The 56,052-nt window shown below is 71.0% G+C and carries 54 protein-coding genes (1 of these 54 only partly in view); 21 read left to right on the plus strand and 33 right to left on the minus strand.

Going from position 1 to position 56,052, the window contains the following annotated elements; genetic code table 11:
- The 3 genes from ACWGKJ_RS09955 to ACWGKJ_RS09965 form a co-directional block, all read left to right on the plus strand.
- A partial coding sequence (locus tag ACWGKJ_RS09955) for a hypothetical protein (RefSeq protein WP_453315703.1) occupies positions 1 to 677 on the plus strand: 677 nt, incomplete at its 5' end.
- Between the two features lie 294 nt (positions 678 to 971).
- On the plus strand, positions 972 to 2,030 hold the full coding sequence (locus ACWGKJ_RS09960) for a LacI family DNA-binding transcriptional regulator (protein ID WP_385022733.1): 1,059 nt from the start codon (positions 972 to 974) through the stop codon (positions 2,028 to 2,030).
- 132 nt (positions 2,031 to 2,162) lie between these two features.
- Positions 2,163 to 2,729 (plus strand): HD domain-containing protein, encoded by a 567-nt coding sequence (locus tag ACWGKJ_RS09965; protein ID WP_385022730.1) that lies wholly within the window; start codon positions 2,163 to 2,165, stop codon positions 2,727 to 2,729.
- On the opposite strand, the gene ACWGKJ_RS09970 is transcribed toward ACWGKJ_RS09965, so the two are convergent.
- Together ACWGKJ_RS09970 and ACWGKJ_RS09975 are read right to left on the minus strand one after the other, a co-directional pair.
- Positions 2,717 to 3,184, minus strand: a complete 468-nt coding sequence (locus ACWGKJ_RS09970) for an NUDIX hydrolase (protein ID WP_385022727.1) — start codon at positions 3,182 to 3,184, stop codon at positions 2,717 to 2,719. The two genes, ACWGKJ_RS09965 and ACWGKJ_RS09970, sit on opposite strands and share 13 nt — an antisense overlap.
- Positions 3,171 to 3,944: an XRE family transcriptional regulator gene (locus ACWGKJ_RS09975; protein ID WP_385022724.1), complete on the minus strand. Its 774-nt coding sequence runs from the start codon at positions 3,942 to 3,944 to the stop codon at positions 3,171 to 3,173. Before ACWGKJ_RS09975 ends, ACWGKJ_RS09970 begins: the two co-directional genes overlap by 14 nt.
- Positions 3,945 to 4,041: 97 nt before the next feature.
- Here ACWGKJ_RS09975 and ACWGKJ_RS09980 point away from each other — a divergent pair, with 97 nt between their 5' ends.
- The 4 genes from ACWGKJ_RS09980 (at position 4,042) to ACWGKJ_RS09995 (ending at position 6,863) form a co-directional block, all read left to right on the plus strand.
- The gene (locus tag ACWGKJ_RS09980; protein ID WP_385022720.1) at positions 4,042 to 4,461 is read left to right on the plus strand and encodes an HAD family hydrolase; all 420 of its coding nucleotides are present in this window, start codon (positions 4,042 to 4,044) and stop codon (positions 4,459 to 4,461) included.
- Between the two features lie 152 nt (positions 4,462 to 4,613).
- Positions 4,614 to 4,775 (plus strand): hypothetical protein, encoded by a 162-nt coding sequence (locus ACWGKJ_RS09985; RefSeq protein ID WP_385022718.1) that lies wholly within the window; start codon positions 4,614 to 4,616, stop codon positions 4,773 to 4,775.
- An 82-nt stretch (positions 4,776 to 4,857) separates the two neighbouring features.
- Complete coding sequence (locus tag ACWGKJ_RS09990) at positions 4,858 to 6,069, plus strand: JmjC domain-containing protein (RefSeq protein ID WP_385022715.1); 1,212 nt, start codon at positions 4,858 to 4,860, stop codon at positions 6,067 to 6,069.
- The gene (locus ACWGKJ_RS09995) at positions 6,003 to 6,863 is read left to right on the plus strand and encodes an aldo/keto reductase (RefSeq protein ID WP_385022712.1); all 861 of its coding nucleotides are present in this window, start codon (positions 6,003 to 6,005) and stop codon (positions 6,861 to 6,863) included. The genes ACWGKJ_RS09990 and ACWGKJ_RS09995 overlap by 67 nt, the downstream gene beginning before the upstream one ends.
- Here the strand turns inward: ACWGKJ_RS09995 and ACWGKJ_RS10000 are convergent.
- The 5 genes from ACWGKJ_RS10000 to ACWGKJ_RS10020 all read right to left on the minus strand — a co-directional run bounded on the left by ACWGKJ_RS10000 (position 6,851) and on the right by ACWGKJ_RS10020 (position 12,781).
- Positions 6,851 to 7,708 (minus strand): hypothetical protein, encoded by an 858-nt coding sequence (locus ACWGKJ_RS10000; RefSeq protein WP_385022709.1) that lies wholly within the window; start codon positions 7,706 to 7,708, stop codon positions 6,851 to 6,853. The two genes, ACWGKJ_RS09995 and ACWGKJ_RS10000, sit on opposite strands and share 13 nt — an antisense overlap.
- Positions 7,709 to 7,877: 169 nt before the next feature.
- Positions 7,878 to 8,330, minus strand: coding sequence for a DoxX family protein (locus ACWGKJ_RS10005; RefSeq protein WP_385022706.1), 453 nt, complete (start codon positions 8,328 to 8,330; stop codon positions 7,878 to 7,880).
- Between the two features lie 16 nt (positions 8,331 to 8,346).
- A complete protein-coding gene (locus ACWGKJ_RS10010; protein ID WP_385022703.1) occupies positions 8,347 to 10,104 on the minus strand; it encodes a discoidin domain-containing protein in 1,758 nt (585 codons plus the stop codon).
- A 117-nt stretch (positions 10,105 to 10,221) separates the two neighbouring features.
- The gene (locus tag ACWGKJ_RS10015; protein WP_385022700.1) at positions 10,222 to 11,358 is read right to left on the minus strand and encodes a DUF1996 domain-containing protein; all 1,137 of its coding nucleotides are present in this window, start codon (positions 11,356 to 11,358) and stop codon (positions 10,222 to 10,224) included.
- Between the two features lie 694 nt (positions 11,359 to 12,052).
- Positions 12,053 to 12,781: an alpha/beta hydrolase gene (locus tag ACWGKJ_RS10020; RefSeq protein WP_385022697.1), complete on the minus strand. Its 729-nt coding sequence runs from the start codon at positions 12,779 to 12,781 to the stop codon at positions 12,053 to 12,055.
- Between the two features lie 182 nt (positions 12,782 to 12,963).
- On the opposite strand from ACWGKJ_RS10020, the gene ACWGKJ_RS10025 reads away from it, so the two are divergent.
- On the plus strand, positions 12,964 to 13,362 hold the full coding sequence (locus ACWGKJ_RS10025; RefSeq protein ID WP_385022694.1) for a winged helix-turn-helix transcriptional regulator: 399 nt from the start codon (positions 12,964 to 12,966) through the stop codon (positions 13,360 to 13,362).
- A gap of 172 nt (positions 13,363 to 13,534) precedes the next feature.
- Here the strand turns inward: ACWGKJ_RS10025 and ACWGKJ_RS10030 are convergent, their stop codons facing one another.
- The 3 genes from ACWGKJ_RS10030 to ACWGKJ_RS10040 all read right to left on the minus strand — a co-directional run bounded on the left by ACWGKJ_RS10030 (position 13,535) and on the right by ACWGKJ_RS10040 (position 15,266).
- The gene (locus ACWGKJ_RS10030; protein ID WP_385022691.1) at positions 13,535 to 14,191 is read right to left on the minus strand and encodes a DUF5063 domain-containing protein; all 657 of its coding nucleotides are present in this window, start codon (positions 14,189 to 14,191) and stop codon (positions 13,535 to 13,537) included.
- Entirely contained in the window at positions 14,184 to 14,783 is a 600-nt protein-coding gene (gene recR / locus ACWGKJ_RS10035; protein WP_385022688.1) for a recombination mediator RecR, read from the minus strand. Before recR ends, ACWGKJ_RS10030 begins: the two co-directional genes overlap by 8 nt.
- 147 nt (positions 14,784 to 14,930) lie before the next feature.
- Complete coding sequence (locus tag ACWGKJ_RS10040) at positions 14,931 to 15,266, minus strand: YbaB/EbfC family nucleoid-associated protein (RefSeq protein ID WP_385022685.1); 336 nt, start codon at positions 15,264 to 15,266, stop codon at positions 14,931 to 14,933.
- Positions 15,267 to 15,687: 421 nt separating this feature from the next.
- Between ACWGKJ_RS10040 and ACWGKJ_RS10045 the strand changes: the two genes are divergently transcribed.
- From ACWGKJ_RS10045 to ACWGKJ_RS10070, 6 genes are all read left to right on the plus strand, one after another.
- Positions 15,688 to 16,602 (plus strand): SLATT domain-containing protein, encoded by a 915-nt coding sequence (locus ACWGKJ_RS10045; RefSeq protein WP_385022682.1) that lies wholly within the window; start codon positions 15,688 to 15,690, stop codon positions 16,600 to 16,602.
- 438 nt (positions 16,603 to 17,040) lie between these two features.
- Positions 17,041 to 18,015 carry a 2,3-diaminopropionate biosynthesis protein SbnA gene (sbnA, locus tag ACWGKJ_RS10050; RefSeq protein WP_385022679.1) on the plus strand — a complete coding sequence of 325 codons (975 nt, stop codon included), beginning with the start codon at positions 17,041 to 17,043 and terminating at the stop codon, positions 18,013 to 18,015.
- A 13-nt stretch (positions 18,016 to 18,028) separates the two neighbouring features.
- Positions 18,029 to 19,030 carry a 2,3-diaminopropionate biosynthesis protein SbnB gene (sbnB, locus tag ACWGKJ_RS10055; RefSeq protein ID WP_385022676.1) on the plus strand — a complete coding sequence of 334 codons (1,002 nt, stop codon included), beginning with the start codon at positions 18,029 to 18,031 and terminating at the stop codon, positions 19,028 to 19,030.
- Positions 19,024 to 21,003 carry an FAD/NAD(P)-binding protein gene (locus ACWGKJ_RS10060; RefSeq protein ID WP_385022673.1) on the plus strand — a complete coding sequence of 660 codons (1,980 nt, stop codon included), beginning with the start codon at positions 19,024 to 19,026 and terminating at the stop codon, positions 21,001 to 21,003. Before sbnB ends, ACWGKJ_RS10060 begins: the two co-directional genes overlap by 7 nt.
- Complete coding sequence (locus ACWGKJ_RS10065; protein ID WP_385022670.1) at positions 21,000 to 22,202, plus strand: trans-sulfuration enzyme family protein; 1,203 nt, start codon at positions 21,000 to 21,002, stop codon at positions 22,200 to 22,202. Before ACWGKJ_RS10060 ends, ACWGKJ_RS10065 begins: the two co-directional genes overlap by 4 nt.
- Positions 22,199 to 23,575 (plus strand): benzoate/H(+) symporter BenE family transporter, encoded by a 1,377-nt coding sequence (locus ACWGKJ_RS10070; protein WP_385022667.1) that lies wholly within the window; start codon positions 22,199 to 22,201, stop codon positions 23,573 to 23,575. The genes ACWGKJ_RS10065 and ACWGKJ_RS10070 overlap by 4 nt, the downstream gene beginning before the upstream one ends.
- An 87-nt stretch (positions 23,576 to 23,662) precedes the next feature.
- Here the strand turns inward: ACWGKJ_RS10070 and ACWGKJ_RS10075 are convergent, their stop codons facing one another.
- The 5 genes from ACWGKJ_RS10075 to ACWGKJ_RS10095 form a co-directional block, all read right to left on the minus strand.
- Entirely contained in the window at positions 23,663 to 24,742 is a 1,080-nt protein-coding gene (locus ACWGKJ_RS10075; protein WP_385022664.1) for an NAD-dependent epimerase/dehydratase family protein, read from the minus strand.
- A 112-nt stretch (positions 24,743 to 24,854) separates the two neighbouring features.
- Complete coding sequence (locus ACWGKJ_RS10080; RefSeq protein ID WP_385022661.1) at positions 24,855 to 25,505, minus strand: hypothetical protein; 651 nt, start codon at positions 25,503 to 25,505, stop codon at positions 24,855 to 24,857.
- Positions 25,506 to 25,644: 139 nt separating this feature from the next.
- The gene (locus ACWGKJ_RS10085) at positions 25,645 to 28,110 is read right to left on the minus strand and encodes a dolichyl-phosphate beta-glucosyltransferase (protein ID WP_385022658.1); all 2,466 of its coding nucleotides are present in this window, start codon (positions 28,108 to 28,110) and stop codon (positions 25,645 to 25,647) included.
- Complete coding sequence (locus ACWGKJ_RS10090; protein ID WP_385022655.1) at positions 28,107 to 28,919, minus strand: GntR family transcriptional regulator; 813 nt, start codon at positions 28,917 to 28,919, stop codon at positions 28,107 to 28,109. Before ACWGKJ_RS10090 ends, ACWGKJ_RS10085 begins: the two co-directional genes overlap by 4 nt.
- A gap of 252 nt (positions 28,920 to 29,171) precedes the next feature.
- The gene (locus ACWGKJ_RS10095) at positions 29,172 to 30,539 is read right to left on the minus strand and encodes an aspartate aminotransferase family protein (protein WP_385022652.1); all 1,368 of its coding nucleotides are present in this window, start codon (positions 30,537 to 30,539) and stop codon (positions 29,172 to 29,174) included.
- Between the two features lie 425 nt (positions 30,540 to 30,964).
- On the opposite strand from ACWGKJ_RS10095, the gene ACWGKJ_RS10100 reads away from it, so the two are divergent.
- The 4 genes from ACWGKJ_RS10100 (at position 30,965) to ACWGKJ_RS10115 (ending at position 33,891) form a co-directional block, all read left to right on the plus strand.
- Complete coding sequence (locus tag ACWGKJ_RS10100; protein WP_385022649.1) at positions 30,965 to 31,246, plus strand: hypothetical protein; 282 nt, start codon at positions 30,965 to 30,967, stop codon at positions 31,244 to 31,246.
- A 54-nt stretch (positions 31,247 to 31,300) separates the two neighbouring features.
- Positions 31,301 to 31,726, plus strand: a complete 426-nt coding sequence (locus tag ACWGKJ_RS10105; RefSeq protein WP_385022646.1) for an SRPBCC family protein — start codon at positions 31,301 to 31,303, stop codon at positions 31,724 to 31,726.
- Positions 31,727 to 31,746: 20 nt separating this feature from the next.
- Positions 31,747 to 33,027: a methyltransferase gene (locus ACWGKJ_RS10110; protein ID WP_385022644.1), complete on the plus strand. Its 1,281-nt coding sequence runs from the start codon at positions 31,747 to 31,749 to the stop codon at positions 33,025 to 33,027.
- A gap of 135 nt (positions 33,028 to 33,162) precedes the next feature.
- The gene (locus tag ACWGKJ_RS10115; RefSeq protein ID WP_385022641.1) at positions 33,163 to 33,891 is read left to right on the plus strand and encodes an alpha/beta hydrolase; all 729 of its coding nucleotides are present in this window, start codon (positions 33,163 to 33,165) and stop codon (positions 33,889 to 33,891) included.
- Between the two features lie 67 nt (positions 33,892 to 33,958).
- Here ACWGKJ_RS10115 and ACWGKJ_RS10120 read toward each other — a convergent pair whose 3' ends face one another.
- Both ACWGKJ_RS10120 and ACWGKJ_RS10125 read right to left on the minus strand, forming a co-directional pair.
- Entirely contained in the window at positions 33,959 to 35,563 is a 1,605-nt protein-coding gene (locus ACWGKJ_RS10120; RefSeq protein ID WP_385022638.1) for a hypothetical protein, read from the minus strand.
- Between the two features lie 187 nt (positions 35,564 to 35,750).
- Entirely contained in the window at positions 35,751 to 37,034 is a 1,284-nt protein-coding gene (locus tag ACWGKJ_RS10125) for an adenylosuccinate synthase (RefSeq protein ID WP_385022635.1), read from the minus strand.
- A gap of 165 nt (positions 37,035 to 37,199) precedes the next feature.
- Between ACWGKJ_RS10125 and ACWGKJ_RS10130 the strand changes: the two genes are divergently transcribed.
- Entirely contained in the window at positions 37,200 to 38,051 is an 852-nt protein-coding gene (locus ACWGKJ_RS10130) for a diacylglycerol kinase family protein (RefSeq protein ID WP_385022632.1), read from the plus strand.
- A 189-nt stretch (positions 38,052 to 38,240) separates the two neighbouring features.
- On the opposite strand, the gene ACWGKJ_RS10135 is transcribed toward ACWGKJ_RS10130, so the two are convergent.
- Complete coding sequence (locus ACWGKJ_RS10135; RefSeq protein ID WP_385022629.1) at positions 38,241 to 39,080, minus strand: SDR family oxidoreductase; 840 nt, start codon at positions 39,078 to 39,080, stop codon at positions 38,241 to 38,243.
- A 94-nt stretch (positions 39,081 to 39,174) separates the two neighbouring features.
- On the opposite strand from ACWGKJ_RS10135, the gene ACWGKJ_RS10140 reads away from it, so the two are divergent.
- Positions 39,175 to 39,546: a winged helix-turn-helix transcriptional regulator gene (locus ACWGKJ_RS10140; RefSeq protein ID WP_385022626.1), complete on the plus strand. Its 372-nt coding sequence runs from the start codon at positions 39,175 to 39,177 to the stop codon at positions 39,544 to 39,546.
- Between the two features lie 58 nt (positions 39,547 to 39,604).
- On the opposite strand, the gene ACWGKJ_RS10145 is transcribed toward ACWGKJ_RS10140, so the two are convergent.
- The 15 genes from ACWGKJ_RS10145 to ACWGKJ_RS10215 all read right to left on the minus strand — a co-directional run bounded on the left by ACWGKJ_RS10145 (position 39,605) and on the right by ACWGKJ_RS10215 (position 54,908).
- A complete protein-coding gene (locus ACWGKJ_RS10145) occupies positions 39,605 to 40,192 on the minus strand; it encodes a Uma2 family endonuclease (RefSeq protein ID WP_385022623.1) in 588 nt (195 codons plus the stop codon).
- 90 nt (positions 40,193 to 40,282) lie between these two features.
- Positions 40,283 to 40,954 (minus strand): response regulator, encoded by a 672-nt coding sequence (locus ACWGKJ_RS10150; protein WP_385022621.1) that lies wholly within the window; start codon positions 40,952 to 40,954, stop codon positions 40,283 to 40,285.
- Complete coding sequence (locus tag ACWGKJ_RS10155) at positions 40,951 to 42,270, minus strand: sensor histidine kinase (protein ID WP_385022618.1); 1,320 nt, start codon at positions 42,268 to 42,270, stop codon at positions 40,951 to 40,953. The genes ACWGKJ_RS10150 and ACWGKJ_RS10155 overlap by 4 nt, the downstream gene beginning before the upstream one ends.
- Before the next feature lie 246 nt (positions 42,271 to 42,516).
- Positions 42,517 to 43,398, minus strand: a complete 882-nt coding sequence (locus ACWGKJ_RS10160) for an alpha/beta hydrolase (protein ID WP_385022615.1) — start codon at positions 43,396 to 43,398, stop codon at positions 42,517 to 42,519.
- Positions 43,399 to 43,573: 175 nt separating this feature from the next.
- On the minus strand, positions 43,574 to 44,731 hold the full coding sequence (locus ACWGKJ_RS10165) for a kynureninase (RefSeq protein ID WP_385022761.1): 1,158 nt from the start codon (positions 44,729 to 44,731) through the stop codon (positions 43,574 to 43,576).
- A gap of 198 nt (positions 44,732 to 44,929) precedes the next feature.
- Complete coding sequence (locus ACWGKJ_RS10170) at positions 44,930 to 45,757, minus strand: tryptophan 2,3-dioxygenase family protein (protein ID WP_385022612.1); 828 nt, start codon at positions 45,755 to 45,757, stop codon at positions 44,930 to 44,932.
- 235 nt (positions 45,758 to 45,992) lie between these two features.
- Positions 45,993 to 46,406, minus strand: coding sequence for a DUF3151 domain-containing protein (locus ACWGKJ_RS10175; RefSeq protein WP_266854942.1), 414 nt, complete (start codon positions 46,404 to 46,406; stop codon positions 45,993 to 45,995).
- Between the two features lie 116 nt (positions 46,407 to 46,522).
- Positions 46,523 to 47,749, minus strand: coding sequence for a MalY/PatB family protein (locus ACWGKJ_RS10180; protein ID WP_385022608.1), 1,227 nt, complete (start codon positions 47,747 to 47,749; stop codon positions 46,523 to 46,525).
- A gap of 143 nt (positions 47,750 to 47,892) precedes the next feature.
- A complete protein-coding gene (gene fbaA / locus ACWGKJ_RS10185) occupies positions 47,893 to 48,924 on the minus strand; it encodes a class II fructose-bisphosphate aldolase (RefSeq protein WP_385022605.1) in 1,032 nt (343 codons plus the stop codon).
- Positions 48,925 to 49,094: 170 nt separating this feature from the next.
- Positions 49,095 to 49,637 carry an orotate phosphoribosyltransferase gene (gene pyrE, locus ACWGKJ_RS10190; RefSeq protein ID WP_385022602.1) on the minus strand — a complete coding sequence of 181 codons (543 nt, stop codon included), beginning with the start codon at positions 49,635 to 49,637 and terminating at the stop codon, positions 49,095 to 49,097.
- A 153-nt stretch (positions 49,638 to 49,790) separates the two neighbouring features.
- On the minus strand, positions 49,791 to 50,594 hold the full coding sequence (locus ACWGKJ_RS10195; protein ID WP_385022599.1) for an aldose epimerase family protein: 804 nt from the start codon (positions 50,592 to 50,594) through the stop codon (positions 49,791 to 49,793).
- A 41-nt stretch (positions 50,595 to 50,635) separates the two neighbouring features.
- Positions 50,636 to 51,790: an SRPBCC family protein gene (locus tag ACWGKJ_RS10200; RefSeq protein WP_385022597.1), complete on the minus strand. Its 1,155-nt coding sequence runs from the start codon at positions 51,788 to 51,790 to the stop codon at positions 50,636 to 50,638.
- 197 nt (positions 51,791 to 51,987) lie between these two features.
- Complete coding sequence (locus ACWGKJ_RS10205) at positions 51,988 to 53,541, minus strand: polyamine aminopropyltransferase (RefSeq protein ID WP_385022594.1); 1,554 nt, start codon at positions 53,539 to 53,541, stop codon at positions 51,988 to 51,990.
- A gap of 54 nt (positions 53,542 to 53,595) precedes the next feature.
- Complete coding sequence (locus ACWGKJ_RS10210) at positions 53,596 to 54,114, minus strand: DUF2617 family protein (RefSeq protein ID WP_385022591.1); 519 nt, start codon at positions 54,112 to 54,114, stop codon at positions 53,596 to 53,598.
- Positions 54,115 to 54,599: 485 nt separating this feature from the next.
- On the minus strand, positions 54,600 to 54,908 hold the full coding sequence (locus ACWGKJ_RS10215) for a hypothetical protein (protein ID WP_385022588.1): 309 nt from the start codon (positions 54,906 to 54,908) through the stop codon (positions 54,600 to 54,602).
- Positions 54,909 to 55,059: 151 nt separating this feature from the next.
- On the opposite strand from ACWGKJ_RS10215, the gene ACWGKJ_RS10220 reads away from it, so the two are divergent.
- Positions 55,060 to 56,052, plus strand: the 5' portion of a protein-coding gene (locus tag ACWGKJ_RS10220) for a pyridoxal phosphate-dependent aminotransferase (RefSeq protein WP_385022585.1). The gene runs 204 nt beyond the window's last position; only the first 993 of its 1,197 coding nucleotides appear in the window; it begins with the start codon at positions 55,060 to 55,062; its stop codon lies off the right edge, out of view.

The raw sequence follows: 56,052 nt of genomic DNA on the forward strand, positions 1-56,052 counted from the left end.
GTGTGCATGCCGCCGTGCGGACGGTGGTGGTCACGGCCGTGGTCGTGGTCACCGTGGTCGTGGTCACGCCCGTGGTCGTGGTCACCCTGCCCGTGGTCGTGGTCACGGCCGTGGTCGTCGTCGCCCTGCCCGTGACCGTCGTCGCCATACGCGTCGCCACCGTCGTCGCCCGTGGTCACCGCAGGAACCATGGCGAGAGCGCCACCGCCGGTGTGCATACCACCGTGCGGACGGTGGTGGTCACGGCCGTGGTCGTGGTCACCGTGGTCGTGGTCACGCCCGTGGTCGTGGTCACCCTGCCCGTGGTCATGGTCACGGCCGTGGTCGTCGTCGCCCTGCCCGTGACCGTCGTCACCGTACGCGTCACCACCGTCGTCGCCCGTGGTCACCGCAGGAGTCATGGCGAGAGCGCCACCACCCGTACGCATACCGCCCTGCGGACGGTGGTGGTCACGGCCGTGGTCGTGGTCACCGTGGTCATGGTCACGGCCATGGTCGTGGTCACCCTGGCCGTGGTCATGGCCGTGGTCGCCGCGACCGCCGCCCTCACTGTCGCCGGAGTTGTCGTGGCGGTCGCTGCTGGCGGACGAGCCGCTGTCCGAGCTGGGCGCGCCGGTGGTCGTCAGGGCGTATGCGGCAGGAGCGGTAAAGGCAAGGGCGGCAGTCACAGCAGCTGACGCGAGCAGGGTACGGGCAGTGCGCATGTGAGAGTTGTCCTTTCGCCACGACTGCGAAGGCTGACACTCCGTCGGCACATCGATTCGCAGAGGCGACGTCCTCACCATCAGCAGGAATCTGACACCCCGCCACCGGAGACCGGGGCATCCGAGTGAAGCCCTGGGCCCAATGAGTTCAGGACCGGCCGATATTCACCCGATGGACGGCACGTCGCACCGCCGCAGAGGACCTGCGATGAGGTAGTGACACAGAGAGGGAGAGCGCTCTCCCCCCTCTCCCACTACAGTGCGTCCATGAGCAGAGAGTCCGAGGCGCCCGCCGCCATGCCCACCCTGGAGGACGTGGCGCGCGCGGCGGGAGTCTCCCGTGCGACCGTGTCGCGCGTCGTCAACGGCATCCGCAATGTCGACCCCGCGATCCAGCAGGCCGTACGCGACGCGGTGGCCGCGACCGGGTACACACCGAACCGGGCCGCGCGGGCCCTGGTGACGCGACGGGCCGAGACCATCGCCCTGGTCGTGTCCGGCGCGGGCGACGCGTCGGAGGCCGAGCAGAACGCCTTCGCATCCCGGGTGTTCGCCGATCCGTTCTTCGGCCGGGTGGCCGCCGGGGTGGTCGGATACCTCCGGCCGCGCTCCATGCATCCGGTGCTGATGTTCGCCGAGACCCCCGACGCCCGTGACCAGGTCGTCGGCTATCTGCGGCAGGGCAGCGCCGACGGTGCGCTCATCGTCTCCACCCATGCCGATGACCCGCTGCCCGGCATGGTCGCGGCGGCCGGACTGCCCGCCGTCCTGTTCGCGCGGCCCGCCGGTGCCGTCCCCATCAGCTACGTGGACCTCGCCCACCGGGACGGCGCGGAGCTGGCCGCCGCCCATCTGCTGGCCCGTGGCTGCCGCCGCCCCGTGACCATCGCGGGGCCGCAGGACATCACCGCGGGCGAAGAGCGGCTGGCCGGGTTCCGGGCGGCGATGGCGCGCCACGGGCACCGGGACGTACCGGTGGCCGAGGGCGGATTCACCCTGCACAGCGGGGTGGACGCGATGGCCCGGCTGCTGGACGAACACCCTGACCTGGACGCGGTGTTCGCGGCCAACGACCTGATGGCGCAGGGTGCCTGCCTGGTACTGCGGGAGCACGGCAGGCGGGTCCCCGAGGATGTGGCCGTGGTGGGATTCGACGACAGTTCGGTGGCCGCCTCCTGCCGGCCGCCCCTGACGACGGTGCGGCAGCCGGTGGAGCGGATGGCGGCCGAGATGGCGCGGCTGCTGCAGGAACGCATCGAACACCCGGACCGCCCCGTCACCTCGGTCGTCTTCGAACCGGAGCTGGTGGTACGGGAGTCGGCGTAGCCGTACGCCGGGAGCTGAAGCGCGGCCGCCCGGCCGGCGCGGGCCTCGACCCGACCGGAGCGGGCCTCTGCCCCAGTACTTGTCAGGTGGAGGACCGAGTGTCAGGCGAGGGCTGCGGGCAAGTATTCGGCCATGAGCAGCGGAGCAATGGCGAAGTGGGCACGCAGTGTGGCCGATGCGGAGCTGAGCGGGGTGCTTCCCCGCAGGTGGGCGCACTCGCAAGGGGTCGCCCGTCGCGCGGACGAAGTGGCCGGGGTCCTGGGAGACCACGCGGAGCTGCTGGCCTCTGCGGCCGTCCTGCACGACGTGGGTTACGCCCCGCGGCTGGCCGTGACGGGGTTTCATCCGCTGGATGGCGCCAGGTTTCTTCGTGACAGCCACACTGCGGATGACCGGCTGGTCCGGCTGGTGGCGAATCACTCGCTGGCCTTGCTGGAGGCCGAGGAGCGCGGGCTGCGAGACGCGCTGGAGGCGGAGTTTCCTCTGCTCGACGATCAGCGCCTGGTGGACGCCCTTGTGTACTGCGACATGACGACGACGCCCGACGGCGAGGAGACCTCCGTCGAGGCGCGTCTGGCGGAGATCACTACCCGTTACGGCGCTGACAGCCTGGTGGGGCGATTCGTCCGTCGGGCGTCCCCGGGCATCCACGCTGCTGTGCACCGGGTGGATGCGGCTCTGGCGGCTCAGCCCAGGTAGGGGTAGGTACCGGCGAGATAGTCCCCGATCTGCTGGCGCATGCTGGGGTGGATGTCGTACTGGTCCAGGTCTGACGGCTGGACGTAACGGACGGCATCCGCTTCGTCGTTGACGGTCGGCTCGCCTCCTACTGGACGGCCGATGTAGGTGTTCTCGTACTGCTGGCGGATCTCGCCGTCGTTGTACGCCACGATGTGGTGGGGGTTCGTGTAGACCCCCAGGAACCCGGTGATCTCGGCGATGATGCCGGTCTCCTCCTGGCATTCGCGCACCGCGCACTGCGCTGCCGTCTCACCGATGTCCTGTGCGCCGCCCGGCAAGGCCCACTGGCCGGTGTCGCGGCGGCGCTGGAGCAGGATGGCACCGTTGCCGTCGACCACGAGCAGGTTGTTGGCGGGAATGAGTGTGTTCGCCTTGGGGGCCCGGGGATCGTTGTAGTACTCAGTCCTGCCCATGCGATGAGGCCCCGTCCTGGTCTGGTGTCCAGGGCCGCGCGGTAGCCCAGACAGTTTCGAAACTCTGAGCGTAGTGGCCGAACCACCCTGCGGCGTCAGCTCTCTTGAGATGCAGCAGGGGGTTCGCGCTGGCCGGCTGGCCCCAGACGTGCGGGTTGACCAGCAGGTCGTCGTCATAGCGGAACAGGGAGGTGTAGAGCGTCGTGTCGTGCAGCCTGACCTCGCAGCCCGTCTCGGACATCAAGGGGCGGTAGTAGGTCAGGGAGGCGCGGATCTTCGCGGCGAGTGTGTCGCCGATGCCCTCCTCGCGGCCGCGGACGGCCGCTGCCCGGCCGTTCGATTCGCCGAAGCAGAGGCGTACGTGAACACCGTCTGCCGCGCGGGCGGCGAGCATCCTGGCGACGTGGGGGTTGGACTGCGCGAAGAAGGTGCCGGAGAAGACGAGGACGCTGATCTGCTCCTGGGCCCCCTGCAGCAGCGAGAGCCACATGTCCCGGGGAACGCTGGCGCGGTTCTGGTAGGTCCCGATCAGCTCCAAGCCCGCCCCGGCGTTGGGCTGCCCGGCACCGGGCGCCGGAGTCGGCCAGAGGAACAGTTCCTCCACCCGCAAGTGCTGGGCAACACGGAAGCGGTGACGTGGATGGGGTACGCGGCCTCCGAGCCACCTGCCGACAGTCTTGGGGTCCACCTCACAGACCTCGGCGAGCAACTCTGGTGATACGCCCCGCTGGGCAAGTACGGAGTGCAGTCGCTCGTTCACAGCGGCCATACAAGCGGAGGCCGTTCGGAGCGGGCAAGGAAGTTATGGGACGTTCTTCAAAGGCCGAAGGTGCGATCAGGAAATTTACGCTGGGCGTATGGAGCTCACCGTCCTGTGGGACATCGACCACACGCTCATCGAGAACGCCGGAGTGAGCAAGGAGATCTACGCCGCCGCCTTTACGGCACTGGCCGGGTCCGCCCCGAGCGAACCGGTGCTGGATCTTCCCGTCGGCGCTTATGGGGCTGACGCTCATCAACGTTCAGGATTGGTCGCTGTTGCCCGTGAGCGGGCGCAGCGCCTTCGGGGCGTGCCGGATGACGTGCCTGTTGTGCTTGTGGGGGATACCCCCCGCGATGTTGAAGCCGCGCTCGCCACACGTTCCGGGATCATCGCGGTCGCCTCTGGCGTCCACAGCGTCGAAGAGCTGTCCGCTGCCGGCGCCCAGGTCGTGCTGCCGGACCTGACGGACACGGAACGCGTCCTCGGGATCTTGGAGACCTTCGCGGCCCACTGAAACGTCCCAGGACGTCCTCGGAGCGTCCGCATACGCGGTGATGCGGTCCCTGCCCGTTCCGCCAGCATCAGATCTCCCCCAGGCGACCGACCTCCTCACACCACAGGCTTTCCGCCACAACGGTGGGAGATCGGCGCAGGAAGGAGCACGCAGTGGGAGATGAGACACCCTCCGTCGAGGAGGGTCTGTTGATCGCCGTGGAAGTCCTCGCGAGCGTCCACGGCCGGCACGACAGCAACGCCTCCGACCCGGGACAGGGCGGCTCGGGCGACGGTCCCTGGCCCGGAGGTGACGGGCTGAACCACGCGGCGTAGCCGTCGACTCTCCGGCGGAGGGGCCGTCCGTGCGACCTCTCCGCCTCTCACCTACAGCCCGCCGTAAGGAAGGGAACAGCCCATGGAGCACCGACTGGTTCGGGCCGTCGAAGAGGCGCTGAGGTGGAATGGCCCAGTCGCACTGGGTAAGGGGTTCGCCCGGGGAAGTATCACCGACCACGAGGTCGTGACACGACTGCTCACACCACAGCGCCTGCTCGACATGGTCATGCGCCGGAGCATCGCCAACCCCCAGTTCCGGTGCTTCAAGGGTGGCGAGGAACTGCACCCCGACGCCTACCTCGACCGTCAGGTCACGCCCCGGGGGCAGGCGATACCGATGGCGGACATGAGCCGCCTGGGCGGCCTGCTGCGCGAGGGAGCGACGCTGGTCCTGGACCAGTCCAATGTCTTCGACCCCACGATGGAAGCGGCCTGCCGGGCCATGCAGTGGTGGTCCCGGGAGCATGTGCAGGCGAATGTCTACCTGACCACGAACGACGCATCCGGCTTCGACCTGCACTGGGACGACCACGATGTCCTCATCGTGCAGTTGGCGGGCGAGAAGCAGTGGGAGGTACGCAATGCCTCCCGGCCCGAGCCCCTGTTCCGGGACGCCGAGCGGAACGACACTCCCAGCCAAGAGATCGTGTGGACCGGCACGATGAAGGCCGGCGACGTCATGCACATCCCCCGCGGCTACTGGCACGCAGCCACCCGCGTGGGCCGGGGCGGCGGCCACAGCACCCATGTGACCTTCGGCTTCGCCAAGCGCACCGCCGTGAGCTGGCTGACCTGGCTCGCCGACTGGTCACGCCAGGAGGAGCTGTTCCGTCACGACCTCGACCGCTGGGGCAGCCCCCACGAGCAACAGGCCCAGCAGATGCTGCTGGCCACCGCCGCCTCCCGCCTCATCGACGCACGTGAACCAGCGGAGTTCCTCAAGCGCCGCGAGCAGGAAGCTCCCCCCGGCAGGCACGTTCCCTTCCTGGACATCTTCGGTCCTCTGGAAGCGGTGGCGTGTGTGAGTGAGTTCCCGCCCCAGATCACGGAGGAGGGAGACACGGTCGTCGTGGTGGCAGCGGGCAAGAAGCTCACGTTCACAGTCAAAGCTCTGCCAGGGCTCCGTTTGCTCTTGAGCGGCCACCCCGTCCAGCTGGGCGAAGCCGCCCGCTCGGTGGGCGCCGAGGTGGAGACGTTGGCGAAGATCCTGGTGGAGGAGGAGCTGTGCGCCAGTCTGACCCCCGAATTGTTCTCGGGCTACAGCGCTCTCGTGACGAGCGCCGGATCCTGACCAGCGCACTGGAACTGGGGATCGACGCAATCGACACCAGCTTCAACTACCGGGGGTTCTCGGCCCACGTAGCCCTGGCGGATATCGGAAGCGATCTCCTTCGCCGATTCGCGATCTCAACCAAGGTCGGCTTCTTCCCGACTGCCGGACACGCCGAGCACTCCCTCGACCCAGGTCGGCTCCGGCAAGCCATGGAGCAGACGAACCGCGACCTGGGACGCGCACCGGACCTGGTGTTCCTGCACAATCCCGAGCGCTCACTCACCGACTCGCCGGAGGCTGCGCAGGACACACTGCGCATGGCATGCGCTGCCCTGGCATCTGCTGCGGCAGAGGGGCTGTGCGGAGCCTGGGGCATCTCCTCCTGGGACCCCCGACCACTGCCGGCACTCGCGGACAAGACCCTGCCCAGACCCGACGTACTCATGGTCCGCGGCGGCCTCCTCACCGGGCTCGACGTCCTGGAAGCCTCCGAAACCCTGGCAGCACGGTGGGACCTCGACAGCGAGCAGCTCTGGGGGATGAGCCCGTTCGGCGGCAACGCCACGGACCCGCTGTGGCGCAAGCTCGACCCACGGGTGTTCATCCAGAACCCGGATGCCGGCGTCTCGGCCGTCCAGGCCGCGTTCCGCGCCGCGTACTGGCTACCGTGGGTGGGAAGGGTCGCCGTCGGCACCGATGCCCCCTCCCATCTGCGGGACCTGGTCGATGCCCTGCGGTACGAGGCCGACACCGGGAGCATCCGTACATACCGCCAACTCCTCCGCCAACGGGCGGACCGTCAGCCCCTCTGAAGGCTGTCTGCGACCCGTGCCGCCATGTCGCGCGCAGGTTCGAGGCGTGGGTCCTCGGGGTGGGCATCCGGGGCAAGGATCTTCGCGCAGACGAACAAGGTCATCAGTCGGCCGTCCCGGCTCTCCAGGTCGTGGCGCCGCTCGTGGCGGACTCGCCCGGCCAGCGCCGGGACGGCTAGGGAGTTCCCCCACAGAGACGCCGCGTCCAGTCCCCGGGGGGCCATGCCCCAGTCCTCCCAGTCGAACAGGCAGAACCGCGGTCCCGTCATGTTCGCCCAGTTGAGGTCCGCGTGCGCCGGACGCCACTCGTTCAATGCCGTGTCGATGCCGACCGTAAGGAACCGCTGGATCGCCTCAGCAACGCCGCTCTGGGTGATCGTGACGGTGTCCGGGGTGGCCACGCGCCTCGTGTGCTGGACGGCCAGCGCGTCCAACGACGCGTTCAGCGCCTGCCACCATGCGTCCGGCAACTGAGGATCGGCAGCCAGTACGCTGCTGCCGACCGGCTCGCCCGGCAGAAGGTCGGTCTCGTCGGCCCGCCACATCGCGGCGCCTTCAGGCTCGCGCCAAGCAACGCCCCGATGCCACTCGGGCCTGGCCACCCCTTCCAGCAGGGCAGCACACTCAGTTCCGTTCCAGCCCTGATCACCGATCCTGTCGAAACGGCGACGTTCGATCCGCACCCACGTGTCACGGTCGGTCCGCGCACCGAGCGAGCGCCGTTTACGTACCAGGGTCTCCGGGGCCAACCGGGTTTGGAAGGCGTGCTCAACCTGAGCGAGCACGCTGCTCACCGGCTCAACCCGCAGGTCCACCTGGGGTGTTGCGGACAGGGAAAACGGCACCGGACCTCCATTGCGACTCAACGACGCTAGCAAGAAATGGGACCATGCGAGTCGCGGCACCCCCACAGCACGGCGCCGGCCCCCCGGAGTCAGGTCCGGTGGGCCGGCGTCGTGGTGTGGGGGGGCCGGGTGGAGCGGGTGGGGCCCGGGTGCGGCGTCCTTCGGGGACTCAGGCGGGCATCGCCAGGCGTCGCCGGTCGCCGCCGGACCGCCCGGCCGCACGGGCCGCGCGGCGGTCGGTGATCAGCCGGTCGACGGCCAGCGCACCGGGGCCCGAGAAGGCGATCAGCAGCAGCGTCCAGCAGAAGAAGACAGCGGCCTCACCGCCGTTCTCGATCGGCAGCAGACCCCGGTGCTGATGGATGTCGAAGTAGGCGAACGCCATGGACCCCGACCCCAGCAGCGCTGCCGTACGGGTGCCGAGACCGACCAGCACCAGTGCGCCCGCGGCCAGTTGGATCACGGCGGCGTACCAGCCGGGCCAAGCACCCGCCGGGAGTGCGTGGCCGCCGAGGAGGCCGAAGAGCGAGGCGACTCCGTGGCAGGTGAAGAGCAGCCCGACGACGATACGGAACAGGCTGAGCGTGTACGGCTGGGCCCGGCCGATGTGTGTGTCCAGCATGAGGTCGGTGCTCCTCTCAGCGGTAGACGCCGAACTCGTAGAGCGAGTAGCCGTATCCGGAGCCGCGTGCCGTCCCCAGCATCCGGACGTACCGCCCCGTGCCGTGCACATCGAGGTCGTCGATGTTGCCGTTGCCGTCCGTCACGGACGTGACCGTGGCCCAGTTGGTGCCGTCGTCGGAGGTCTGGATCTCGTACCCCTTCGCGTACGCCGGGTCCCAGGCCAGCTGGATGTGGGTGAAGGTGGTGGAGGCGCCCAGGTCGACCTGGAGCCACTGCGGATCGCTCCAGTCGCTCGCCCAGCGGGTGTCGAAGCTGCCGTCCACCGCGTTGGCCGCGCCGCACGGGCAGCCGCCGGTCGGATCGGTCTGGAAGGACGAGGCGGTGGCCGTCTTGCCCTGGGCCACGTTCGTCCCGTCGACCTTCGGCGGCACGACCTTCAGCGACTTCGTCTCGATGCCGACGTTGCCGTGGCCGTCCGTGGACTTCACATAGACCTTGTAGACACCGACCTTGTCAGGGACCTTCGCGGAGAACGTGCCGTCGCCGTTGTCCGTGGTGTCGGCCGCCATCAGGGCCTTGTTCTGGTCGATGTAGTTGCTGCTGAAGTAGAGCTGCGTGGTGGTCCGGTCGCCGTCCGGGTCGGCGATCCTCGCCCCGACCCTGACCCGGCCGCCGGCCGGCACGCCGGTCGTGGCGTTGTCGACGGTCATGTCCGAGATCACCGGCGGGGTGTTGTCGCCCGAGGTGTCACCTCCGTACGCCTTCTTCACCGCGTAGTACGACAGCCGCTTCTGGCCGCCCGGCAGCAGGTTGAACCAGACACCGCCGAAGTCGTCCTCGGTGCCGTAGTGGAACATTGTGGCGCCCAGCGCGACCCCCTTGTGGGCGGTGACGCAGCCCCACGCCTTGGTGTAGCCGTCGGCCTTCTGGACGTCGGTCGGCTCGTCGGGGACGCCGTTCGCGTCGTCCGGGACCTCCCACTCGCCCGCCGGTCCGGTCTCGGTGACGATGTACGGCTTGTCGTAACCGCCCTGCTCCCAGTCCGACTTGACGTTGCAGACCGCGTTGTAGGCGTTGACCGCGTACAGGTCCAGATCGGGCGCGTTCCTCTTGTAGTACGGCCAGGCGCCGGTCCACGCGTCTGTCGAGGTGACCGGGTGGTTGGGGTCCACCTGGTGGATCTTCTTCGCGATGTCGTTCACGAAGGAGGTGTAGGCGTTGCGCTGTGCCTCCAGTTCGTCGCCGCTGTAGCAGTTCTGGAGGCCGAGCGTCGATTCGTTGCCGACGTTCCACATCAGTACGCCGGGGTTGTCCTTGTAGGTGTCGACCCACTTGGGGAACTCGGCGAGCATGTCGTTCTTGTACGTGGTGTCGGTGAGGTAGTTGACGCAGCCGCCGCTGCCGGGGCCGCCGCCGGGCTGGAGCCAGAATCCGGCGATCACCTTGACACCGTTGGCCGCCGCCGCGTCGAAGAGCGGCTTGCTCGTCGCGTCCGTGCCCCAGGTGCGGATCGTGTTGACGCCCATCGACGCCACGTCCGGCATGTCCTTGGCCGCGTCGTCGACCGAGGGGCCCCAGGTCAGCCCTTTGACCGTGTACGGGGCACCGTCGACGGTCAGCGCCCAGTCGCCCTGCGAACCGGTCACCTTGACGACACTGCCGGCGGCGTGGGCCACAGGCGCCTGCACGGCGAGCAGCGCACCAGCGAGCAGCGCCGCCGCGGCGAACGGCGCCAGGGCGCGTTTCGCCGTACGGGTGGGGGGTTGGTGCATGTCGCTCTCCTTCTGCTTCTGTCCGGCTGGTTCTGGTTCGTCCTGTGGTTGGTTCGTGGGGCTACGGGAGTACGGGGCTGCGCGGCTACGTGGCTGCCTGGCTGCGTGGCTGCGTGGCTACGGCAGTTCGTAGTCGTCGTTGAGCGCGGCGCCCGCGGACGGGTTGGTCTCGTCGTAGCCGCGCGCGTCGCACTGGAGGCCGCCGTTGACGCAGTGCGTGACCAGGGCCTGGAGCGTCGCCGCGTCCCACCCGTTGAAGAAGTCGTAGTGGAACGAGTGCCCGGTACCGCTGGCCAGCCGTACGTTCGACATGTCGCCGTTGACGGGCCACGCCATCTTGAACTCGATCATCGGCAGGGCCACCGGATGGTCGGCCGGGCAGGTGTTCTGGTTGTTGCCGGACGCCACCGGGTACGCCATGTGGCTCTGGTGGTCGGGGGTGTCGAGATGGATGCCGTCCCAGCAACTGGGCGCCTGGAGACGGATGTTGAGCTGGGTGTCCTGGCTGGTCGGGCAGAAGACCGGGAAGTCGAAGTTGTGGTATTGCGTACCGCACTCCCAGCCCTCGACCGTGCCCTTCAGGTTCTTGAAGTCGTCCAGGCTCTGCATGGGGTTGCCCACGACGAACCGCAGCCCCTTGGGGAAGGGGCGCACGCTGGTGTAGTCGGTGACGCCGGACTTGTAGTAGATGGTCTGCGGGCCGATGGGGAGGATCTTCTCGTCCCCGTTGTACAGACTGGGCATCCAGTAGGCCGACTTGTCACCGGGCGCCAGGCAGGTGGTGCCGCCCTGGTCGAGCGAGGCCGTGGTGGTGTTGGCGTCGGTTCCGGTGTTGCCCATGAAGGTGTGGTCGTGGGACTTCCCGGGCTGGCCGGGGAAGACGATCGGGTCGTCGGGCGCCGTGTGGTTCGGGGCGCACTTGGCCTGGAACTCGTGGAAGTACCGGTGCGGCGGGTCGTACGTCGACGGGGTCACGCCCGTCACCGGCGGGTCGGCCATGATGTAGCCGTCGCCGTCCGGGTCGTCGCCGGACGCCTTCGTGGACACCCCCATCCCGGCAATACCGGCCATACCGGCCATGGCAGTGGCGGTCGTGCGGTGTGCGGCGGTGGTGGTGTGCGCGGTGGCGGTGGCGGCGGCCGGTGCGTCCGCCGATGCGTCGGCCGTCATCACCACACCGCCGATACCGGCCGTGGTGAGGGCCAGGGCGGTGGACAGCAACAGTCCTGTGAGGGTTCTCGACCTCCGTGGCATGGAGACCTCCTCCTGCGTCAGTGGGGGAATGCGGGGGCGGGGAGCCGGAGAGAGCCGGGAGAGCGCTCTCCCGGTTCGGAGTGTTGCGGCCCTGACAAGACCGTGTCAAGAGCTCGTGAACCACCGGCGCGACAGCCCGGACACCCCGAACTGCCGCTCCGGCGCAGGGGCGTTCAGCGGGTGAAGGCAGCGCGTCCGACGTCAGGGGCCGGTTGGGGCCGCCGGGTGAACACAGCGGCCGGGACAGCCCCGCCCACCCGGAACCGCCCTCTTTTTTGCGCGGGCGAGGGAACGGACCGGACGGGCGGGGTGTGTGCAGCGGGCGCGACCGGGGCGGGGCGGGTGCGCGGGCGCCGGTACGGCGGAACGACGGGGTGCGCGAAGTACGCGAAGTACGCGGCAGCCTCAGGACGCGCACGGGATTTGCGGGGCGCGTAGGACGCGCACGGGATGTACGGGGCGCGCAGGACGCGAGGTACGCACGGCTGCGCGCGGAACGCGAGGCGCACGAGGGGCGCGCGGAACGCGAGGCGCACAAGGCAGGCAGGACGCGAGACGCACGAGGCAGGGTGGGCGGCAGGCAGGACGCGCGGCGCACCCGGGGGCGTTCCCGCTCACGCGCCTCCGGGCCGGGGCACCGGCCGGGTTGGGTCACCGGTCCGGACCGGGCCACCGGGCCGGGGCGGCCTGAGAATCACCGGGCGAGCCCGAGGAGCAGTTCGCTGAGTTCGACCGGCATGGTGATCATGCAGTCGTGGCCGGTCGGCAGCTCCCAGACCTGCGCGGCGGTGCCGTTGGGCTGGACCGGTGCGACGGGACGGCGGGTCACGCCCGTCGGCATGGCGCCGACATTGTGGATGTGCGTGCGCGGGATCGCGTTCACCGCCGGGTTGTCCAGCCGCACCGGCTGCTGCAGACAGCGCACCGGCTGGTCCGAGAGCATCCCGCGCAGCCAGGCGACGTCCGCCGGGTCCGTGACCCCGAACAGACCGAAGGGCGCGGGCTGCTCGGGCATCGGTGGCACCCGCCAGCCGTCCCCGGACTTCCCGGCCAGCTCGATCAACTGCCGGGTCACGGGCTGGACATCGGCTGCGGACTCGCCGTCATCCGGGACCATCGCGTCGAGGTAGACCAGGTGCCCGATGCGCTCGGGCATCCGGTTGGCCGCGCCGGAGATCACCATCCCCGCGTAGCTGTGACCGACGAGTACGACATCGTCGAGATCCTCGTCGGCGATCAGCCCGGCCACGTCGTCGACGTGCGTATCGAGCCCCACCTCAGGGCCGAGCAGGTGGGCCCGGTCGCCGTAGCCGGTCAGGGAGGGCGCGAACACCCGGTGCCCGGCGCCTTCCAGCAGCGGCACCACCCGCTCCCAGCAGCGTCCGCTGTGCCAAGCACCGTGTACCAGCAGGAATGTGGACATGAGTGAACCAGTCTTCCTTCGCAGAGACGGAACGGCACGATCACGCTCCGGCGCCGCTTCGCGGCTCTGGGCGGTTACCTTTCGTGCCTCGGTACTCTTCGAGTACTCAAATCATGCTGGTGCACACGGCGCAGCACAGGCAATAAGGCACTTTTCGGTGCCCCGGTTCTCTGGAGGTAACCATGGACGCGGTACCGGACGGACCGCAGCCGGCGGCGCAGCCCGGCGACGCGTGCCGGACCCGGGTGGTGCTCGGCATCGTCGGAGACAAGTGGTCGCTCCTGGTCGTGCGCCATCTCAAAGACGGACCGCGCCGTTTCACCGAGCTCAAGAAGGCCATCGACGGAATCAGCCAGCGCATGCTCACCGTGACGCTGCGCAGCCTGGAGCGGGACGGCATCCTGACGCGTACCGTCCACAACGTGATGCCGCCGCATGTCAGCTATGAGCTCACCGAGATGGGCATCACCCTGCGCGAGGCCACCGCGCCTCTGCTCGAATGGAGCGTCGCGCACCTCGCCCGGATCGACGACGCCCGCGCCGCCTACGACGGCCGCACGGATCGCCCGGCGGCCCCGTAGCGGGAGGGCGGGCCGATCACCACTCCGTACGCACGTACGCACACCGAGGGAAGCCGGCCACCCCGGGACCCACCCCGGGACCCACCCCGGGGCAGCCCCGGAACTCACGCCGGAGGGTTCCGGCACTCACGCCGAGGAAAGCCCCGCACTCACGCCGAGAAGAACCCGGCACTCACGCCGAGGGGAGCCCCAGCGGGCCGCCGATCTCCTCGGCCATCACCCGGCCCGCCTCCTCGGCCAGCGCTTCCTCGCCCAGGTCCTGGTCCGTGTCCAGACCGTCGAGAGCCGGGAGCGGCTGGTCGAGACGGACGTGGGCGACCAGCGACTGGAGCGCGCGGAGTGCGCCCGACGCGGAGGAGCCCCAGTTGGTGAAGTACGAGAACTGCCACCACCACATCGCCTCGGTGGTCCGGCCCGCGCGGTAGTGCGCCATCCCGTGGCGGAGGTCGGTGACGATGTCCGCGAGGTCGTCGCTGATGCGGCAGGCGACGGGGGCCTTGCGCGGCTCGTACGGGTCGAACACCTCGGAGTACACGTCGATCGGCTCCAGCAGCCGCGCGAACCGCTCCCGCAGGTCGTCGACGTCGGGCTCCGGGCCGAGGTCCGGCTCGTACCGGTCGGCCGGGAGGATGTCCTCGTGGGCGCCCAGGCGCCCGCCGGCGAGGAGGAGCTGGGAGATCTCAAGGAGCAGGAAGGGCACCGCGCTGTCGGGCTCGTCGCCCTTGGCCACCTCGGTGACGGCGACGATGAAGGACTCGACCTGGTCGGCGATCTGGACGTCGAAGTCGTTCGGATCTTCCGTGACCTTGTTCAGCGTTGCGTCAGACATCGAGCAGTCGTCTCCCCTCAAAGGCACGACCGAGCGTGACCTCGTCCGCGTATTCCAGGTCTCCCCCTACCGGAAGACCACTCGCCAGCCGTGTGACCTTCAAACCCATGGGTTTGATCATCCGGGCGAGATACGTCGCCGTGGCCTCGCCCTCCAGATTCGGGTCGGTCGCCAGGATGAGCTCCGTGACGGCGCCGTCCGCGAGCCTGGCCAGCAGTTCCCGGATCCGCAGATCGTCGGGACCGACGCCCTCGATCGGGCTGATGGCGCCGCCGAGTACGTGGTAACGCCCGCGGAACTCACGGGTGCGCTCCACCGCCACGACGTCCTTCGGCTCCTCGACGACACAGATCACCGTCTGGTCCCGGCGGGTGTCCTGGCAGATCCCGCACAGCTCGGCCTGCGCGACATTGCCGCACACCGCGCAGAACCGGACCTTGTCCTTCACTTCGAGCAGCGAGTGCGCGAGCCTGCGCACATCGGTGGGCTCGGCCTGGAGGATGTGGAAGGCGATCCGCTGCGCGCTCTTGGGACCGACGCCGGGCAGCCTGCCCAACTCGTCGATGAGGTCCTGGACCACGCCTTCGTACAACGGAGCGCCTCTTTCGTTCTGCTGTGCAACGTACGGTAGTTGGTGTGAGGTTTCCTTAGAACCTCGGGAGCGTGAAGACCTTCTGAAGCCGCTGAGGCCGGATGTGCGAAAACCCCGGCCTCACACGCCCCCCGCGCCCCCTGTGCCTCAGATCCCCAGGCCGGGCATTCCGCCGAGCCCCTGGGCGAGCGGGCCGAGCTTCTGCTGCTGGAGCGCCGAGGCGTTCTCGTTCGCGGCGTGCACCGCGGCGACGATCAGGTCCGCGAGGGTCTCCGTGTCCTCGGGATCGACGGCCTTGGGATCGATCACCAGGCTGCGCAGCTCACCGGAGCCGGTGACGGTGGCCTTGACCAGACCGCCGCCCGACTGACCGTCGACCTCGGTCCTGGCCAGTTCCTCCTGGGCCTCGGCGAGATCCTGCTGCATCTTCTGGGCCTGCTGAAGCAGCTGCTGCATATTGGGCTGGCCACCACCGGGAATCACGGGTCACTCCGAGGCTGTTCGACGACATTCCGACTGTGCTGTGCTGCTCTGTGCTGCTCTGTGCTGCGTTTTTCTGTGCTGTTCCGGGTCGCTCTGGGTCGTTCTGTGTGCCGCCACGTGGCGGCGGCGCTCCGGCTGAGGGCTCCGCGTGTCTCCGGGGTCCACAAGCCGGTAAAACGAGCCTACGTGGTCCCCGGGCGCCCCGCCCTCCACCGTGCGGACCAACTCTTTCGGGTGAGGGCCCGACGGCTCCCCGACCTGTTCACAGCCCGCCTACCGTCGTAAACCCTGGCATAACGGCACCGGCGCCCACCATTCGGCGGTATGAAGGCACCCGGCGGTATGAAGGGCACTCGCATCAGCAGCGTCCGGCGCGGCCCGGTAGGCGCGCGCACCGTAAGTGACGGAGGGGAGAAGCCTGGTGGGCCAGCCGGAGACGCCGCAGCCCGAGGAGAACGCCGTACGGCCCGGGGGCGGTCCCGGTACGGGCCCCCGGGCGGGCGCGGGGGCCTCCGCACCGGGGGCGGATCCGGGGGCGCGGCCCGGCCCCGTGGCCGGCCCGGACACCTGCGCGGGCAGGGACACGGACACGGATACGGACACGGACGGCGGCCCGCAGCCGGACCGGGACCCGGGCCGCGACACCCCCGCGGGGCCGGGCGCAGACCTGACCGGCGAACCGTTTCCGGCCGGCGACTGGGCCCAGCCCGTCGAGCGTCTGGACGAGCTCTACCGGTGGGTGGAGGCGACCGCCCTGCGCACCGCGGGCTGGTATCTGACCGACCGGACCTGGAAGCGCCGGGGGGCGAGGGCACTGCGCGCGGGGGCCGCCGGGGGTGCGCTCGTGGGGGCGCTGCTGCCGCTGCTCGACCTGGCGGCCGGATTGCACGGCGCGGCCGAGTGGGGGTATCCGGCGCTGCTGGCCGGGGTGGCGTGCGCGGCGGGCGACCGCTGGTTCGGGCTGACCGCGGGCTGGATGCGCGATGTGGCGACCGCGCAGGCGGTGCAGCGGCGGCTCCAGGTGCTCCAGTTCGACTGGGCGTCGGAGGGCGTCCGCGAGGTGCTCGGCCCGGCGGAGGGCACGGCGAGCGAGGCGACCGAGCGCTGTCTGGGCGTGCTGCGCAGGTTCTCGGACGACATGACGGATCTCGTACGGGGCGAGACGGCGAAGTGGATGATCGAGTTCCGGTCGGGGGGCGCGGTGCCCGTCTCGGTACGCGGTTCCGCCGAGACCCGTACCGGCGGCGAGCCGACACCTGTGGGCCGCACCGTGTCGGCGATGGGCGTGCGCCCGAACATGCCGCGCCAGCGCCCGCCGGAGCCGCCCCCGCGGTAGCGCCCGGGAGGCTCCGGGCCTGGCCGGATCCGTACCGGTCCGGCACCGCTTCACACCTCCCCGTACCGCACCCGCACGGAGCCCGCACCGGCCCCCGGCCCGGCCGGTGTGCGCCGGAGCCGCCCGGAAACGATGTACGAATTTCGGCCAGCATTCCGGTCAACGGATACGGAATTCAAGAGTCCGCCATATAAAGAATTCCAGGGTTCAACTTCCTCCTCCCAGCGGAAAGATCACCACCCCACCCTGTTACCGTGGCAGAATAGAAGTGCCGTATCGCGAACGGGGGTTCCGGGGGTTCACGGCACATGGGGGACGGGGGAAAGTCCTTCTGCGTAGTGTGCGCCTGACCCGCGCACCGACCGGTCAAAGCCATGGGCATGCCCACTGTGGCACTTTCTGTGCCGCGCCCTGCCCATATAAGGGTTTGGATTTCTGGTGATAGCGGAAGAAGTTTACGATCTCGTACTGGACGACGTTTTCATCCGGCTCGACCAGCTGGTTCCGGGCAGTTCTCTTTATCTGAAGCTCGAAGGGCTCAATCCGGCAGGCTCGGTCAAACTCAAGACAGCGGTCGCACTCGTCGCCGACGCCGAGAATTCCGGGCGCAGTTTTCCGCGTACCCGGCTGATCGAATCGACGTCCGGAAATCTCGGCGTCGCACTGGCCATGGTGTGCGCGGCGAAGGGGTACGCCCTGACGTGCGTGACGGACGTCAACGCGAACCGTCAGTCCCGGCAGCTCATGAAGGCGTTCGGCGCCGAGGTCGTCGTCATCGGCGTCCGGGATTCCAACGGGGGCTATCTGCAGTCCCGCATCGACTACATCGGCGAGCGGCTGCGCCGCGATCCGGATCTGCACTGGCTGAACCAGTACGCCAATCCGGCCGGGCCGCAGGCCCACCACGACCGCACCGGGCGGGCGATCCTCGACACCGTCGGCCACGCCGACCGCCTCTTCGTCGGGGCCGGGACCACCGGGACCTTGATGGGATGCGCGCGGTACTTCCGCAGGCACAGCCCCGCGACCCGCATCACCGGGGTCGACACCGTGGGCTCGGTGACCTTCGGCGGGCCCGCTGCGCAGCGCCGCATACCGGGCCTCGGCACGAGCAGACGCCCGGAGATCTTCGACCCGGCCGCCGTGGACGACGTCGTCCACATCGCCGAGGCGGACGCCGTACGCATGTGCCGGATGCTGGCGAGGGAGCGCGGACTGCTGCTCGGGGGATCGAGCGGAACGGTGCTCTCGGCCGTGCAGCAGGAGGCGAAGAACCTGCCCGCGGGCAGCGTTGTCGTGGCGGTCTCCCCCGACTGCGGGGACCGCTATGTGGAAACCGTCTACAACGACGCATGGGTTTCGGAGCACTGGCCCGAAACCGTGGGAAAAGAAATCTCAGGGGCTCACGCCTGAGTGGGGGAGAAAAATGCACACCTTCGAAATCATCTCCGGCACGACCGTACGCTCCATTCTGAGCGAGGAACGTGCTGCCGTACTCCGCATTGTGGCGTCCGCCTACCGGACCCATGCGGCCGGTGAATCCGTCAACCCGGACAGCTACTTCCTGCGTTTCCCGGACAAGCCGGATTCCCGCATCATCGCGCTGCCCGCCTACCTGGGCGACGACGTACAGCTCGCGGGCATCAAGTGGATCGCCAGCTTCCCGCGCAACACCCGGATGGGCATCCCGCGCGCATCCGCCGTGCTCGTCCTGAACGACTACGAGACCGGATACCCGGTGGCCTGTCTCGAAGCCGCGAGCATCAGCTCCGCCCGTACGGCCGCGTCCGCCGCCGTCGCGGCCGGCGCGCTGCGGCCGGGCGGCTTCTCCGGGACCCGGATCGCCGTCGTCGGCGGCGGTGTCATCGCCCGCAACATCTGCGACTACCTGCACGCCGCCGGATGCGTGCCCGACTCCTACCTCGTCCACGATCTTGACGAAGCGTCAGGACAGGCGCTGGCCGGCCACATCCGCACCACACAGGACCGCCCGGCGGAGTTCACCGCCGATCTGCACTCCGCCCTTGAGGCCGACACGGTGGTGTTCGCCACGACGGCGCTCGAACCGTACGTCAGCACCCCGTTCAAGCCAGGTCAGCTCGTGCTCAACATCTCGCTGCGCGACCTCGCGCCCGATGTGGTCCTGGCCGCGGACAATGTGCTGGACGACGTCGAGCACTGCCTCAAGGCGAACACCTCGCCCCACCTCGCCGAACAGCTCTCCGGGTCAAGGGAGTTCGTGAACGGCACGCTGGCCGGGGTGCTCTCGGGCGAGGTGACGCTCACCCAGGACCGGCCCGTGATCTTCTCGCCGTTCGGCCTGGGCGTACTCGACCTCGCGGTGGGCGCCTTCGTACGGAACGAAGCCCACCGGGCCGGTACGGCGATCGAGATCCCCGACTTCTTCGGGGAGACGAGCCGGTGGTGAAACCGATAGCGCAGCCGACAGCACAGCCGGTGGACACCGGTGCGGCCGGCGCCGCGACCGTCGCGGTCATCGGTGCCGGGCCGCGCGGCCTGGGCGTGCTTGAGCGGCTGGTCGCGCACTGCCTGACCGAGCCGTTCCCGGTCACCGTCCATCTCGTGGACCCGCGCTCCCCCGGAGCCGGATTCCACACGCCGGGCCAGCCCGACCATCTGCTGCTCAACACCGTCTGCTCCCAGCTGTCGGTCTTCCCCGACGCGCACATGGTGGACGGCCCCGTGCCGCTCTCCGGGCCTTCGCTCCTCGACTGGTGCGGGGAGCGGGAGTTACGGGTCGCGGACGACGGGTTCACCGTTCGGCCGGGCGCGGGCCGGGACATCCGGCCGAACGACTTCCTGCCGCGCAGACTGCTGAGCGAGTACCTGACCTGGGCGGCCGAGGAGATACTCGGCGCGGCCCCCGCCTGCCTCACGCTGGTCCGGCACCGCACGACGGCCGTCGACATCCGGCCTGCCGACTCCCCTTCTGCCGACGGGAGCAGGGGTGCGGAGACGGTCGTCCTGGCCGACGGGACCCGGTTCGCGGCCGACGCCGTGTTCGTCACCGTGGGGCACCACGCGCTCTATCTGCCCGCCGAACCCGTGCGGGAGCGGGGGCTCGTCACCCGCCCCTATCCCCTGCCGTCCGCGCTGGACGGCATCCCGGCGGGCGGTCGTGTCGCGGTCCTCGGCACCGGGCTGACCGCGATGGACGTCATCACCACGCTCACCATCGGGCGCGGCGGACAGCATGTGAAGGACGGGGACGGACTGCGGTACGTGCCCGGCGGGCGCGAACCGCTGATCGTCCTCGCCAACCGCTCAGGGACACCGTCGCGCAGCCGCCCCCGCCTCAACCCGGGCCGGGTGCGCCCCGCACCGCTGGCCCTGACCGAACAGCGGCTGGCCCAGCTGCGTACGGCCGCTGTACGGGAGCCCGTACGGGAGGGCGTACGGGATCCTCTGCCGGACGGGGGCCGGCTCGGCTTCAGCCGTGATGTCCTTCCCCTGGTGGTGGCGGAGATGGAACTCGCCTACTACCGGACGCTGCTGGCCCGGGAGACGGGCGATGCCGTACGGGCCGGAGCGGAGTTGGCGGACCGGGCGGAAGCGGTCGGCCCTGAGGCCCTGCTGGCGGAGTTGAGGGACCGCTTCGGCCCGAACCCGGTGGCGGCGGTCCTGTCGGCGGCGCTGGACCCGGCACGGCCGGAATCGGCCGGACCGGGATCCGAACGCCGCTGGGCCGAACACCGTTCGTACGAGCGGTGGTTCACCGAGTGCGTCGCCGAGGATCTGGCCGAGGCCCGGGCCGGGCTGGGGGTGAGCCCGCTGAAGGAAGCCCTCGAAGTCCTGCGCGACCACCGCGACGTACTGCGCGCCGCCGTCGACCCGCCGGGGCTCGACCGCGACTCCCTGGAGTACTTCTTCGGTACGTTCGCGCCGACCGTCAACCGGCTGGTCATCGGCCCGCAGCTGGAGCGCTCGGCCGAGCTGCTCTCGCTGGTCGCCGCCGGGGTGGTCCGGATCGGTCCCGGCCCGGCGCCGAAGGTGGTGGCCCCCTCGGGCCAGGGGCCCTGGCGCCTCGAATCCAGCGCTCTGGACCGGCCCGTCTCCGTCGACGTGGACCATGTCGTCCACGCACATCTGGACGAGCCCGCCCCCGACCGGGTGCGCGGTTCGCTGCTCGGCAGGCTCGCCGCCGCGGGCCGCGTCCGTACCGCCGCACCGCTCTCCGGCCTCGACGTCAACCGCCGGGGCCAGGGCATCGACCGCTCGGGCGCCCCGCAGCAGCGGCTGTTCTTCCTCGGCCCCCACACCGAGGGATCGAGCTACTACAACCACTACGTCCCTTCGCCCGGCGCACCGTCCCGGGCCCTCATGGACGCGGAACTCGCCCTGAGCACCGCACTGCCCTCACTCATCAGGAGGACCCGTTGAGCAACAGCGAGAAGTACACGCCCTGGACCCGCACCTACCGGCCCGACACCCACGCGGCGCAGGGCGACGGCTGGCGCAGCCCGACCACCGGTGCGATACCGCCCGCGATCTCGCTCGGCGCCACCTATGCGCGGGACGGCGAGTACCGCACCCCGGCCGGTCTGGCCTATCTGCGTGATCAGGGCACCCCCGCCTACGAGCAGGCCGAGGGGATCGTGGCCGGGCTCGAAGGAGGATCCGACGCACTGGTCTTCTCGTCCGGCATGGCAGCGGCCACCGCCGTCTTCCAGGTGCTGCCGGCCGGTGCCCGGGTCGTGGTGCCGCGGACCATGTACTTCGGGCTGACCAAGTGGCTGCTGGAGTTCGGCGGTCAGCGCGGTCTGCGGGTGGTCCAGGTGCCCATGGACGACCTGGCGGCCGTGGCCGCGGCGGTCGAGGCCGATGACACCGCTCTGGTCTGGGCCGAATCGCCCGCCAACCCGACCTGGACGGTGACCGACATCGCCGCGGTGGCCGAGATCGCCCACCGGGCCGGGGCCCTGTTCGGCGTGGACAACACCGTGCCGACGCCCGTCCACGCACGCCCCTTCGAGCTGGGCGCCGACCTGGTCATGCACTCGGGCACCAAGTACCTCAACGGACACACCGATGTGGTGGCGGGGCTGCTCGTGCTGGCGCCGGAACACACCGAGGCGCGTGCGTCGGTGTGGGAGCGGCTGCGGCTGCACCGCAGGCTGACCGGGCCGATCCTGGGCCCCCTTGAGACATATCTGCTGATGCGCGGGATGCGTACGCTCTTCCCCCGCATGCGCCAGATCTCCGCCACGGCGATGACCGTCGCCGAGCACTTCGCCGCCCACCCGCTGATCAGGAAGGTCGCCTACCCGGGCCTGCCGTCGGACCCGGGTCACGAGATCGCGGCCCGCCAGATGACCGGAGGGTTCAGCGGCATGCTGTCCCTGCACGTGGCGGGAGAGTGGCAGACCTCGCTGCGTGTGGCGGAGTACTGCGAACTCTTCATCCGCGCCACTTCCCTGGGTGGGGTGGAGAGCCTGATCGAGCACCGTTACACCTTCGAAGGGCCGGACAGCTCATCGCCGAAGGACATGCTGCGGCTGTCCATCGGCCTGGAGAATCCGGCGGACCTCATCGCCGACCTCGAACAGGCCCTGGAACGGGCCGCGAAGGAAGACCATTGAGCCACCCCACCCCCACCCCACGCGACGACGCCCCTCCGGCGGACCCCACGCCACCGGAGAGCCCGGCACCGCCCGAGGGCCCGGCACCACCGGAGAGCGCACCTTCTCCGGCCGGGGCGGACCCGGGTACTCCGGGTACTCCGGGCGATCCAGGTACTCCGGGTACTCCGCGGCCGGCCGGACTGTTCGGCGGGCTGTTCCGCGACGCCTCGGTCTCCGCGGTGCTGGCCGGCTTCGTGGCGGTCGTCGTGTCGTACTCGGGACCGCTGGTCATCGTGCTCTCCGCGGCGTCCAACGGCCATCTGAGCGCCGCACAGACCAGCTCCTGGGTCTGGGCGATCTCGATCGGCTCCGGTGTGACCTGTATCGGGCTGAGCCTGTGGACCAGGATGCCGGTGATCACGGCCTGGTCCACACCGGGCGCGGCGCTGCTGGTCACCAGCCTCGGTTCGTACGCGTATCCGGAGGCCATCGGGGCGTTCCTGGTCAGCGGTGTGGTCATCGCGCTCGTCGGGCTGACCGGCGTGTTCGGCTGGCTGATGCGGCAGATCCCGGGCGCGGTGGTCTCCGCGATGCTCGCGGGCATCCTCTTCTCGTTCGGCACCGGGGTCTTCACCTCGCTCAAGTCCGCGCCGTACATCGCAGGTTCGGTGCTGGTCGGCTATCTGCTCGCCAAGCGGTGGCTGCCGCGTTACGCGGTCCTGGTGGCGCTGGTGGCGGGGGTGGCCGCCAGTGCGGCCGGTGCGCGGCTCCATGTCCACCTCGGCGGGCTGGAGCTGGCGCACCCGGTCTTCACCTCGCCGCACTTCTCGCTCGCCTCGCTCATCGGGATCGCGGTACCGCTGACCCTGGCGACGCTCGCCTCGCAGAACGCGCCGGGCATGGCGGTGCTCAGCGCCTCCGGGTACGAGCCGAAGGACCGGCTGCTGATCGGCTCGACCGGGATCGTCTCGACCGTGCTGGCCCCGTTCGGTTCGCACGCGGTCAATCTGGCCGCGATCACCGCCGCGATCTGCACCGGCCCCGAGGCGCACCGCGATCCGCGGCGCCGGTATGTGGCGGGGGTGTCCTGCGGGGCGTTCTACCTGATCATCGGCGTGTTCGGCTCCGCGCTCGTGGCCTTGTTCGCCGGGCTGCCGAAGGAGCTGGTGGCGGCGATCGCCGGGGTGGCGCTCCTCGGGGCGCTGGCGGGCAGTCTCACGGGTGCGGTGAAGGAGGAGAAGGACCGCGAGGCGGCGCTGATCACCTTCCTCGCCACGGCCTCCGGGCTCACCCTCTTCGGCATCGGATCGGCGTTCTGGGGGCTCCTCTTCGGGGTCGCCACCCACCTCGTACTGACCTACCGCCGGAAGGTGGCGGTGGCCGCCGCATGAGCGGTGCGGTGGAGCTCCGTCCGGCGTCGGCTGCCGGACGGAGCTCCAACTCACCCGAGCCGGGGGGCGTCAGGCGTACCCGGGGCCTCAGGCCGGGGCCGGGGTGTCGGCCGTCGGCCGCATCGGCGCGTGGGCGAACTCCGCCACCCCGTCCGGGAACGGCACCGAAGGCAGCCAGTCCAGTTCGGACCGGATCCGCCGGGAGGAGGCGGTGATGTGGCGGACGTCCCCGAGCCGGTACTCCCCGGTCACCCGCGGGGCCGGCCCCGGGTACGCGGTGGCGAGCAGCGCCGCCATCTCCAGAATGGTGTGCGGTTCCCCGCTGCCCACGTTGTACGCGCGCAGCTCCCCGTCCGCACGGGCCGAAACGCCCTCAAGCGCCGCGGTGTTGGCGGATGCGATGTCCCGTACGTGGACGAAGTCCCGCCGCTGGCCGCCGTCCTCGTACACGACCGGGGCTTCGCCACGCGCCAGGGACGAGCGGAAGAAGGACGCCACGCCCGCGTACGGGGTGTCCCGGGGCATCCCCGGCCCGTACACGTTGTGGTAGCGCAGCGCGATCGCCCGGCCGCCGGTCGCACGGGCCCAGGCGGCGGCCAGATGCTCCTGGGCGAGCTTCGTCGTCGCGTACACGTTCCGCGGGTCGGCCGGTGCCTCCTCGGTGACCAGGCCCGGAGCCAGCTCCGCACCGCACTGCGGGCACACGGGCTCGAACCGGCCCGCCGCCAGACCGGCGGGCGCACGCGGGCCGGGGCGGACGGTGCCATGGCGGTCACAGTCGTAACGGCCCTCCCCGTACACCACCATGGACCCGGCCAGCACCAGATCGCGCACGCCCGCGCCCTCCATGGCGGCGAGCAGAACGGCGGTGCCGAGGTCGTTGCAGCTCACATACTCCGGCGCATCGGCGAAGTGCTTGCCGAGGCCGACCATCGCCGCCTGGTGGCAGACCGCGTCCACCCCGCGCAGGACCTCCTCCACGGCTCTGCGGTCGCGGACGTCGGCCTCGATCCACTCGGCGCCGCCCGCGCCGGGCGGGGACGGCCGCTCGGCGTGGGCGGCGGCCAACAGGGCGTCGAACACCACGGGTTCGTGGCCACGGGCGGTGAGGTCGGCGACGATGTGCGAGCCGATGAAGCCCGCGCCTCCGGTGACAAGTACACGCATGCCCCGAAGCGTACGACCCGTCGCCCGCGCCCGGCCCTGACGTGCCCGGGAGGGAGGGCACCCGGGGAGCCGCGCTCGTGCTCCCGGGGCCCTCCCCCGGCACTCCGCCGGGTCAGCTGAAGACGATCATCGACCCCTGCGCGAGGCTGCGGGTGGCAGCCGCGTGCAGTCCCAGCCACACATGGCGTTCGCGGGCGAACGGGCCGTCGTCGGACGGGACCGGGCCCGCCGGTTCCTCCAGCGACGTCGGCCGGGACGGCGCCTGCGGTGTGGCCGGCGGGTTCGCCGCGTCGATGCCGATGGCCCCGGCCACCAGCTCCAGCTCCCGGAGCAGACCATGGGCGGAGCCCAGCGGGCCGCCGCCCTCCAGGAGTTCGTCGTTGGAGAGCGGTGCGCCGAAGTCGACGGGGACATAGGCGCCCGCGTGGTCGTAGTGCCACACCAGATGGGACTGCTGCGCCGTGGACTCGAACATCTCCAGGAGCTGTTCGTAGTCGCCGCCCAGGTGGTCGACCGGGGCGACCTCCAGGCCGCAGATCTTCAGGAGGTACGCGCGCCGCAGGAAGTGCAGGGCGTCGTAGTCGAAACCGGCCACCGGGGCCACATCGCCGGAGAGCCCCGGCATATAGGCGAAGACGGGTACGGACGGCAGACCGGCTTCGCCGAGCGCCTTGTCGTAGACGGCTATCTCTTCCGCGAAGGGGTTGTCGGGGCTGTGGCACAGCACATCGACGAGGGGGACCAGCCACAGGTCACAGGCCAACGGGGCTCCTAGCGGGGTTCGGGGGTCACCCCCCGAGCGGGCTTGTCCGGCCAGCGTAATGCGCGGTTCACGCTGCGCGAAGACCCCCGGCCACCCCGGGCTCCTCCGGCCCGTTCCGTTCCGTTCCGTACAGAAGCCCCTACCGCGCCGAAGCCGTCGCGCCGCTCTCCTTGCCGACCACCCAGACCCAGGCGCCGCCGATCCGCTGCCCCGGGCGCCCCAGCAGCTTCTGCACCGTCACATACAGCGCCGCGTCGTTGTCCTCGGGCGGGATGACGACCACGCCGGCCTTCCAGTACGCCAGGTCGTAACGCGCCTGCGCCCGCCAGCCGGCGCCGATCTCCGGGATCTTCGCGCCGTAGCGGATGTCCCGGAAGAGGTTCGACGTGTAGCGGGGCGGCGCACCGTAGATGCCGGTGCGCTCGGGTCCGTACGGCCCGTTGAAGTAGCCGCCCGGCACCGGGAAGCGCACCCCGGTGGCCGACTGCCAGTGCAGGGCCTCCGCGCTGCCCGGGTCGGGCAGCGGCACCGGGACCACGGACTCGCCGGGGCCGACGTACTTCTTCCACAGTCCGTCGGCGATGAACGCCGGGACGTCCGGGCGGCTCTGCACCGGCATCGGGGTGGGCACGATCGGGACCAGCGCGGCGGCCACCGCCAGCGCCCCGCAGACCCGGTACGCGTGGACACGGCTGCGGATCAGCCGGTCGGCGGCCAGCGCGACCAACACGCCGAGCGCCGGGGCGCAGATCATCGCGACCCGGCCCTCGATCACCGACTCGAAGAGCGGCCGGTGCGCCAGCAGCCGCCACGGGCCCGGGAACACCACATCGGTGTACGGGATACGGATCTTCTGGCCCAGCGAGAGCACCGCGGCGGCCACCGCCGTGAAGGCCAGCGCCCTGACCAGCGCGTGCCGCCAGAGCCTTACGGTGATCGCGAAGGCCAGCGCCACCAGCGGCCAGCCGTAGAAGGCGTTCTGCTCGGTCCGGTTGAGCGCCAGCTTGTCGGCCGTCGTGTCGCTGCCGAACAGGGCGCGTCCGGAGAATGCGACGAGGGCGCGCGGGCTGTTGCCCGCGTTGTTCCCGTGCAGCACGCTGTGGTAGCTCTGCGCGCCGAAGAACTGCCAGCCCAGCGGGTACGCGACCAGCGGCAGCGCGGTGAGCGCGGCGATCCCGAGCCCCTTGAGCAGCGGGCGCCACGCGGCCCGTGCCACCTCCCTGCGCAGCACCCCGTAGGCCGCCGCGAAGAGCAGCATGCCGAGGGCCGCCAGCAGGAACGGCTCCTCACCGAGGAAGACCTGGTACGTGGCGAAGAGCCCGAGCAGCACCCCGTCACGTACCACCCGCTTCCCCTCGCAGAGACGCAGCGCCCGGTCGATGATGACCGGGATCATGAACAGCACCAGGAAGTTGGGGTGCGCGTTGCCGTGCGAGATCATCGGCGGCGCGAAGGCGGCGAGCGCCCCGCCGAGCGCGGCGGCCCACCGGTTGCGGACCAGGCGCCGGGCGATCAGCCAGTACCAGGCGGCGGCCGTCGCGGCGAGCCCGCAGGTCAGCACCAGCGCCCAGGTCACCGTCGGTCCGAACGCCAGCGTCACCGGGGTGAGCGGGACGGAGAGCCCCAGCATGGGCGTGTTGCCCATGAGGTTCACGCCGTCCGGGTAGTTCTGCGCGGTGGTGAAGAGCGGGTTGTGCAGATGGGCGATGTTGTCCGCGGTGACCGCGAAGAACCACTCCCACTGGTTCTGGTCCTGGAGCGAGTCGCGGAGGTAGCCGTGGCCGAGGTCGGCCCAGAGGTTCTTGTAGAGCAGGACGGACGCCAGCAGGAAGAGCCCGCAGACGGCCAGGTCGGTGCGGCGGACCGCGCGGGTCTTCAGCCTGAGCAGTTCCGCGAGGACCCGCAGATAGTCGAGCGGCCCGACCTTGGAGCCCTCCTGGTGCGCCCACCGCACCGGGACCTCGGCGACCGGCCAGCCCTGGCGGCGGAAGTACTGGAGTATCTCGACGTCGATGCCCCACCCGTCGAGCCGGGCGTCGGCGAACGCCTCGCGCGCCTTGTCGCCGTCGAGGAGCTTGAATCCGCACTGGGTGTCGCGGATGCCGGGGACGGCGACGGCACGTATGAGCCGGTTGCCCATCCGCCCCATCCACTCGCGCAGCCGCCCCTGGTGCACCTCGACGCTGGACTCGGGGTGCGCCCGCGAGCCGACCGCGGCCGCGTACCCGGTCTCCAGCTCCTCGGTGAGCCGCCCCAACTCCTCGATGGGCGTGGCCAGATCGGCATCGGTGACCAGCACCCGTACGCCCCTCGACGCGGCCACACCGAGCCGCAGGGCGTGCCCCTTGCCGCGGTTGTCCGCGCTGCTGACCAGCCGGACCCGGGGGTCGGCGGCGGCGGCCGCACGGGCGATGCGCGCGGTACCGTCCGCCGAACCGTCGTCGACGACCAACAGCTCCCAGCTGCCCGGCCGCGCGTCCAGATACGTACGGACGGCGTCCAGCGTGGGGCCGAGCCGCCCCTCCTCGTTGTACGCGGGCACGACGACGGACAGCTCCACCGTGGCCTCGACCGCCTCCGCCCTCTCCGGCTCCACGACGCTCACCGGGCGGCCCCGTCGGCCGGACGGCGGCCGGACGGCTGGTCCGGGAGCGGGCAGTCGGACGGCTGCTGTTGCTGCTGTTGCTGCTCTTGCTGTTCTTGCTGTTCTTGATCAGGCTGTGCGTCACGGGACGACGCAGCCGTACCGGTGGTGGCGCGCAGTTGCTCAGCCCAGCGGACGGCGTGCGCGTTGTACTCCTCGATCACCGCATGCGCCAGGTCACCGTCACCGCTCGTCACCGCGTCGACCAGCTTCTCGTGTCCCCGCCACAGCCACTCGGTGGGCTGCGCGCGGTCCCGCAGATACGGCACGGCGAACACCCAGCACTGCACCCGCAGCCGGTGCAGGAAGTCGGCGATGTAGCGGTTCCCGGTGAGCGCCCCGAGCTCGCGCCAGAACCGCAGGTCGTACCCGATGAGGATCTCCAGGCTGCCGGTCCGCGCGGCCTGCACCGCCTCCTCGGCCCGCCGGCGCACGGACAGCAGCGGCTCACCCGCCACACCTCGCAGCGCGAGCCGCCGGAAGATCCCGTCGACGATCAGCGAGCGGGCCTCGACCATGGCGCAGTAGTCGTCGACCGAGAACTGATGGACCCGGAACCCCCTGTGCTGGTCCGAGTCGAGCAGCCCCTGCGCGGCCATCTCGACGAGCGCCTCACGGACCGGGGTCGCCGAGACCCCGTACCCTTCGGCGATCTGCTTGACGGTGAAGATCTCGCCCGGCTGAAGACGGCCCGCAAGCACTTCGTCACGCAGCGCGTCGGCGATCTGCTGCCGCAGAGTACTGCGGGTCACCGCTCCGCTCGCGGGCATGGTCCTGTTCCCCTCGTCCGACTCCGGACACCCTACGGCCAGTCCCACCGCTCCGGATCAGCCCGGAGCCCGGCCCGGTCCGCACGGGCCCCTTTGCCGCGCGGGCAGCCTCCGGGGCGAGCGTAGACGGTGATCAGGGCGGAGGTGATCTTTCGGCCGGTGCAGCCCGGGACGGGCAGTCCACGAGCGGGAACAGCGAACGCCGAGGCGCTGAACACCCCGGCGTCCCCCGCCCTTTCGCCTGACTGCCCGTCAGGCGACCACGTGCTCGTCGGCCACCGCGAGCGCCGCGTCGAGTGCGGCGAGGCCCTCCTTGGCCTCCGCGTCCGTGATGTTGCACGGGGGCACCACATGGGTGCGGTTCATGTTGATGAAGGGCCACAGGCCGTGCTTCTTCGCGGCCGCGCCGAACGCCGCCATCGGGGCGTTGGCCTCGCCCGTCGCGTTGTAGGGGACCAGGGGCTCGTGCGTCTCCCTGTTCCGTACGAGGTCCAGCGCCCAGAACGCGCCCACGCCGCGCACCTCGCCGACCGACGGGTGGCGTGCGGCCAGGTCCGCGAGGGCCGGGGCCAGGATGTCGGTGCCGAGGCGGGCGGCCTGGCCGACGATGTCCTCCTCCTCCATGGCCTTGATCGTCGCGACGGCCGCCGCGCAGGCCAGCGGGTGGCCGGAGTAGGTGAGGCCGCCCGGGTAGGGGCGCTTGGCGAAGGTCTCGGCGATCTCGCCGGAGATCGCGACACCGCCCAGCGGGACGTACCCCGAGTTGACGCCCTTGGCGAAGGTCAGCAGGTCGGGGGTGACGCCGAAGAGGTCGGCGGCGAACCAGGAGCCGGTGCGGCCGAAGCCCGCCATCACCTCGTCGAGGATGAAGACGATGCCGTACCGGTCGCAGATCTCGCGGACACCCGCGAGGTAGCCGGGCGGCGGGACCATGATGCCGGCCGTGCCCGGGACGGTTTCGAGGATGATCGCGGCCACCGACTGCGGGCCCTCGTAAGCGATGGTGTCCTCAAGGTGCTGGAGGGCGCGGGCGCTCTCCTCGGCCTCGGTGGCCGCGTAGAAGGGGGAGCGGTAGAGGAACGGCGCCCAGAAGTGCACCACACCCGCGGTCGCCGTGTCCGATCCCCAGCGGCGCGGGTCGCCGGTGAGGTTGATCGCGGTGGCGGTGCCGCCGTGGTACGAGCGGTAGGCGCTCAGCACCTTCGGGCGGCCGGTGTGCAGCCGGGCCATGCGTGTGGCGTTCTCGACGGCCTCGGCGCCGCCGTTGGTGAAGAAGATCTTGTCGAGGTCGCCGGGGGTGCGCTCCGCGATGAGGCGTGCGGCCTCGGAGCGCGACTCGACCGCGAAGGCGGGGGCGAACGTCGTCATCGTCGCCGCCTGCTCCTGGATCGCGGCGACGACCTTCGGGTGCTGGTAGCCGATGTTGGTGAAGACGAGACCACTGGTGAAGTCGAGGTACCGGTTGCCCTCGTAATCCCAGAAGTACGAGCCCTCGGCACCGGCGACGGCGAGCGGGTCGATGAGGTCCTGCGCGGACCAGGAGTGGAAGACGTGCGCACGGTCGGCGGCCTTGACGGCCGCACCCGTGCGGGGATCGGGCTGCGGGATGTGAGGGGTCATGCAGGCCAGCGTAGAGAGCCGCAGGTGGGGGCGCACATGGCCATCGTGTATGGACTCGGCGGGATTCGTCGGCAGGGTGTCGCATGGCCGGACACCAGTCATACCGGTGCGCCATGGGGGCGCATTACTCTCGCCTTCGAGGGGCGCGCGTTCCTCCACAGGGGCGCGCGGCGGCGCGTCCACGGGGAGGCGGCACAGCGATGGAGAATCTTCAGCCGGGTGATCCAGATCATGTCGGCGCGGACGGTGACTGTGCGGATGTCCACGGGGTGGATGGTGACTGTGCGGATGGCGACAGGGCGGGCGGCGACCGTGCAGGTGCCGGCGCACACGGCGTCGATCCGGCCCCGGCACCGGCCCCGCCGCCACCGGACATGACCCCACCACGCCCACGCCCACGCCCCGATTACAGGTACTACACCCCCGTGACGGCCCCCGAACCGGCCGAGCGCAACAGCCACTGGACGGTCGCGCTGATCCTCGTAGCCCTGATCGTGGCGGTCGGCGCGGGCGGCGCGGTGTACGCGGTCATGGACGACAGCGGCCCGCAGCCCCCGGCGCCCCACCCCACCACCGGCTCCGGGACCCCGGCCGGAAACGGCTCACCGGCAGCACCGGACGTTTTCCCCGGCACCCGGGAGGGTCCGTCTCCCGGCGGGTACGGCCCGGCCGTGTGGCCGAACAGTCTCCGGGTAGCCGGTCCGTGAAGAACGAGCCCGTGAAAGAGGCCCGAGAGCAGACGCGTAAGAGGAGAGGCACGTATGTCGTCATCGATGGTCGAGACCGTGGACATCAACGCCCCCGTCGCCGTGAGCTGGGCGCTGTGGAGCGACGTCACCCGCTGGCCCGCCTTCCTGAGCCACGTACGCCTCGTCGAGCCGATCGACGAGAAGCGTTTCGCCTGGCAGCTGCAGATCCCCGGCGCCGACAAGAACTTCGTCGCCGAACTCACCGAGGTCGTGCCGGAGGACCGGATCGCCTGGCGGACCACCGAGGGCGTCCACCACGCCGGTGTGGTCACCTTCCACCACCTCACCGACACGACGAGCCGGGTGACGCTCCAGATCGAGTACGACCCCCAGGGCTTCATCGAGCACCTGGGCGCCCTCACCAACCTCGACTCGGCCCTGGCCAACTACGACCTGGGCGAATTCCAGAAACTGGCCGAGAAGACGGCCGCCTCCTGAGACGGCTAGCCTGGTCGGCAATGAACCATCTGCCGACGTCATCAGGCTCGCTCGCCCTCACCCGCTTCCCCGAGGACCCCCGCGACCAGCTGCGTGCCTGGGACGCCGCCGACGAGTACGTACTGCGCCATCTCGCCGGGAACGGCGCCGGTACGGAACCGGGCGGCGGTGCTGAGCCGAGAACCGGTACGGAACCGGGCGCCGGTACGGGACCGACTGCCGGTGCCGGGCGCCGTACGGAACCGGGCGCCGCTACGGACATCCCGCCCGGCACCACCGTCGTGGCCGGTGACCGGTGGGGCGCGCTCACCACTGCTCTGGCCGGGGCGCGGGCCTCGGATGGCGTGGCCGGTGAGGTCGTCCAGATCACCGACTCCTTCCTCGGGCAGGAGGCGACCCGGGCCAATCTGGAGCGGAACGGCATCGACGGCGGCGCCGTACGGCTGCTCTCCACCCAGGACGCACCGCCCGGGCGGATCGATCTGCTGGTCGTCCGGGTCCCGAAGAGCCTCGCCCTCCTTGAGGACCAGCTGCACCGGCTCGCACCCGCCGTGCACGCCGGGACCGTCGTGGTCGGCACCGGGATGGTCAAGGAGATCCACACCTCGACCCTCAAGCTCTTCGAGCAGATCATCGGGCCCACGAAGACGTCCCTCGCGGTGAAGAAGGCCCGGCTGATCTTCTGCACCCCCGACCCGGCGCTCGCCCCGGGTCCCAGCCCCTGGCCGCGGAGTTACGAACTCCCCGCCGGCGTCGGGGCCGCATCGGGGCGGACCGTCGTCAACCACGCCGGGGTCTTCTGCGCCGAACGCCTCGACATCGGCACCCGGTTCTTCCTGCCGAACCTGCCCCGGCACGAGGGCCCGGAACGGGTGGTCGACCTCGGCTGCGGCAACGGCGTCGTCGGCACCGCCGTCGCACTCGCCAACCCGCGGGCCGAAGTCGTCTTCACCGACGAGTCGTTCCAGGCGATGGCGTCGGCCGAGGCCACCTTCCGGAAGAACCTCGGGCCGGACGCCCCGGCCGAGTTCCGCATCGGCGACACCTTCGCGGGGGTGGAACCCGGCTCGGTCGACCTGGTACTGAACAACCCGCCGTTCCACGCCCACCAGGCGACCAGCGACCAGACGTCCCGGCGGATGTTCCGCGGCGCACGCGAGGCGCTGCGGCCGGGCGGCGAGCTGTGGGTCGTCGGCAACCGGCACCTCAGCTACCACGTGATGCTCCAGCGCACCTTCGGCAACTGCCGGGTGGTGACGAGCGACCCGAAGTTCGTGATCCTGCGGGCCGTGAAGCGCTAGCTGTTCTGTCCGGGGCCGGCCCTGACCAGTCCTTGCCGCCCCGCCCCTCCACCCGGTGCGGCAAGGACTGCCCGTCCACGCCGTCCGGCCTTTGCCCCTCTCCCTCTCCCCTTCTCACAGCCCGGAGGAACGGCTTTGAGCGTCACGGTCCGCACCGCGCAGTACCCGACCGACGGCGGGACAAAGCCGCTCGACCTCTACACCGGCACCCGGCGCGACAGCCCGTGTGTGCTGCTGTGGCACGGCGTGGGGCCGGACGAGCGTGACGTACTGGCCCCGCTGGCCCGGGAGATAGCCGCTCTCGGCCCTGCCGTCCTGGTACCCGACTGGCGTTCGGACCGGCCCGACGGAGGCCGTGCCCATCTCACCGACTCGTTGCGGTTCGCCCGTGAGCACGCAGGCGACCTCACCGACCATCCCCACCCCGAGCGGATCGTCCTGGCGGGCTGGTCGGCCGGGGCGGGAGCCGCTGTGGGGGTGGCGCTGCATCCGGAACTCTTCGACGGCTGGCGGCCCGCCGCGGTGGTGGGCGTCGCGGGCGGCTACCAGCGCCCGGCGCGTACCACCGGCACGGTGCCCCTCCAGGCGCTGGGCCGGGCGGTGACACCGGTCAGGGTGCGGCTGGTGCACGGCACGGCGGACACCGTCGTACCCGGCGACGCCTCACGTGAGCTGCACCAAGCGCTGCGCGCCCACGGCTGGGACTCGGAGCTGCACGAACCGGACACCGACCACGCCGGGGTGCTGGGCTGCGTGTACGAGCCCACGGAGCGCCGCTGTCTGCCGGGGGCCGACGCCTCGGTACGGAGCACCGGGCGGGCGACGGCCCGCGCAGTGGCGGACGTGGCGCTCTCGGGCGTATGAAGGTCCCGCGGCGTCCCGGACCGGCGGCGGCATCCGGACGGCCGCGGTCCCGTTCCCGAGGCCGGGCTCAGGCCGACGACAGCTGTTCCGCTATCTCCTTGACCCAAGCCGCGCTCTTCGACGGGTCGTTGAGGGAGGCCGCCCACGCCTCCGGGCTCAGCCGGTGGTTGGCCGGGCCTGCCTTGAGAGCGATGAGCAGGGCTCTGGCCGAGTCCCGCATCTCGGCGGACGTGTCGCCGCTTCCGTTGATGTCCGCGCCCGCGGCCAGTCCGTACAGCTTCCGTGCCATGGCCTGGCGTTCGCCGTTCTGGACCTTCTTCCAGAACTTCAGGGCCTCCTTCAGCGCCTCCTCGCGGGAGGCGGGCTCCGTCGGGGCCCCTTCCGGTGCCCAGCGTTCGGGGTGGCGGGCCCCCTCGTAGCGCTTCATGCCCGCGCGGCCCGCCTTGTAGGCGGTGACGCCGAGGACGAGACCGGCCGCGCCGGCGGCCAGGCCCCAGCCGACCGGGTTGCTCGCCAGTCCGGCGCCTCCCGCCGTGGCGGCGACCGCCGTCACGATGCCGCCCGCGGCCTTGGTGGACTCGCCCACGGCGGTGAGGGCCTGCTTGCCCATCTTGTTGCGCTGCTTACCGAGCGCGTACGTGTGCACCGTGTCCATCGCGTTGGCGTCTTCGGCACGCCGGACATCCTGGGCGGCGTCACGGGCGTCCCCCATCGCCGCCCAGGCCACGTCGATGGCGTCGGAGACCCGCTCCAGCCGGTCCTCGCCCTCATGGTCCCAGTGGGCGTCCAGCGCGACATACGCCTCGGCCGCGGCCCATTCAGCCTGCTGCCGGGCCTGGTTCAGCCGGGTCATCGCCCCCTCGTCGGTGCGGTCCGGCTTGGGCAGTTCTTTCAGGGCGCGGTACTTGCGGGCCGTCAGGCCGAACCGGCCCGCCGCACGGGCGCCCTTCACCGCACCGAAGGCGCTGGATCCGATACCGCTCGCCTCGGCCGCCGACATGGCGTGCGCCGCGTGCTCGGCCTTGGTCAGCTCCTTGGCGATACCGAGGGCGTAGTTCCCGGCCCCGGCGGCGCTGATGACCGCGTCGGCCGACTTGGAGTTGGCCTTCTTGTCCGCTCCGTGGAAAGCGGCCCCGCTCTTGTACTTCTGGGCGTCCTTCCTGGCTTTGGCCGCCTCCATGCCACTGAGCGCGGCGCCGACGCTCTCCGCTGCCAGGTTCTCCGAAGCCGCGGAGGTCCCCGACAGGCCGGCGGAGTGTTTGAGGCCGTCGTCGACCGTCGCGGAGGCCTGCTGGGAGAAGCCCGCGTTGGCCGGTACCTGGACGCCCTTGACGAAGGTGTCGATGAATTCGAGATTCTTCTTGAGCCGGTCGAGGACCGAGGCGATCCGGTCGCGGTAACTCTTCGATCCGGTGGCGGTGCCGGTGGCGGCGGGGGCCGCGCCGGCGTTCTCCGGCGCGGCGGCGTTCCTGGGCGCCTTCGCCGTGCCCCTGGCGCGCTGCACGGCCGCGGTCGCCGCCCGGTTGCCGGCGCTGGACTGGATCCCCAGGAGGGCGCGCTCCGCCGGGCTTCCGGAGACGCTCCCGGGCCGGTCCCGGTCGCGGCGCCGCCGGATCGGCATCGGAGCAGCCACGAACTGCCGGGCTGGGGTGCGGTGGGCCGGGGTGCTCATCAACGTGCCTCTCCTGTGCCGGGCCGGGGCGAGTGGAGAGTAGCCAGGCAGGGCGAACAGCAGGGGCACGGTGGGGAAACTCTTCTCGCTGCGGACAATCCGCAGCTCAGGACGGACGACGGCGGCCGACCCGAGTCCGGGTCGGCCGCCGCTCAGTGCGTCTGGCTCAGTGCGTCCGCGATGTCTCTCAGATGAACGAGTTGATCTCGATCGTCTCGGTACGGCCGGGTCCCACACCGATCGCCGAGATCGGTGCGCCGGACATCTCCTCCAGCGCCTTCACATACGCCTGCGCGTTCTTCGGCAGGTCGGCGAAGGTCTTCGCCTTGGTGATGTCCTCGGTCCAGCCGGGCAGGTACTCGTAGACCGGCTTGGCGTGGTGGAAGTCCGTCTGGCTGAACGGCAGCTCCTCGACGCGCTTGCCGTCGATCTCGTACGCCACACACACCGGGATCTGCTCCCAGCCGGTGAGGATGTCGAGCTTGGTGAGGAAGAAGTCGGTCAGACCGTTCACCCGCGTCGCATAGCGCGCGATGACCGCGTCGAACCAGCCGCAGCGGCGGTCGCGGCCGGTCGTGACGCCGTACTCGTGACCGATCGAGCGCAGCTTGTCGCCGTCCTCGTCGAAGAGCTCGGTCGGGAACGGTCCCGCGCCCACCCGGGTCGTGTACGCCTTGAGGATGCCGATGACCCGGGTGATCTTCGTCGGGCCGACGCCGGTACCGGTGCAGGCGCCGCCCGCGGTCGGGTTGGACGAGGTGACGAAGGGGTACGTGCCGTGGTCGACGTCCAGCAGGGTGCCCTGGCCGCCCTCCATGAGGACGACCTTGTCCTCGTCCAGCGCCTTGTTCAGGACGAGCGCGGTGTCCGCGACGTACGGGCGCATCTGCTCGCCGTAGCCGAGCAGTTCCTCGACGATCTGGCCGGCCTCGATCGCGCGCCGGTTGTAGAGCTTGGCGAGGATCTGGTTCTTGCCGTCGAGCGCGGCCTCGACCTTCTGCTCCAGGATCGACTCGTCGTAGAGGTCCTGGACCCGGATACCGACGCGGTTGATCTTGTCGGCGTAGGCCGGGCCGATGCCCCGGCCCGTGGTGCCGATCCTCCGCTTGCCGAGGAACCGTTCCGTCACCTTGTCGACGGTGGTGTGATACGGCGTGATCAGGTGCGCGTTACCGCTGACCAGCAGCTTGGACGTGTCCACGCCGCGGTCGTTCAGCCCGCTCAGCTCGGAGAGCAGGACCGCTGGGTCGACGACGACTCCGTTGCCGATCACCGGAGTGCACTCCGGTGAGAGGATTCCGGAAGGGAGGAGGTGGAGCGCGTACTTCTGGTCGCCGACGACGACCGTGTGGCCGGCGTTGTTGCCGCCCTGGTAGCGCACCACGTAATCCACGGATCCACCGAGGAGGTCGGTGGCCTTTCCCTTGCCCTCGTCACCCCACTGAGCACCGAGCAGCACAAGTGCGGGCACAGGCGTACACCCCTTCCGGGCGGGGCATGTCCAAGGTCAGGGGGCGCACGTCTGGCGTACGCCGATACCTGAACCGTCGAACCGGCTGCCCCGGAATAGACGAAGCCCCTGGCGCAATAGCGCAAGGGGCTCTTGCACAAAGATGCTACCCGAGGAAGGACCGAGGTGTCGGCTCCAGATCCCGCAGCGAGCACCGAGCATCAGCTGCTGGTGGTCATCGACCCGGTCGCCCGCCGTGCGGACGGTGAGTCCGTACGGATCGCGAAGGACGTGCTGTGCGCCGGGGCGCACGCCAAGATCTGCCTGCCCGATGGACCGGACGAGTTCGCGCGGGCGCTCGCCCGGCGCGGCCACCGCCACCTCGTGGTGGTCGGCGACGACCGGGCGCTGCTCCGGGCGGTGACCCTGCTGCACCGCGAGCGCGACCGGACGCGCGGCGCCCTCTCCCTGGTGCCGGTGGGCCCGGCGCCCGCGCTGGAGCTGGCGCGGTCGCTGGGGGTCCCGGTGGGGGCGGTGGCCGCGGCGCGGTCGGTGCTCGACGGCGTGGTGCGCTGGCTGGATCTGCTGGTGGACGACAGCGACGCGGTGGTGCTGGGCGATCTGCGCATCCCGGCGGGGGCCCCGCGCTCCGGGCCGCCGGGCGCGGACGGTGCGGGGCCGCACTCGGTGTGGGGCGCCTGCCGCTCGCTCGTACGGAGCCTCGTCGGCCCGGCCCCCGCCCCGGAGGCGCCCCGGGTGCAGCGGCTGCGGGTGGAGGCGGACGGGGTCCTGCTGGCCGATCTGGACCGGCCGGTGACGGGGGTCCGGGTCTCGTCGCGGGGCGGCGCGGGGAAGGCCGAGGTGGCCGTCGAACTCCCGTCGGGCGACCGGCTGACGGCCGAGGCCCTTGCCGTGACGGTGTCCGGGGCGGATTTCCGCTACCACAGGGACGGCCTGGTGGGCGGCCCGGTGCGGACCCGGACCTGGATGGTACGGGCGGGGGTGTGGGGGCTGACCCTGCCCGCGGTCGCGGCGTGATGGCCCCTCCCGCCGGGTGCTGCTCCGGCGGGAGGGGGCGGTGACTGCGGAGGGGCGGTGGCTGCGGAGGGGGCGGCCGGAGGGGCCCCAGCAGCAAGCGGCCCTCACCGACAGGCGGCCCTCAGCAGCAGGGGTCCTCACCGCCAGCAGGTTCTCAGCAGCAATGCGGCCCTCACCACCAAGCCGCCCTCACCGGAACGCGGCGGCATGGCGGGCGGCCCAGTCGGCGAAGGTGCGCGGGGCGCGGCCGGTGACCCGCTCGACGTCCGGGCTGACGCGCAGCTCGGCCGGGCTCGGGGAGCCGAGGATGTCCAGGGTGTCGTCGGCCAGCTCCGCCGGCATGTTCCGGGCCATGGCGGCCCTGGCCTCGTCCCGGGTGAGTTCATGGAACCTCACCGGCGAGCCCAGCGCGGCCGCGATCGCCTCCGCCTGCTGGCGCGGAGTGATCACTTCCGGGCCGGTCAGCTCGTACACACCCCCGGTGTGCCGGTCGTCCAGCAGGCAGGCCGCCGCGACATCGGCGATGTCCGCCGGGTCGACGACCGGCACCCCGATGTCACCGAAGGGCGCGGCGACGACCTGCTGTGTACGGACCGACTCGGCCCACCACAGGGCGTTGGAGGCGAAGCCGCCCGGCCGCAGGATGGCCCACTCCAGGCCGGACCCCCGCAGCGTGTCCTCCAGTGCGCGCATCGCGATCCGCGTGGCACCGAAGGGTCTGGTCACCACGCCCTGGGTGGAGAGCAGGACGATCCGGCGGACGCCGCTGTCCGCGGCCTGGCCGATGATGTCCGCGGGGTCCGCTCCGGTGGCGTGCAGATCGCCGGAGAGCAGCAGGAACAACGCCTCCGCCCCGTCCAGCGCGGGCTTGAGGCCGACCGGATCGGACAGGTCAGCCACCATGTGGCGGACGCCGTCCGGCACCGCCGCCGTATGCCGTGACACCGCCGTCACCTGCCGGCCCGCCTCGGCGAGCGCCTGCGTCAACGGCCGGCCGATGTTCCCGGTGGCCCCGGTCACAGTAATCATGTTCAGCTCCTCGTTCGGATGTCCTCTGTCGCTCCGCACGTTAGGAGCGCGAGCTAACTTTTGGTAAGGACATACCTTGAGGTAAGTTCATGACATGACGGAAGGCGCGCAGGACAGCGGGGCCGGGACTGCGGCACGGTATGACGTGTTTCACACCGACTGCCCCGCACGCGATGTGGTCGACCATGTGACCAGCAGGTGGGGCATCTGGGTGCTGATCTCCTTGCGGAGCCACGATCTCCGGTTCTACGAGCTGCGCGAGAGCATCCAGGGCATCAGCGAGAAGATGCTCGCGCAGACCCTGCGCGCACTGGTCCAGGACGGCCTGGTCTGGCGCGAGGTCGAGCCGACGGCACCACCGCAGGTGACCTATGGGCTGACCGTATTCGGCCGGGAGGTCAGCGCGCCGCTGACCGATCTGTTCGACCGGATCACCCAGCGGATGCCACCGCGCAGCGCGGGATAGCGCGGGGGCGACCGACGCACGCCCCCAGTCCGCGACGCGGTGGGCGGTGCGCGGAGGGTCAGCGCACGTAGTTCTGGAGCACCTCGGTGTCGAGTTCGATGCCCACCGGGTCGGGGAGCATGAGCACTTCGCCGAACTTCACGGTGTGGCTGTCGCGGTAGCCGCCGCCTTCCGGGTCCGGCGCACTGAACACCGTGGCGGCACCGGCCTCACGATCGACCAGCAGATAGACCGGAATCCCGGCGTCGGCGTAGGCGCGGGGTTTCTCCTTGCGGTCGCGGCGGTCGGTGACACGGTCGTACGACGTGATCTCGACGACCATCAGAACGCCGTCCGGGTCCGCCCACTCACTCTGGCCGACGAAGTTGCCCCGCGGGGCGAGACAACCGTCCGAACGCGCCCTGCCGTCACGGTACGACTCGACCTTCAGACCCTGGTCACCGCCGTAGAGCCCCAGTTCGGGCCGGTGCCGCATGCAGATGCCCTGCAACCACATCCAGATCTCGTTGTGGTCCCCGTCCGGCACTCCACGGTCTCCGATCCGTCCGTTGATGAGTTCGAACACAGCAGCATCGGACTCGACTGCGGCAAACCGGGCGATCTTCTCGAATTCCTCGACCGTCATCTGAGACATGCGCTCTGCCATGGCCGCCCCCCTTCTGTGCGAGCACCAGTGTCACCGAGCACCGGCCGGACCAGGCCCGAACCCGCGAACGATCACCCGTCCGAGTGACCGCTACCCCGGCCTGACCAGCCCCGTCTCGTACGCGTAGACCGCCGCCTGAGTCCGGTCCCGGAGGCCCAGTTTCACCAGGATCCGGCTCACATGTGTCTTGATGGTGGACTCGGCGACGATCAGCCGGGAGGCGATCTCCGCGTTCGACAGGCCCTGCGCGATCAGGACGAGCACCTCGCTCTCGCGCTCCGTCAGCTCCTCGGCCCGGACCAGCGACGGCTGCCTCGGGTTGTCCGACAGCCGGGAGAACTCCACGATCAGCCGCTTGGTGATCGTGGGCGCGAGCAGCGCCTCACCGGCCGCCACCACCCGTACACCATCGGCCAGTTGGCGCGCCGACGCGTCCTTCAGCAGGAACCCCGAGGCCCCCGCGCGCAGCGCCTGGTAGACGTACTCGTCCAGATCGAACGTCGTCAGGACCAGCACCTTCGCCGACTCGTCGGCCGCGACGATCTCGCGGGTCGCCTCGATGCCGTTCAGCTCGGGCATCCGGATGTCCATCAGGACGACGTCCGGGCGCAGTGCGGCCACCTGGGCCACCGCCTCGACACCGTTGACGGCCTCGCCGATCACCTCGATGCCCGGCATCGCGTTGAGCAGGACCGAGAACCCCTCACGCACCATCATCTGGTCGTCGACGACCAGCACCCTGATGGCCGGGACGGCGCTCATACGGGCTCCTCCGTGGAACGCCGCACCGGGATGAACGCGGTGATCTCGTAACCGCCGTCCTCCGTACCGTCGGTGGTGATCTCGCCGTTCAGCATCGTGACCCGCTCCCGCATCCCGGTGATGCCGTGCCCGGCGCCGGGGGAAGGCTTGACCAGGCCCCGCGGCGGGCCGTTGACCACGCGCAGACCGAGCCCGCCCAGGACGTAGCTGACCTCCACCCGGGCGTGTGAGCCCGGCGCGTGGCGCAGGACGTTGCTCAGCGCCTCCTGGATGATGCGGTACGCCGACAGCTCGACGCCCTGCGGGAGTTCACGCACCGCGCCGGTCACGGTCTTCTCCACGGCCAGGCCCGCCTCCCGGACATTGGTGAGCAGCACGTCGAGTTCGGCGAGGGTGGGCTGCGGGGCGTCCGGGGCCTCGTAGTCCTCGGCCCGTACGACACCGAGCACCCGGCGCAGCTCCGTCAGGGCCGCCACCGCGTTCTCCCTGATCACCTCGAACGACCTGGTCAGCTCGGGCGGCGGATCGGTCACCCGGTACGGGGCGGCCTCGGCCTGGATGGCGACCACCGACATGTGGTGGGCGACGACGTCGTGCAGTTCACGGGCGATGGTGGTGCGCTCCTCCAGGAGCGTGCGCCGGTCGCGTTCGATGGCGGTGACCGTCTGCTGAGCGGTGACCTCGCGGTCGGCCTCCCGGCGGACCTGGACCACCGTCGTGATGAGCAGTGTGACCGCGGAGAGGAACAGCATCATCGCCGTGTTGGAGCCGACCATGCCGGCCTGCCCCACCACCCCTATGACCGTCCCCCCGAGGAACCCGTACAGGGCGGTGCCCGCCCACATCCAGGCGGCGGTCCGCGGCCTGGTCCTGGCCGCGACCACCGTCAGCACCACGAGGTGCGCGAGGAAGGCGCTGTCGGACCAGGGCCAGGACCCGGAGCCGCGGTCGAGCAGGCTGACCACGGGCACGGCCACCACCGACGCCCACCAGGCGCCGACCGGCCTGAGCAGCGTCATCACGACCGTTCCGGCCGAGATGAGGCCGGTCAGGAAGGACAGCAGGCCGTCGAAGTCGGTGGTGCCATGGGCCGGCAGCAGCAGAGTGATGAGGGCGAGGCCCAGCACCACCGCGTGCGGGGTCCATGCGGCCCGGTCCCGTATCCGGCCGGGCAGCCGCCGGGTCAGCGGTCCGTCCGTACGCATCGGGCGGAGCGGGCGGTAGGCGAAGGCGTCGTGGAAGAGGTCCTGGCGCAGGCCCGCCAGGACCCCTTCGGCCAGCCGGATCTCGGGGCTCCGTGTCTGTGTATCGGTCACAGGCACCACGGTAGGCGGCGGGGTGGTCCCGGTCGTCCGTACTGATGCGGAACCTGCGGGATCCCTCTCAGGTACTACTGGGGGGTGCGAACTCGCGTACTGAGGGGGGTGCGGACTCGCGTACGGGGGGCAGACCCGCGTACTGCCGGGGCGCGGACTCACGTACCACCGGAGTGCGGATTCACGTACTGGAAGGGTGCGGACCCGCGTACCACCGGGGCGCGGACTCACCCGGTCGGGCCGGGCTCACCAGGCCAGTTGCTCGATCTCCGCGACGACCACCGCGCAGGCGTCGGCCGCCGGGTCGACCGGGGCGAAGTGTCCGACGCCGTCGAGCAGCGTCACACCGACCAGCTCGCCCTCCTTGGCCGCCGCGTCCGCGAACGCGTCGGCGATCTGCGGCGGGACGGTGGCGTCCTCCCGGCCCTGGACCACCGTGGTCGCGATGCCGGTGGGGAGCAGCGCGGCCGGGTCGGCCCACTGCGTACGGACCGCGGCCGGGGTCTCCGCCGGCGCCGAACCCACAGCCGCCGAGCCCGCCGCCGCGGTGTCGGCCGACGCCAGGAACTGTTCCACCGCGCCCTCGCAGACCCCCAGTTCACGGGCGAGGCGCAAGTCCGCGAGCGGTGCCAGCGCGACCACTCCCCGGATGGGCGGCGTCGGCCGGTGCCAGGGTGCCTCCGGCGGCAGTACGTGCCGGGCCGCCGCCCACAGGGCGAGGTGGCCGCCGGCCGAGTGCCCGGTGAGGACGGTCCGCCGCAGGTCGGCGCGGGGAAGCGCGCACGGTACGAGCTCCGGCAGCGCGTCCAGGGCGGCGGCGATGTCGTCGAGCGTTTCGGGCCACCGGCCGGCGCTCACCGGGCCGGCGCCGCCCCGCCGGTACTCGACACTGGCGACCGCGAAACCCCGGCGGGCCAGGAGAGCCGCGAACGGCGAGAGGTACTGCCGGTCGACCCGCTGCCGCCAGGAACCGCCGTGCAGCACGACGACGAGCGGGACCGGCCCGCCACCGCCGTGCGGGGCGTAGAAGTCCACGATCTGGTCGGGGTGGTCGCCGTACGCGGCGGTGGCGTCGGGGGCGACGGCGGGGTGCGCGAGGACCGCATCGGCCTCTGCGTCGTCCGGCATACGGCTCCCACCTCTCTCTGTCCGGGGCCGGGCTGCCCTGTCGTGCTGTCCGGCTCTCTGTCCGGGGCCGGGCTGCCCTGTCGTGCTGTCCGGCTCTCTGTCCGGGGCCGGGCTGCCCTGTCGTGCTGTCCGGCTCTCTGTCCGGGCCGGGCTGCCCTGACCAGCCGGGACGCTATCAGGCCAGTACCTCCCCCAGAACGCGTGCGGCCCGCAGCGCATCGCCGAAACCGACGTAGAGCGGGGTGAACCCGAAGCGGAGGATGTCCGGCGGCCGGAAGTCCCCGACGATTCCGCGGGCGATCAGCTCCTTCATGACCGCCCCGGCGTTCTCGCACCTCAGCGACGCCTGGCTGCCCCGCTGTTCGGGGGCGACCGGTGTCACCGATTCGAGGCTGACGCACTCCAGGAAGAAGTCCGTCAGGGCGAGCGACTTGGCGCGGACCGCCTCGACCGTCACCCCTTCCCAGACGTCGAGCGCCGACTCCAGGGCCAGCATCGACAGGATGTCGGGGGTGCCGACCCGGCCGCGCGGGGCGCCGTCCGCCGGGGTGTATCCGGGCTCCATGCCGAACGGGTCGGCATGCGAGGTCCAGCCCGGCAGCGGTGAGTCGAAGGACGCCTGGAGGTCGGGGCGTACATACAGGAAGGCGGGCGAACCGGGGCCGCCGTTCAGGTACTTGTAGGTGCAGCCGACCGCGAAGTCGACCCGGTGGGCTTCGAGTCCGACCGGCAGCGCGCCCGCGCTGTGGCAGAGGTCCCAGACGGCCCTCGCGCCCGCCGCGTGCACGGCGGCCGTCACGGCCGGCAGGTCGTGCAGCCGCCCGGTGCGGTAGTCGACATGGTTGACCAGGACGGCGGCGGTACGCGGACCGACCGGATCGCCCGGCGTGTACGGGACGATCCGCCGGCCGGTCATCCGGGCCGCGGAACCGGCGATGTAGCCGTCCGTCGGGAAGGTCGTGGCGTCGACCAGGATCTCGTCGCGGTCCTCTCCGGCCGACCGGACGGCGGCCACAAGTGCCTTGAAGACGTTGACGCTTGTCGAATCGCCGACCACCACCGTGCCGGGCGCCGCACCGACGAGCGGCGCGATCCGGTCACCGACGCGCTCCGGCGCGGTCCACCAGCCGGACTCCTCCCAGGAGCGAATGCCCAGGGCGCCCCACTCGTGGGTGATGACCTGCTGCATCCGTGCGGGCACGTGCCGGGGCAGGGCGCCGAGGGAGTTCCCGTCGAGGTAGACCGTGCCGGGGTCGAGGGTGAACAGCTCCCGGAGCGGGGCCAGTCCGTCGGCGGCATCGAGCTCGGCAGCCCGGCGGGCCAGGGCGGACAGATCGGGAGCGGACTGCACCGGTGCGGGCTTCATCGGCAGATCCTCGGTGATCGGGGCGACGGGGCCGCCTGCGGGCCCGGTGCGGGCAGGGATTCCGGTCCGGGAAGGGGCTCCGGAGCGTGCTGAGGTCCAGGAGCGGGCAGCGGGCCGGGAGTGGGCAGCGCTTCGGTAGTGGGCAGAGGTTCGGGAATGGGCGTGTCAGACATGGCTGCGCGCCGTCCACAGCTCGGGGAACACGTTCTTCGTGGCGCGCTTCTCCAGCCAGGCGACCCCGGCCGAACCTCCCGTACCGGTCTTCGACCCCATCGCCCTGCGGGTTGCCACCAGATGGTCGTTGCGCCAGCGCCACACCAGCTCGCCGACATCGGTCAGCGCCTCACCGAGCCGGACCAGCGGGGAGTCCTGCTCCCCCGAGTACACCGCCGTCCAGACCGCCTCGACCTCGGGCGACGGCTCGTACTTCGCGGTCAGATCGCGCCGGAGCACGGAGTCGGGCACCGGCTGCCCCTGCCGGGCGAGGAACCGCAGGGCCTCGTCGTACAGGCTCGGCTCCTGGAGCGCCTTCTCCAGCTCGGCGTGGACGCGCGGCGCACCGCGGTGCGGGACCAGCATCGAAGCGGACTTGTCGCCAAGGAGGAACTCCAGCCTGCGGTACATCGCGGACTGAAAACCCGAGCCCTCACCGAGCGCGCCGCGGTACGCGTTGAACTGCGCGGGGGTGAGCTGGGCCAGCGGCTGCCAGGACTCATTGAGCGACCGCAGTTCGTACGTCGAGCGCTTCAGGGCCGCGAGGGCGACCGGCAGATCGTCGCCGCGCAGGGCGGCCCCGGCGGTCTCCCACTCATGGACGATCACGGTGAACCACAACTCCATCACCTGCGTGGTCACCAGGAAGACCATCTCGCCCGGATCGTCGGAGCGCAGATGCTGGAGGTGGGTGAGGACATCCGCCTGGACGTAGTCCTCGTACGGGGTGGTCCCCGCGAAGTCCAGATTCGGGGCCGGGTCGTGCGAAGGCGTAGACATCGCTGTCTCCTCGGTGGTGCTCCAGGTAGCGGTCCGCCCCTTCCGTAGACAGGTGGGCCCCGGTCCCCACCTTCATCATCAACGCGGAACCTGGTGCACGGCAAGACAAGCAAGGGCCGGACACGGTGGACGCAGGCGTCCGGTGTGTGTCCGGCCCTCGCCCGGCCCGGCGGGCCATACGCCAGGCCGGCGCTGCGGGGGACGCTCCGGTGAGCGCCCCTGGGGTGCTGCCGGGTCAGCCCAGCGTGTCCGCTGCGGCCGGCGAGGAGTCGCGCAGGAAGACCGTGCAGCGCTCGTACTCCTCGTCCTCACCGATCGACTGCGCGGCGCGGGCCAGGGCGTGCAGGGCCCGCAGGAAACCGCGGTTCGGCTCGTGGTCCCACGGCACGGGGCCGTGCCCCTTCCAGCCGGCCCGGCGCAGCGAGTCCAGCCCGCGGTGGTAGCCGGTCCGGGCGTAGGCGTACGACTCGACGACCCGCCCGTGCTCGAAGGCGTCGTCGGCGAGCTGCGCCCAGGCGAGTGAGGAGGTCGGGTACTTCGCCGCGACATCGGCGGGGGCGGTGCCGCCCGCGAGGAGCTCGCGGGGTTCGGGGTCGTCGGGCAGACGGGTCTCGGGAGGGCCCCCGAGCAGATTCTCGTGAATGGACATGGGTGCCAGTCTGCCTGGCCCCGGCGGATACAGCTGCCAGAGGAGGCAGGACCCGGCAGCACCGGGACCCCGGACCCGTCCGTGATACGGGCGCAAGCGGCCTGGGACGGCCGGGACTACGGCCGCGCCTCCGGCCGGACGGCCTGGACCGCGCGGACGAGGGCGTCCGCGCCCGCCTCCGCCTTCCCCCGGGGACAGCCCACATTGAGCCGGACAAAGCCCTCGGCGCGGTAGACCGTGCCCGGCATGATCGCCACCTTCTCCACCTCGATCAGCTGCCGCTGGAGCGCCGCGCTGTCGATACCCAGCGGGCGCAGATCGATCCAGGCGAGATATCCGGCCTGCGGTGGTGTCCAGCGCAGCTCGGGAAAGGCGGTGTTCAGCCGCTCGGCGAGCATCGACAGATTCGCCGCGGTGTACGCGCGCACCGCGTCCAGCCACTCCGCCCCGTGCCGGTAGGCCGCGATGTGCGCCGTCAGCGCGAGCACCGCGGGCGAGGCCAGCCCCTCGGCCGTCTCCATCCGGCGCAGGTACTCCGCCCGGTCGTCCGGGTCGCCGATCATGCCGTACGAGCCGGTCAGCGCCGGGAAGTTGAACGCCTTGCTGCCGGAGGTGATGAGCGCCCAGCGCCCCCTCCCGTACCGGGTCCAGGGCAGATGCCGGTGCCCCTCGTGCACGAAGTCGGCGTGGATCTCGTCGCAGATCACCGCCGTGCCGTACCGCTCGGCGAGTGCCGCGAACCGGGTCAGTTCCTCATGGGTCCACACCCGGCCGGTGGGGTTGTGCGGCGAGCAGAGCAGCAGGACCTTGCTGTCCGGCCGGGCGAGCTGCCGTTCCAGCTCCGCGTCGTCGTCCACCGGGCACCCCCGCAGCTCCCTGCGCAGGCCGGTGACGGCCTTGGTGAAGCCGTCGTAGGTGGGGGTGTGGACCACCACGCCGTCGCCCTCGTCCGTCCACATCCGCAGCAGCTGCGAGAGCTGGTTGAGCACGGAGGGCCCGTACACGACCCGTCCGGTGTCGACCGGGGTGTCGAAGCGGGTCGTGTACCAGTGGCGTATCGCGTCCAGGAACTCCCCGAGCCGCCAGTCGGTGTAGCCGAATACCCCGTGGTCGATCCGCTCGTGGAGGGCCGAGAGGACTTCGGGCGGGCAGCGGAAGTCCATGTCCGAGATGGTGAAGGGCAGCAGCTCGTCCACCCCGAACCGGTCCGCGACTCCGTCCCACTGGACGCTCCAGGAACCGCGCCGGTCGACGGCCGTGTCGAAGTCGTACCCGCGCTCGTGCTGGTATCCGTGCTCGCGCCGGTATCCGTGCTCGTGCCCGTTCCCGTTCTCGTGCTCCATGGGCGCCGCCCTCTCGCTGGTCTCCGGGGCCCGGGCCATAGGTCCTCGGCTCCGGTCTCCGGGTGCCGGGTTCCGGGTCCGCTGCGGTATGACACGGGCCCGGCACCCCTGGGCGGGATACCGGGCCCGGCATGACGGACGTACTACTTGATGCGGGTGCCCGTGGAGCGCAGGTTCGCGCAGGCCTCGGTGACGCGCTTCGCCATCCCGGCCTCGGCAGCCTTGCCCCAGGTGCGGGGGTCGTAGGTCTTCTTGGAGCCGACCTCGCCGTCGACCTTCAGAACACCGTCGTAGTTGCGGAAGACGTGGTCCACCACGGGACGCGTGAAGGCGTACTGGGTGTCCGTGTCCAGGTTCATCTTCACGACGCCGTTCTCCAGCGCGGTGGCGATCTCCTCAGCGGAGGATCCGGAGCCGCCGTGGAAGACGAAGTCGAAGGGCTGGCTGCCGGCGGCCTTGCCGTACTTGGCGGAGACGCCCTCCTGCAGGTCCTTCAGCAGCTCGGGACGGAGGACGACATTGCCCGGCTTGTAGACACCGTGCACGTTGCCGAAGGAGGCGGCCAGCAGATAGCGGCCCTTCTCACCAAGACCGAGCGCCTCGGCGGTACGCAGCGCGTCGTCGACCGTCGTGTACAGCGAGTCGTTGATCTCGTGGCTGACGCCGTCCTCCTCACCGCCGGTCGGGGTGATCTCGACCTCAAGAATGATCTTGGCGGCGGCAGCCTGCGCCAGCAGCTCCTGGCCGATGGCCAGGTTGTCGGCGAGGGTCTCGGCGGAACCGTCCCACATATGCGACTGGAAGAGCGGGTTGCGGCCGGCCTCGACCCGCTTGCGGGAGACCTCGATCAGCGGGCGGACATAGCCGTCGAGCTTGTCCTTGGGGCAGTGGTCCGTGTGCAGGGCGACCGTGACCGGGTACTTCTCGCCGACGATGTGCGCGAACTCGGCCAGGGCGACCGCTCCCGAGACCATGTCCTTCGAGTACTGGCCGCCCAGGAACTCCGCACCACCGGTGGAGATCTGGATGATGCCGTCGCTCTCGGCCTCGGCGAAGCCGCGCAGCGCCGCGTGCAAGGTCTGGGTCGAGGTCACGTTGATGGCCGGGTAGGCGAACTTGCCTGCCTTCGCCCGGTCGAGCATCTCGTTGTAGACCTCGGGGGTTGCGATGGGCATCTGTCCGCTCCTTGGGATGTGCGGGTGTGCGTAACTGGTCCCTGACCTGGGGGCGACGTCATCGTCGCCCCCATCCTTCCAGACTCCTGGCGCGGGTCCACCTGGCGTGGTGCCTTGACCCGGGCGACGGGGTGTGGTTTCACGTGAAACCACGCTCCGCGCTCAGCCCGTCACAGCCCGAGGTCGCCCTGGTTGTATGCGGAGATATACGGCACCCCGGCCTCGGCGATGACCTCGGCGGCGCCCGTGTCGCGGTCGACGATCGTGGCGACCGCCACCACCTCACCCCCGGCCTCGCGCACCGCCTCCACGGCGGTCATCGGAGATCCGCCCGTAGTGGTGGTGTCCTCGACCACCAGGACACGGCGGCCCTTGATGTCCGGGCCCTCGATGCGGCGCTGCATCCCGTGCGTCTTGGCGGCCTTGCGTACGACGAAGGCGTCCAGCGTCTTTCCGCGTGCGGCGGAGGCGTGCAGCATGGCGTCCGCGATCGGGTCGGCGCCCAGCGTCAGCCCGCCGACCGCGTCGAAGTCCAGCCCATCGGTCAGATCCAGCATCACCTGGCCGACCAGCGGCGCGGCCACGCCGTCCAGGGTGATCCGGCGCAGATCGATGTACCAGTCGGCTTCGATCCCCGAGGAGAGCGTCACCCTGCCGTGCACCACGGCCTTGTCCTTGATGTGCTGGAGCAGATCAGCGCGTACGTCAGTCATGCCCCCGAGCTTAATTGCGATGGCCCGGGGCTTCCTCGCGGTGGCCCGGAGCTTCCTCGCAGTGGCCCGCGAGCGGGCGCCCCCGGCTCGGGTCGGGGGCGCTCGTGGCCCGCCGACCGGTGGCCCCGGGCCACGGCGCCGATGGCTCAGGCATCAGAGCCGACGCCAGCTCCAGGTGGTCTCGATCTCCAGCGGGTCGATGGGCGTCACCAGCCGGGGCAGCGTGTTCAGACCGTTCGGCGGCCCCGACTGGGGCTCGACACAGACCGCCTCCGGCTGCTCGTCGTAGATCACGACCCATTCGTCGCGGCTGCGCACCGTCAGCTCCAGCTGCTCGGGCCAGGTGACGGTGACGTCCACACCGTCCGGCATCCCGAAGCAGTCGTCCCAGGGGCCGGGGAGGGGATCGATCCGCTTGCCCGTGGGCAGATGGTCGTCGCCGCGCTCCTCCTGCCAGGCGGGCTCGAAGCCGAGCTGTGCGTCGCCGCCGGCGCCCAGATTCCGGTTGAACCAGGGGTGCCAGCCGGCCTGCGCGGGGAACGAGTCGTCATAGGTCTCCACCCCGAGCGTGAGGGTCAGAGAGGACTCGGTCAGCTCGAATCTCTGGGTGACCCGGCCGGTGTACGGCCAGGGGTCGGCCAGATCGTAGGTGAACGCCGCCACACCGGGTCCGTCGCCGCTGCCGGGCCTGGCGGGCCGCCAGGCGGTGTTGCGCCCGGTCCCGTGGATGGCGTGCGGCGGGGAGTTCAGCGGCAGCTCATGCGGGGTGCCGCCGGTGCTGAACCGGCCGTACCCGGTACGGCCGCACCAGGGCACCATGGGGAAGCAGCCGAACTTGGCTCCCTGCCGCAGCAGTTCGGTGGAGCCGATACGGAGGCTGCGGATACGGCACCCGTTCTCGGGGCTCACGGTCAACTCGACGTCGCCGGCGGCGAGCCGGACCTCTTCGCTACTCACGCTCCGACCCTAACGGGACCGGGGCCGATCGGTTGCGCGGTTCAGCGCCGGCGCCGCAGGGCCCGGCTCACGACGACCGCCGATGCCAGGGCCAGCGCCGCCGCCGGGGCCGCCCAGCGCAGGGTCACCCCCGCCGTGCCCGACGAAGGAGCGGGCACCGGGGCGTAGCGGCCGCGGGGCGGAGCGTGGTCGACCTCCTCCGCGCTGCGGCCGATCATCGTGCGGCGGGCGTGCGCGGCCTCCACGGGCGGGCCGTCCCCGGCGAAGTCCGCGTCGGCCGCCGGGTCGAGCGACGGCGGCGGCACCTCCGCCTCGAACACGGACCCCCCGCCCTCGTCCTCGGTACCGCCGCTCCGGGATTCGCCGGAGCCCGACTCTTCGACGGAGCCCGGCTCCTCGGTGCCGGAATCGCTGGTGCCGGAATCGCTGGGCCCGGCGTCGCTGGGCCGGGAGTCGCCGGACCCGGAATCACCGGCCTCCGGACGGCCGCGCTCCGAGTCGCTGGACCCGGGGTCGCTGGAACGGGAATCGCCGGCCCCGGAATCACCCGACCCGGAATCACCGCTCGCGGAATCACCGGCCTCCGGACGGCCCGACCCGGAATCATCGTTCCGCGCCCCGGCCGAGGTGTCCGTTCGGGCCCCGGCCGAGGCATCCGCCTGTGCCTCCGCCCGTACGCGGTCGCCGAACCGGTCCAGCAGGCGGCGGGCCGCCGCGAGCACCGCATCAGGGGGAAGCTGCGCCAGACGGCCATCGGCCGCCCGAGCCGTTCCCGTACACCGCAGCGTGGTGCCCGCATCCGCGCCCGCACCACCGTCGGCCGCGGCACCACCCCCAGTACCACCGCCACCGCTTGCACCCCCACCGGCGCCATCCGCACCGGCCGCAGCGCCGCCACCCGCATCCGCGAGGCTCAGCTTCAGCGAGAGTTTCACCGATCCCGGGCCGCGCGCCTCCGTGCCCTCGCCGTCGACCTCGTAGCCGCCGTTCCGCTCCACGAGGCGCACGGTGCCGCGGAAGGTGATCGTGTGCCCGTCGATCCGGACCCTGAGCCGGCCCGCGAGACGGCCGCTCCCGGGGTCTGAACGGTCCGCGTCCTGTTGGAGCCCCGGTACACAGCGGGCCACACGGGCGGGGTCCGCCAGGACCCGTCGGACGGACTCTGCCGGAACCGGAACGAACACCTCATGCTCCATGGAAGCCGAGCCTACTCAGCCACGGCCGACGCGTCTGCCTTTCGGGCCGCGCCGGTGCGGCCCGCCCCGACCGAGACGCCCGCAGGACAGGACAACCCACACCCACACCCGCCCACATCCGCGCCCACCCACACCCACACCCGTCCACATCCGCGCCCACCCGCGCCCATCGCACCCTCCACCCCCACCCACGCCGTTCACCCGCCATAGCGCGGGTGCACCAGCGTCGACGGCGGCACATCCGGCGGACGGTCCGGCACACGCGACCAGGCGCCCGACACCGAGCGGCCCAGCTTCGGGTCCCGGCGGGCCGCCAGGACGAAGCCCCAGTCGCTGGGGGCCTTGCCCGCGCCCTTCGCCCGGTCGGGACCCGCCGCGAACCCCACGCCACGGCCCGACGCCCGGTACGGGACCGCCCGCAGCCCGGCCGCCCGCACCGTCGCGTCGACCGTCCAGAAACTGTCCGGACGGGTGCCGACCGGACCCGCGTGGACGGCCAGCCGGCCGCCCGGGGCCAGCACCCGCGACACCAGACCGTAGAACTCCTGCGAGTAGAGCTTGGTGCTCGCGGTGATCCCCGGGTCGGGAAGATCCGTGACCACCACGTCGTACCGCGGCCGCGGGGACCGCAGCCAGTTGAAGGCGTCACCCGTGACCACCCGCAGCCGCGGATCGCGGTACGCGTGCCCGTTGAGCGCCGAGAGCCCGGGATCGGTGCGGGCCAGCCGTTCGACACCGGGGTCCAGCTCGACCAGCGTCACCGACGCCACATCCCGGCGGCGCAGCACCTCACGGGCCGCGAGACCGTCGCCACCGCCCAGGATCAGTACGTTCCGGTGCGGGCCGCGCATCGCCGGGTCGACCAGCGCCCGGTGGTACTGCCGCTCGTCCGCGCCGTCGACCCGGAGCCTGCCGTCCAGGAAGAGATCCAGGGTGCCGTGCGCGGAGCGGGTCAGGACGATCTCCTGGACCCGGGTCTGCTCGGCGACCCGCACCTGCGCCCCGTACACCGCGCGCCGTGCCGCCAGTTCGAAGTCGCCGACCAGGGCTGTCGCCGTGGCCAGCACGGCGAGCACCAGCACATTCACCAGGATCAGCCACCACCGGCCCCGCGTCGTCAGATCGCGCCGGAAGAGCCACAGCACCAGTGCCCCGCCGACCACCGCGTTGACCGTGCCGGTGAGCAGCGCCCCGGTGAGCTGGCCGAGGAGGGGCAGCAGCAGGAACGGAAAGGCGAGGCCGCCGACCAGCGCCCCCACGTAGTCGGCCGCGAAGAGGTCTGCCACCGCGCCGCCCGCGTCCTGTCCCGACACCCGCTGGATCAGCGTCATCAGCAACGGGATCTCGGCGCCCATCAGCACCCCGATCGCCAGCGAGAACCCGACCAGCGCATACCGCGAACCGCCGCCGCCCGCCCAGGCGAACGACGCGTACAGCACGAGCGCCGAGCCGCCGCCGACCAGTGCCAGGGCCGCTTCGACCAGGCCGAACCCCACAGTGGCGCGGACCCGCAGCCGTTTGGCGAGGAGCGAGCCGATCCCCATCGCGAAGACCATCACGGAGAGCACGACGGACGCCTGGGTGACCGAGTCGCCGATCAAGTAGGAGGCGAGCGCGACGAGTTCGAGCTCGTAGACCAGTCCGCAGGCGGCACAGACGAAGACCGTGGCGAGCACCAGGAGCCTGCCGGTCCTCGGGCGTACGGAGAGCCGCGCGTCCTGGGTTTCGGGGGGCGCGGACTGGTCGATCATGCGACGAACGCTACGTTACGGAACGCACACAACTCGTCACCCACAAGGGTGCAATCAGGCTTCGACGGGGATACGCACCCCCACGCGCGTGCGGGTGACCACGAGTTGCCCCTCCTGCGGGTACGCGTGCCAGGTGCGCCAGTGCACCTGCCCCTCGCTCCGCTGCGCGAGCATCGCGGTGAAGGCGTGCGGAGAGCCGGGAAACGTACCGGCGATAGCGTTCGGGTGGTCGGCGACCAGCGCGAGCAACTCCTGTGCGCGGCCCGCGAATGAGCATTCCGAGAGCGTCTCGACGCAGGCCGCGAACTCGTACCCCCAGTCACCGACGCGTTCCGCGACGCCGAGCGGTAAGGGGGTGCTGCTTCCCGGGATGCAGGCGACGGTCTCGGAGCAGGTGCCGCCCTCCTCCTCCAGAAGCACCTGGTGGGAGGCGCCGAGAAGCCTCATCTGGATTCTGGCGCCGCCGAGTTGGAGATCGAGGACCGCGAGCGCGGGCAGCGGTTCGCGGCCCAGCGCCCAGGCCAGATCGGCGGCACGGGTGTCGGTGTAGGCAGTACTGAGGGTCGTGAGCATGGGTGGGCTCCGCAAACACACAATCGGCAGATGGACGGGGTTCTCCCCGGAGCAGGTGTCAGGGAAAGAGACGCCGGCATGGGCCACGGTCAGGTCTCAGGTCCGAGGGCTGCTTCTTCTCACCTGGAGGGAATCACGAAGTACGCGACGCTCACAGCGCTTTTACCCAACTTGGCGGGGTTTCCATCCCCCCGGGGGCTCCGCTGTTCATACGTTCAACAAACTGACGGTGAGGGGGATACGGGGTGTGCCGTGAGGTGAGTGGTGGGGCCGGCCGGACGGTGTGGTGCCGGGCCGCGAACAGCTGAGAGCTGGGTCACAGGGGGTAGTTCATGGAGCGGTTCAGAGGCCGGTCCGGAGCCCGACAAGAGCCCGACAAGAAGGTCAGCAAGTACGGGTCGGACCGCAACCGAATCCACGCGCCCAACCCGAAGGCGCCCGCCGGGAATTGACCCCGGCGGGCGCCCCTGGAGCACGGACTCGGGTCAGCTGGAGCCGCCGCCGCAGCCGCCGCCACCCCCGCACGACGAACCACCACCGCACGAAGAGCCCCCGCCGCACGACGAGTGGCCGCCGCCGCAGGAGTGGTGTCCACCGGAGTGGCCACCGGAGTGATGGTGCCCCGAGCCGCCGCCCCATCCGTTGTCCGCGGCCCACCAGCTGCCGCCCCCCGCCGTGCCGCCCGCCGCGGATGAACGGCGGGCCCGGCCCTTGCGCCCGCCGCCCCGCTTCCGGTCCGCGGACACCAGCGCGAACACCACGATCAACACCACTGCCAAGATGAAAACGCCCATGGCCCTCACCTCTCCTCCGTCCGGCGGAACGGGACCCCCCGTCGGTCCCCGCTTCGGCTGCCGGGCTTCTCGTGTGACAGACCCATCCCCGGTACGCGCGGGCTCAAGCAGGAGTTGAGGAAGTCCAGAGGTTCGGCGCAGGCTGGCCGCCATGACCACTACGGGAAGCTCCACGGGACACGCAGGCGGACGGCCGCTGCTCAACCGCCGGCTCGACGGCCTCGGCACGACCATCTTCGCGGAGATGTCCGCGCTGGCCACCGCCACCGGCGCGATCAACCTGGGGCAGGGATTCCCGGACACCGACGGCCCCGAGGAGGTCCGCGAGGCGGCGGTCCGTGCGCTGCGCGAAGGCAGGGGCAACCAGTACCCGCCGGGTCCGGGCATCCCCGAGCTCCGCTCGGCCGTCGCCGACCACCAGCACCGTTTCTACGGCATCGGCCTCGACCCCGATACGGAGGTCCTGGTCACCGCGGGGGCCACCGAGGCCATCGCCGCCGCGATGCTGGCCCTGCTGGAACCGGGCGACGAGGTCATCGCGTTCGAGCCGTTCTACGACTCGTACTCCGCCTGCATCGCCATGGCGGGCGCCGTCCGCGTACCCCTGACGCTGCGCGCGCCGGACTTCCGCCCCGACCTCGACGCACTGCGGGACGCCGTCACCCCACGCACCCGGCTGCTGCTCCTCAACTCCCCGCACAACCCCACCGGCATGGTGCTGAGCCCCGACGAGCTGACGGCCATCGCGGAACTGGCCCGCGAACGCGACCTGCTCGTGGTCACCGACGAGGTCTACGAGCACCTGGTCTTCGACGGCGCCCACCACCCCATCGCGGCCCTCCCCGGCATGCGCGAGCGCACGGTCTCCATCTCCTCCGCCGGCAAGACGTTCTCGTTCACGGGATGGAAGGTCGGCTGGGTCACCGGCTCCCCCGCCCTGGTCGCGGCGGTGCGCACGGCGAAGCAGTATCTGACCTATGTGAGCGCGGGCCCCTTCCAGTACGCCGTCGCCGAGGCCCTGCGGCTCCCGGACAGCTACTTCACCACCCTGCGGACCGACATGCGGCGCAAGCGCGACCTGCTCGACGCGGGGCTGCGGTCCGCCGGATTCACCGTGTACGAGCCGCAGGGCACGTACTTCATC

The sequence above is a fragment of the Streptomyces sp. NPDC054757 genome (assembly GCF_053612185.1).

Bases quoted from the DNA above. Each gene is read 5' to 3' on its own strand.
- ACWGKJ_RS09960 (WP_385022733.1), top strand. From the start codon at position 972: ATGAGCAGAGAGTCCGAGGCGCCCGCCGCCATGCCCACCCTGGAGGAC.
- ACWGKJ_RS09965 (WP_385022730.1), top strand. From the start codon at position 2,163: ATGAGCAGCGGAGCAATGGCGAAGTGGGCACGCAGTGTGGCCGATGCG.
- ACWGKJ_RS09970 (WP_385022727.1), bottom strand. From the start codon at position 3,184: ATGGGCAGGACTGAGTACTACAACGATCCCCGGGCCCCCAAGGCGAAC.
- ACWGKJ_RS09980 (WP_385022720.1), top strand. From the start codon at position 4,042: ATGGAGCTCACCGTCCTGTGGGACATCGACCACACGCTCATCGAGAAC.
- ACWGKJ_RS09990 (WP_385022715.1), top strand. From the start codon at position 4,858: ATGGAGCACCGACTGGTTCGGGCCGTCGAAGAGGCGCTGAGGTGGAAT.
- ACWGKJ_RS10005 (WP_385022706.1), bottom strand. From the start codon at position 8,330: ATGCTGGACACACACATCGGCCGGGCCCAGCCGTACACGCTCAGCCTG.
- ACWGKJ_RS10010 (WP_385022703.1), bottom strand. From the start codon at position 10,104: ATGCACCAACCCCCCACCCGTACGGCGAAACGCGCCCTGGCGCCGTTC.
- ACWGKJ_RS10015 (WP_385022700.1), bottom strand. From the start codon at position 11,358: ATGCCACGGAGGTCGAGAACCCTCACAGGACTGTTGCTGTCCACCGCC.
- ACWGKJ_RS10020 (WP_385022697.1), bottom strand. From the start codon at position 12,781: ATGTCCACATTCCTGCTGGTACACGGTGCTTGGCACAGCGGACGCTGC.
- ACWGKJ_RS10025 (WP_385022694.1), top strand. From the start codon at position 12,964: ATGGACGCGGTACCGGACGGACCGCAGCCGGCGGCGCAGCCCGGCGAC.
- ACWGKJ_RS10030 (WP_385022691.1), bottom strand. From the start codon at position 14,191: ATGTCTGACGCAACGCTGAACAAGGTCACGGAAGATCCGAACGACTTC.
- sbnB (WP_385022676.1), top strand. From the start codon at position 18,029: ATGCACACCTTCGAAATCATCTCCGGCACGACCGTACGCTCCATTCTG.
- ACWGKJ_RS10075 (WP_385022664.1), bottom strand. From the start codon at position 24,742: ATGCGTGTACTTGTCACCGGAGGCGCGGGCTTCATCGGCTCGCACATC.
- ACWGKJ_RS10090 (WP_385022655.1), bottom strand. From the start codon at position 28,919: ATGCCCGCGAGCGGAGCGGTGACCCGCAGTACTCTGCGGCAGCAGATC.
- ACWGKJ_RS10095 (WP_385022652.1), bottom strand. From the start codon at position 30,539: ATGACCCCTCACATCCCGCAGCCCGATCCCCGCACGGGTGCGGCCGTC.
- ACWGKJ_RS10105 (WP_385022646.1), top strand. From the start codon at position 31,301: ATGTCGTCATCGATGGTCGAGACCGTGGACATCAACGCCCCCGTCGCC.
- ACWGKJ_RS10110 (WP_385022644.1), top strand. From the start codon at position 31,747: ATGAACCATCTGCCGACGTCATCAGGCTCGCTCGCCCTCACCCGCTTC.
- ACWGKJ_RS10120 (WP_385022638.1), bottom strand. From the start codon at position 35,563: ATGAGCACCCCGGCCCACCGCACCCCAGCCCGGCAGTTCGTGGCTGCT.
- ACWGKJ_RS10135 (WP_385022629.1), bottom strand. From the start codon at position 39,080: ATGATTACTGTGACCGGGGCCACCGGGAACATCGGCCGGCCGTTGACG.
- ACWGKJ_RS10140 (WP_385022626.1), top strand. From the start codon at position 39,175: ATGACGGAAGGCGCGCAGGACAGCGGGGCCGGGACTGCGGCACGGTAT.
- ACWGKJ_RS10145 (WP_385022623.1), bottom strand. From the start codon at position 40,192: ATGGCAGAGCGCATGTCTCAGATGACGGTCGAGGAATTCGAGAAGATC.
- ACWGKJ_RS10150 (WP_385022621.1), bottom strand. From the start codon at position 40,954: ATGAGCGCCGTCCCGGCCATCAGGGTGCTGGTCGTCGACGACCAGATG.
- ACWGKJ_RS10160 (WP_385022615.1), bottom strand. From the start codon at position 43,398: ATGCCGGACGACGCAGAGGCCGATGCGGTCCTCGCGCACCCCGCCGTC.
- ACWGKJ_RS10170 (WP_385022612.1), bottom strand. From the start codon at position 45,757: ATGTCTACGCCTTCGCACGACCCGGCCCCGAATCTGGACTTCGCGGGG.
- ACWGKJ_RS10175 (WP_266854942.1), bottom strand. From the start codon at position 46,406: ATGTCCATTCACGAGAATCTGCTCGGGGGCCCTCCCGAGACCCGTCTG.
- ACWGKJ_RS10180 (WP_385022608.1), bottom strand. From the start codon at position 47,749: ATGGAGCACGAGAACGGGAACGGGCACGAGCACGGATACCGGCGCGAG.
- fbaA (WP_385022605.1), bottom strand. From the start codon at position 48,924: ATGCCCATCGCAACCCCCGAGGTCTACAACGAGATGCTCGACCGGGCG.
- pyrE (WP_385022602.1), bottom strand. From the start codon at position 49,637: ATGACTGACGTACGCGCTGATCTGCTCCAGCACATCAAGGACAAGGCC.
- ACWGKJ_RS10200 (WP_385022597.1), bottom strand. From the start codon at position 51,790: ATGGAGCATGAGGTGTTCGTTCCGGTTCCGGCAGAGTCCGTCCGACGG.
- ACWGKJ_RS10205 (WP_385022594.1), bottom strand. From the start codon at position 53,541: ATGATCGACCAGTCCGCGCCCCCCGAAACCCAGGACGCGCGGCTCTCC.
- ACWGKJ_RS10210 (WP_385022591.1), bottom strand. From the start codon at position 54,114: ATGCTCACGACCCTCAGTACTGCCTACACCGACACCCGTGCCGCCGAT.
- ACWGKJ_RS10215 (WP_385022588.1), bottom strand. From the start codon at position 54,908: ATGGGCGTTTTCATCTTGGCAGTGGTGTTGATCGTGGTGTTCGCGCTG.